Origin of the sequence: Tenacibaculum sp. TC6, assembly GCF_050606265.1 — a bacterium.
GTDB lineage: Bacteria > Bacteroidota > Bacteroidia > Flavobacteriales > Flavobacteriaceae > Polaribacter.
This window is the reverse complement of the sequence record NZ_JBOCUK010000006.1, coordinates 57,672-115,342: the sequence shown is the minus strand read 5'-3', so window position 1 is coordinate 115,342 and position 57,671 is coordinate 57,672. Positions and strand designations below refer to the sequence as shown.

The following is a 57,671-nucleotide window of genomic DNA, read 5'->3' as shown; positions in this document are numbered from 1 at the left end:
TTTTGTACTGTTAATATTGCTTTTCCATAACCCTTACCGGAAGTTTTTAATCTTCCTAAATTTACCATTTTACTTCCTTCAACAGCCACTTTACAGGCCGCTACTTTACCTTCATTATACACCTGATGCGCTATTCTGGCACTTTCTCTTGAGGTTTGCCAAGCTATTCTTGCTGTTTCTCTTGCTGTTTTACAGGCTGCTCTACCTGTGGCACAAAACGGATCTTCAATACGTTTTGTAATTTTTATAGGACCAATTCTTACTTTTATCGTTTTCATACAGCTATAGTCGCATGATTTTCCATAGGAAAAATCAGGAAAACTAAAGTGTTCTCTTACTGAATTACAATCTAATTTTACCTTATCTATTCCTAGCCTGTCATTTCCTTTACTTTCTTTTATCTCTATTTTATGTGCTATGTTAAAAGTAGCGGTAGACAAAGCTTCATTAAAAATAGTAGCAAACGTAGTTTTGGTTATTCCTAATGATAATTTTGTAGTGTCTTGATATGCTTGAAAGTTTGACACCCATAATTCTGAAAACTTTTTCTGATATGCCTCATAATAGACATTCAGTTTTGTTTTATCTCCCTTTGTATTTGTTTCTTTATTTTCAGTATTTAAAACCGGGCCTCTTTGATCTTTATCAATTTCTAGTATTACAGACACTCCTTTTTTATCAATAAAAAGAGCCGTGTTTTGAATAAACCTACTCATGTTAATAGTAGCTCCTTCTACCGTGGTTTCACTATTAGTAAATAAAGCATTGGGACTTACATTTACGACACCTCCCCATCCTACATAAATTGAAGGTGTTTTCTTAATAAAATGACCGTTCAAATTTTCTAAAAAATGTTTTGTTACCGGTTTAATAAGTAATGCAATAGCTCTATTAGATAGTTTGGGCTTTTCTTCTGTAAATTCTATATTTTGAACTTTTAACGTTTTTAGTGCCGGTCTAAAAAGCAAACTATCTTTATTTGAAGATATTGCCAGGTAACCTTCTAGCTTTCCTTCTATACTGGTTTGTATTTCCTTCAGTGCAATATTAAAATCTGCTTCAATAATTATTGCTTGTTTTGTTAAACGTAGTTTAGGTTTAAATTTAGTAACTATAAAATTAGAATCTTGTATTTCTTTAACCTCCTTTTCTATTTCTTTAGGTAAGAATTCTTGAAGCATTAAAGCTCCGACACGAACACCAATGTTGGGGGTTACAGAATCTATAGTTTGTAAATTTTCTTCTAAAGACCTAATTTGTTGATCTGTAACTGAAAGCGGTTCATATGTTTGGTTAATAAAATACTTAACTGACTTACAACTACTTAAAAAAAGTATTGCAAAAATCATTATAAAGTATCTCAAGTTTTTCTTTAACGTTTTCATTGTTTTTTCTATTTAGATATTTTTTTTAAGTATTCTATTGTTTCTTTTTTAGTTAAGGTATCTTTTACTTTATCATACATTTCTTTAAGTAAGTCTAACCTTATTTTATCAACTTCATTTACTTTAATCATTGCATCTGATTCTGCCTCTTTTATGGCTATTTCTTTAGCATTGTTAACTATAGTAGTAAATAACGCTACTAATTCATCCATAGAAATCTCTTTTATCGATTGTATTGCTGTATCTTCAGTTACCATGAATTTGTTCAAGAAATCATTATTCTTATTTTCAATAGCTTTTTTAATAATTTCTCTATTTTCATCACGCGCTTCTTTTGTAGCATAATACATTTCATTTAAGCGATATAAGGCATCTCTTAACATATTTACTGCTGCAGTTCTTTTACCCAATTCTGCAATAGATTTTGACGCACTTAACGCTAATTCAGCATCAACTTTATCATTAATTTTGGTTTTTGCCGTTATGTTAGTTATTGATTGTATTGCTGCATCCGGTGGATTTTCAGCTAATACTCTTATATTTCCTTTTTTATCCAGATACATTAATGAACCTCTTTTAGTAGCATCATAATGAGACCACATAAACGTTTCTTGTGTTTTTCCATTTTTATCTAAATAGGTTGGTACCTTAATAATACCTGCGCTCCCATTTGCTTTATTGGTTGGAAATGATGATTTAAAAACACCACAACTTGTAAATATTGTAGCGATAAAAAGTGCGAGTAGCTGTTTAATTTTTATACATTTTGTTCCCATTTTTTTTAGTTTTAAGTTATAGCCATAAAACTACTTAGGAGTTCAAATAAAAATATCATACTTTAGTATGGTAATTAATAATGAAATGATTAAAAGATTTTTTCTTCTTTTTACATCACTTTTTCTGCTACTGTCATGTTCTTTACCTAAAGATGAAAATCATTTATATGAAAAGATTTCCGTTATTTCTTCTGACACTTCTTTAACGATAAAAGAAGCCATAGAAAAATTTAATTCGTCTTCTGTTCCTAAAAAGAAACTAAATCATATTTATAAAAAATTAGGAGACAAACAATGGTGGTTTCATATTCCTGTTGAAGCTTCTGATGATGAACAATTATTTACCCTCTCTTTTCCTTATTTAGCATATGGTAAAGTGTACATTCACTCAGCTGGTACCATACAGCCTCTTCATCAAACATCCTATTATAAAGATTTTCCGTTTACCTTTCTTTTTTACAGGCATCCTACCTGGGAAATTCCGGCAGATTTATTTAATAATCGAGAAGTATATTTAGAAATTAAAAACGGAGGAAGCAGAACGCGATTAGAATTTCATTTAGAGACTAAAAATCAGTTTTTAAAAAGAATACAACTCGAGTATATACAATACGGTCTTTTTTTAGCTTTTTTATGTTCACTTATCATTATACTACTATACTTTGCTTTGCTAAAAAAAGAGTACAGTGTTATTTTTTATGCTGTATATATTTTTTGTATGGTTATTGAGTTTTTGGCCGGTAAAGGTTTAGGAATTCAGTTTTTATGGTCTGACTATCCTTTTATTATTCAAAACATACGAAGTTTTATACAAACCGTAGCTGTTTTTGCTGTTGGTCATTTTTATATGTCCTTTTACTCTTTTTCTTCCAAAGAAATTGTATCTAAAAACCTCTTTAAGTGGGGAACTTATTTAACCCTCCCAATTATGTTACTATATTTATATAAATATATCTATGGCGGATTGTCTAGCTTATATTTATATGTTTGGATTGTTCTTAAAATAATTATCCTTGTATGGTTTATTAACCATTTATACCTTGCCAGAAAAAAAAGAATTCCCGGATATCTTGTATTGGCTTTTGCCTTACCTATTCTGAGTATTATTATTTCTCAAAGTATTAACCCTAATAATTCAGATAGTTATTTATGGAAATACGGTACTGCTAATATTTTTTATATTGCATTACTTATTGAAATTTTACTGTTTACCCGATATATTTTCAGCTCAGTAATTTTATCTCAAAAGAAATATGTAGAACTCAAAAAAATCAGCGATGAATTAAGGTATAATTTCCAAAATAAAACTCTAGAAATTCAACAAGATGAACGTAATAAACTATTAAGTAATGTACATGATAGTTTTGGCGGCTACTTAGAAGCTTTAAAATTACGATTGTTAGCTACTTCATCAGATTCATCAGAAAAGATTCAGGAAATTTTAGATTCTTTTTACAAAGAATACAGGTACTTACTAAACACACTTTACTCTCCAAAAATCAATTCTGAAAATCTCACCGATAACCTGATTAACTATTGTGAAAAAATTAATCAAATAACAGAAAGCACTATTTCTTACCATATAGCTTTGGGTAATTCTTTAGTATATCCTGCCAAATGCATGCATTTATATCGAATTTTATCTGAACTAATAACCAATGCTATAAAACATGCAAAGGCAACAGAAATTAGTATTCATATTTTAGAAGAAGACAAAGAGTACATTATTGTAAAAGTTATTGATAACGGTATTGGATTTTCTACTTCTACTATTTCTTTAAACTCTTATGGCTTAAAAAATGTTAAGGAAAGAGTTGCTGAAATTAATGGTGAGTTTACTATTGAATCTAAAAAAAACTCAGGAACTTCTGTAATTATTAAATTTCCGAAAGATGTCTAAAATTAATATTGTTATAGCTGATGATAACCGCTTTTTCTGCGAAGCATTAAAAGATCATATTAATAATCATGAAGAATTTAACGTAAGAACTGTTTTTTTCGATCTTGACACTCTAATCAACTACACACAAAACAACACCCTTGACTTACTTATTTTAGATGTTAACTTCAATGGCGTAAGTTCTATTGATTATATAGATAAAATTCGCCCTAATCCAAATGATTTTAAAATTATTCTGTTAACAACACTAAACAACAACCTTATACAACAAGAAGCTAAAGAAAAAGGTGTTAATCAATTTGTTGGAAAAGATTCAGATTTACAAAACTTTAAATCGATTATAATAGACACTATAAATTCTGAATTACCTCAGGATGCTATAAAAAAAGGCTCTAAAATTTTGGTAAATAATATATTGTTTACCAAACGTAAAATAGAAATATTACGGGCACTTTATATACACACTGATAAATCTGAAAAAGAAATTTCAAAAAAATTGTTTATTTCAGAAAGTGCTTTAAAAACACATAAAAGAGAATTGTTTGAGTTAACAAATACAAACAATACCAATGAGCTTATTAAATATGGAATTCAAAATGGGCTTATTATCCCTTAAAAAGCGCTATTGCTATCTTCAAACTCAATTTTCCATCGCTGCCAGTCTTCATTAAAGTAATTTAAAATAATAGGTCGGTCTAATCGGTTAATTTTAGTCGTCTGAATTTGAATATCTTTAGGTAAGGTTAATGCATAATTCAGCTCTTTTTCATCCAAAAATTTTAAATCATCTACAGGAAGTTGCTGAGTATTAATAGCAGGAAAATGAGTATCCGAAGCCATCACAAATCCCCAGTTACCAAATGACGGTATGTAAACCTGATATGTTTTTTGCTGCTCAAAAACCGCATCCATTGTATTGTAAATACATGAAAATGTTTGGTTAGAAAAGTAAATTTCACCTGCCTGAGTTACGGTTATTCCATTAGGCGCTAAACATCGTTTTATTAATAAGTAAAACTCTTTTGAATACAATCTGGCAATACTTTCATTTGCCGGATCCGGTAAATCAGCAATAATTAAATCATATTTTTTATCGGTTTGATATAAATAATTAAATGCATCATTTGCTATCAGGTGTACTTTTTTATCATTAGCAGCTCCTTTATTTATACGAACAATATCTTGATTGGTTTTTGCCAGGTTAAATATTTCCGGATCAATATCAACAACATCAATACTTTCAACCTGAGTATGTTTTAACACCTCTCTACTGGCTAAATTTTCACCTCCGCCTAAAATCAGAACTTTTTTAATATTCGGATGGTAACACATAGGAACATGTACTAATAATTCATGATACCTATATTCATCTAAAGACGAAAATTGAATAGCTCTGTTTAAATACAAGCGCACATCTTTGTATTTATTTTTTGTAACCACCATTTTTTGATATATGGTTTGTTTTTGAAATGAAACCGGATGCTTATATATTTTGTTTTCCCAAATATGTAATAAACTTCCTGCATATAAAACCACCACTAATAGGACTGCACATGAAGCAACTCCCAACCAAACAAATTTCTTTTCTAACTTTAAAACAAAAACAGCTACAATAAGGCCTAATAAAATATTAATAATTCCGAAGAGTAATGAAGAATAAAACAAGCCTACAAACGGAAGTAAGATAAAAGGAAATAATAAGGTAGCTAACAGCCCTCCTATATAATCTAGCGAAAGTATTAATGATAATTTTTCTTTAACCTGAGTATTTTCAAAAGCAAAAGTTAACAGCGGAACCTCTGCCCCGGTAAGCAACCCGATTAGAAAAATTATAAACATGCTGTAAAACTGAAAAGAAGCAGGAGCTACTTTTACAAATAAAAAGTACAAAACAGGAACAGACAACCCACCTATTAATCCTAAAATATATTCAAGATATATAAAAGTTTTTAATGAATTATGTGTAAAAAACTTAGAGCCATACGCTCCTATTCCCATTGAAAATAAGTACACACCTATTAAAATAGAAAACTGTTTTACACCATCTCCTAAAAAATAAGAAGCTGTAGCACTTACCAATAATTCATACACTATAGAGCATAACCCCGCAATTATTACGGTTAAAATCAAGTAGTTTTTAATTTTCATACCAGTTTATTTTTAACAAAAAAATCATATATTGCGTGCAAGTTTAACGAATTTCAAAAAACTATGAAAAAAACTACTTCGATATTTGCTATCGCAATTTTACCTTTATTAGTTTCTTGTGGCGGAGATGGAAGTCCCAGAATTAAAGATGCAACTGAAGTTACTATCTATGAACCTACCAAAGGTACAGTTACCGAAGTGAAAGAGGTTGAGCCCGGCAACGAGTACAAAATTTTAGATGAACGATTAATAGATAAAAAAGATAGCTCTTATGCCATTGTACACAATTTAAATGGTACAACTGATACTTTAAGTTTAAGAACTATTGAAAAAGATCATTCTAACGGAACAAGAACCTATAGCCCGTTAAGAAGTCTTTTATTTTACTCATTAGCTTCTTCTTATTTTAACAATAGAGTTCCTAGTGGTGGTAGTGGTGCAAGTTATTATGCTAATAATGATGCTTTTCAAAAATCACAAGGATTACAGAATGAGATGAAATCATCCGCTACAACCAGAAGAGTAAAATCTCCGGGATTACGCTCAAGAGGGTATGGTTCAGGTAAATCATTCCGTTCTTATGGAGGATAGTAGGTTTACGGAAATTAAACGAATTAAGAAAAAAGACGCTCCGCATCCCCTACACTGGTTTATTAAAGAAGATATTTTTTCTGAAGAACTTTTCGGCTTTTTTAGTGCCGAAGTTAACAGCTATAAATCTATAGCTACTCAAGCGTATTCTTTATTTGAAAAAGCTACCTCATTGTTTCTTAAACAAGGCAATGGGAAATCTTTAGACATTCCTCAAGACATGTACGACCTAATAGCGTTTACATGGAATGCCAGAGAGAAACACCCTTTTTTAATTGGAAGGTTTGATATTAATGGCGGACTTGACAATTTAATTACAAAAGTTATTGAGTTTAATGCCGATACTTGCTCTACCTTTCCGGAAACAGCTCTTTGGCAAAATCTTCAAATGCAGCAATTAAAAGGTAAAACTCAATTTAATGATTTAGAAAATGGTTTGGTTGAAAAACTAAAAGAAATCAAATCAAAAATACCTTATAACAACCCTGTCTTTTTAGCTTCATCTCTAGGCTATGAAGAAGATCGTTTAAATTGTAACATTGTATTAGATGCTGCGCAAAAAGCCGGTTTTACACCAAGGTATGCAGATTTACCAAATGTTATTTTTAGTGAAGAGGGTATTTTTCTTGAGTTTGGTGATGAATATGAACCTGTAGATGTCTTTTTTAAAATGTTTCCTTGGGATTGGATTTGTTATGAAGAACCAGAGCTTTTAAAAGATTTAAAACATCTTATACTCAATGAAAAAGTAGTAGCTCTTAATCCGCCTTACACTATGTTGTGGCAAAACAAAAGGTTTTTAGCTTACATTACACAATACTTCCCTAATGAAGTTATTGCTAAAACTTTTGAAGAAAATCCAACAACAGAATCTTGGGTTGAAAAACCTATTTTTGGTAGAATTGGAGAAAATATTACCATAAAACACAAAACAAACTCATTTCAGAGTAAAGGAGATTACGGTAAGCAACCTACTGTTTATCAAGAATATTTACCTTTACCAAAAGATTTAGAAAACTATTATTACCAAATTGGTATCTTCTTTTCTGATAAACCTTTGGCTATTAATTTAAGATGCCAAGAACAGCCAATAATAACAGAAGATGCCGAGTTTATGTCTCATTATATACTATAAACTAATTATGAAAAAGTCTTTTATTATTTTAATAGCAATTTTAGGTATAACTGCTTGTACTTCTAAAGTAGATTTAGCAATAGACAATCCTTCTAAAAATCCAATTATTGTATCTATTGATACCTTAACTGTTGAAATTCCACCTAAAGAAGTAGTATGGGTTGAGATGGGTAAAGGTCCTAGAAAAATTACGTTACCAAATGACAGTATTGTAAATTTTGATTTTCAACAATCTGTATATATGCTAAACCCAACATTTTCTCAATATTTAAAATACGGAGAAGTGTACGGTGTGAACCCTTTAGCAGAGTTCAACATACGAAAAAAAGATACTGCTGAGTTTTACGGATTTCAATTTGTTGGAGATTATAAGGTGATTAAAAATTTAGTAAATGTTGTAAATTGGGATTACGGTCCGCGTGAATCATTACCTTCAATGGTTGAAGTTGAAGAAGGAGATTCTTTTACAACAGTGTATAAATTAATGGATGTTAATGAATTTGTAGAAGAACTTCAGAAAAGATCTGAAGCACCTGAAACAACTAAAGAAGAAAATTAAACAAAAAAATACGGCTTGAAAAGATTAGGTTATCATGGATTGTGGGAAATTAAAGATTGCCCAGCTGAACTCTTAAAGTTTGAAAACTCAATAAGTACCTTTATGGATGCTGTTGCTGAAGGAGTAAACTTAACCGTATTATCAAAAAGCTTTAAGCAATTTGAACCCTACGGTGTAACAGGTGTCTTTTTATTATCTGAAAGTCACTTAAGTATACATACATGGCCAGAGCATGGATATGCTGCTTTGGATCTATTTTCCTGTAAAAACTTTGATGCTTCAGTTATAAAAGATATTATACACGAGCATTTACACACTCAAAATATAACTTTTACCCCTATTGAAAGAGGGATTTTAAATAAACTCGAAATACAATAAAACCTGACATCACTGTCAGGTTTTTTTATTATATACACAAATATTTTACTTCCTAACTCTTTTACAGTTATTTTAATATTTGGCTAGTGTGTTCTTTTGTTTTCACTTTGGTAATTACTTCTTCAATAATTCCTTTTTCATCTATTACAAAAGTAGTTCTATGAATTCCGTCATATTCTTTACCCATAAATTTCTTAGGGCCCCATACACCAAAAGCATTAATAACTTCTTTTTCTTCATCGGCTAATAAATGAAAAGGTAATTCATGTTTATCAATCCAATTTTGTTGACGTTTAGCACTATCAGCACTTACACCTAACACCTCAAAACCTTTCGCTAAAAACGATTGGTAGTTATCTCGTAAATCACACGCTTCTGCCGTGCATCCCGGAGTGCTTGCTTTCGGATAGAAAAATAATACAAGTTTTTTACCGGCATAATCAGAAAGCTGTCTTACCGTTCCTTTTTCATCTTGTGCTTTAAAATTTGGGGCCTTATCTCCTGCTTTTAATATAGTCATATTCTCTTTTTTGAAATAATTTATAGATATCAAAGTTACAAATTAGCAAATAAAAGATAAAGAGAAGCAATGTAACTTTGTAAATTAGCAACCATAAACTTTGAATTTATTTACAATGACCAAAGCAGAGAAAGTACAGTTTGTTATCAATACTCTTGAAAAATTATATCCTGAAACACCGATTCCTCTAGATCATAAAGATCCTTATACCTTATTAATAGCCGTATTATTATCTGCACAAAGTACTGATGCCAGAGTCAACACCATTACTCCTCTCCTTTTTGAAAAAGCAGATAATCCTTATGACATGGTAAAACTCACTGTTGATGAAATTAGAGAAATTATTAAACCTGTAGGGCTTTCTCCAATGAAATCAAAAGGTATTCATGGATTATCAGAAATTTTAATTGAGAAACATAACGGACAAGTTCCCGTCAATTTTGAAGCTCTGGAAGCTTTACCTGCTGTTGGGCATAAAACGGCCAGTGTTGTAATGTCTCAAGCATTTAACATACCAGCCTTTCCTGTAGATACTCATATTCATCGTTTAATGTACCGTTGGAACTTATCTAACGGTAAAAGTGTTACCCAAACCGAAAAAGATGCTAAAAGATTATTTCCAGAAGATTTATGGAATAAACTTCATCTACAAATTATTTATTACGGTAGAGAATATTCGCCGGCTCGCGGTTGGAATATAGATAAAGACATCATTACCAAAACCATAGGCAGAAAGTCGGTTTTAAAGTAACCACACTTTTAAATTTTAGTTAACAAAAATTTAACTTTTTTACAGAGTTAGTTTCATTTTAAACAACCCACTCAAAAACAAGTAGTTAAATTTATTTATTTCATTTTTTTTTTAGAGTTTTATTGCACAATTAACAAAAACCCTATCTAAATGAAACGAATTTATTTAAAAACAGCCTGTATTTTTATTGCTTTAGCAACACTAAACTCTTGTAATAATGATACAGAAAATGTGAACCCGGCAGATAATAACGATGAAATTTCTGCGGAAGTAATTCAAAAAATGAAAGAAGTTAACTTCAATACAGATTACATTAAAAAAGTTTCTTTTAAAAATCTTAATGGAGTTATCGAAAACGTTTACGAAATTGAAGGTGATGTAACTATTTCTCATGAAGAGTTAATGAACACCGGTACTCAAGAAGAAACTTCTCAAAAAGGAACAAACAAAGCAAGCAGACAGTACAGAACTTACAATTTAGTAAGTGCCCCAAGAACCATTAGAGTTGTAGGTTACACCGGAGGTGCCAATGCTTTAAGCGCAACAGCCAGAACAGGTTTAAGCTATGCTGTAAACAATTACAATGCTTTAAACTTAACCATTAAAATGGAATTAGTTTTCGGAACCCAATTCAATGACAGCGATATTGTTGTATATCGTACTACTGATACTAATGATGTACCTGCCGATGGTATTAGAGGTAGAGCTGAATTCCCTAGAAGCAATGGATTACCTGGTCATTGGGTTAGAATCAATGCCGGAGCAAATAATTCTAGTGATGATCAAATTATAGAAGGTTTAATGACCCATGAAATCGGACATGCCTTTGGACTAAGACACACTGACTGGAATACCAGACAATCGTGTGGACAAAGTGGTGAAGCAGCTGACCCAGTTGGAGCTGTTTTTATACCGGGAACTGCCGGAGCCAGTAATGACCCTTCTTCTATCATGAATGCTTGTTTTCCGGGATGGGTACAAGGTGAGCTAAGTAATTATGATAAAATAGCTTTACAGTATATTTACTAACATAAACTACACTACATAATTGTAAAAGGAGATTATGCTAAGCATAAATCTCCTTTTTTATTTTTGTTCATCTACGGTAAAAGTCATTTCATCGATGCAATTTCTTTACTTTATCTAAAATAAACCATTTTTAAGCGTATCTATTGATACTTTTACCATGTAAAGAAAAAAGAAAACAAGTAAACGAAATTAATTTTCCCCTTAATTATCCCTTTTTTATAATTCCAGAGTTCTAGGTATAGAGCTCTTTTTTTCATTATAAAATATCAATAAAAAAGGAGCTAAACAGCTCCTTTTATTCTACTTATCTCTATAAAAAAAGCCTCAATAATCATTGAAGCTTTTTCCACTCTTAATTCAAATTCAATTCAATGAGATAGTTTGATTTAGCGTTGACTATTTTCAAAGATTTCGAATAGTCTAATAAAAATTGAATTGTTTCTTTTTTGGGGTTCATTTTTGAGTCCGAAGACTTCTTACTAGAGTAAAGTTGCGTCATGTATTTTTCTTTTATAATTTGTTTTCAAATACTTAACGCTAACTTTTTATCATTATTGTTTTAATTTACTAAAATTACGTTATTTTTTTCAACTATCTTTCTTAGGTTAATTAAAGCGTATCTCATTCTTCCTAAAGCTGTATTGATACTAACCCCAGTATTTTCTGATATTTCATTAAAACTTAAATCGTTATAAATTCTCATAATTAAAACTTCTCTTTGCTCTTCCGGAAGTTCATCTATTAACTTTTTAACATCATCAAGTATTTGATCTTTTATTATTTTTCCTTCAGCATTAAGTGAACCATCACTTATTATAGAAAAAATATCAAAATCATCAGAATTATTAAACATTGGCATTCTGTTATTTTTCCTAAAATGATCAATTATTAAATTATGAGCTATACGCATAACCCAAGGTAAAAACTTACCTTCTTCATTATAATGTCCTCTTTTTAAGGTTCTGATTACTTTAATAAAAGTATCTTGAAAAATATCTTCAGTAGAATCTCTGTCTTGAATTTTACTATATATAAAACTATATAGTTTTTGTTGGTGGCGTTTTATCAATACTTCAATAGCAGCTTCATTTCCATTTATATAATCTCTTACTAAAAGACTATCATTTACTACGTTTCTGTCCATATAATTACTTTTACAAAAGAAAGGTTGAGCTTTCTTTTAGGTTAAGGGGTAAACTTAATTTTTAAAAGTAATTATATTCTATAGGCGTTTAAATATTGATTTGTAAACAGTTACAAATATTATGTTTTTTAGGTACAAAAACAAATATTATTGTAAGTTTTTATATAAAAAATTATTCCTTTCACTAAAATATTCTGTTAAAGGGTTATATAATGTAAAATGAGTTTTGAGTATAAATATCTTAAAAAATAAGGTATAAGTATTTTTTACTTTTTATATTTATATTCATTTGAAACATACAATAATCATAATCTATAATCCTCCTAACTATGACTAACCCAAACTCTACTGAACTTATCATTATACCTCCCGGTGAGTTAATTTTAACTAGCCCCTGGGTAAAAATAACTCCCGCAGGAGAGGTTCATTTTGAAAATAGCTTCAATCGACCGCTTCCTTCTTTAGTAGAAGCTAAGTGGAATTCTGAAAAGAACTGTATTGATATTCGAACACTAATTTTTGTTGATTCCGGCGCTCCTCTTTCTTCTGTAAAAGTTAATCAACTTTTTTCTGTTAGTAATTTTGGTTATTCCAAACTACAGCTTTTTATTTATTGTAGTAAAGAAGAAATTGAAAAGCTAACAAAATATGGCACTAAAAATAAATACAAAGCGTATACTCTTGAGTTTTCAACCAATAACTCAACGAATTTTCCCGAAGGAATTAGGTTAAACGATATAAAAATTGTGCAAACCTTTTTATGGAATATAGATCCTGAAACATCCAGAGGTACAGAAACTACTGTCCAAACAACAGGTTAATTGCAGTTATAAAACTAAAAACTATTTTAAAATACCCATGCTAAAAACGTTTTTACTAATAACGTTGCTGTATTCGTGCACACTTTTTTCTCAAAACAAAACTGAACGTGTTGATTTTCTATTCAAAAAAGTGAACACGAAAGAGCCTGACTTTTTAAAAACTAAACATTTTTTTTTATCTAAAAACTGGGATTCTGTTTTAATATATTCATCTAAAGCTTTATTAATAAAGCCTGATACCAGTTTATTACCCTACTATCATTATATGAGAGGGTATAGTTTTATGAAAAAAAAGCTTTTTAGTGAAACACAAAAAGAATATCAGCATATTTCACCTAATGCTCCTTTCTATTATAAGGTGATTTTAAATTTAGGTGGTATAGCCTTAGAACAACGTCAATTTAAAAAAGCAATTTCTTATTTTAACGAAATAAACAGCTTACCGGATTCTTTGGCTTTATATTACGATAAAAGCACTGTTATTCACGACATGGGAATTGCTTATTTTCATCTTTCTGATTTTGAAAAAGCTAAAAACTTTTTAATGCAGAGCACGAAGCTTCAGCAAGAAAAAAAAGATACCATTCGATTAATTGGTTCTTATATGGATTTAGCAAATGTTTATTATGAGCAATATCAAGATAATTTAGCCATTCCTTATTTTGAAAAAGCGTATCAACTGGCACAAAAAGTTTCAGATTTTGAAGTTAAAAGAAAAGCCGCTTTAAACATGTCTGTAGTAGAAGAAAACAGAAAAAATACCGTTAAAGCTTTAGCCTACCGAAAAGAATATGAAAAGTGGAAAGACTCTCTTTTTAATCAACAAAAAATTTGGTCAGTTGCTCAAATTGAAAAAAAATTAGCCGTTACTCAAAAGCAGAAGCAAATAGATCTTTTGGCTGCTGAAAATAAGTTAAAGGCTAATCAACGAAACAATTTATTACTTTCTTCTTCTCTACTGCTTCTACTCTTACTTACCAGTACTTATTTTTATTTTCAAAAAAGTAAAAACCATCAAATTATTACCAAACAAAAAGAAGAACTTGACTTACTTAATCAAACAAAAGACAAGCTGTTTTCTGTTGTAAGTCATGATTTACGCTCATCAGTTGATTTGATGAAAAAAAACCATGTAAAAACGTTACAGGAAGCCGAAGCTTATAATAATATACGTTTAAATAAGGTTATACATACCAATATTGCTGTGGCCACCAGTACCTATAATTTATTAGAAAACTTATTAAACTGGGCTACTTTACAAACCGAGCAATTGTATTTTTATATGGAATCTGTAGATTTATATTCCATTATGCAACAAATAGAGTTTAATTACACTCCTTTATTTCAGAGTAAGAATATAACTTTTTGTAACACTGTGCCTCGTGCAACTTTTATTTTTGCCGATATCGATTCTCTGAAAATAATTATCAGAAATTTACTTGACAATGCCATAAAGTTTACAAATGAAAAAGGAAAAATTTCTGTTTACACCGAATTAAAAGAGGGATTTGTAACGCTTATGATTGAAGATAACGGAATAGGAATGAACGAAAAAATCATTGGCGAATTATTAAAAGAAACACCTTTACTTACTAAAAAAAGAAATCAACAAGAAATTGGTACGGGGTTAGGGTTTCAACTTTGTAAATCTTTAGTTGAAAAAAACAAGGCTACTTTGTCTATTAAAAGCTCGGAAGGTTACGGAACAACAATCTTACTCAAATTTCTAACATCTAGTTAAAAAATGGATACTATCAATATTTTAATTATAGAAGACCAACATCAATCTGCTTTTGAATTGAAATCGGTTTTAGAAAAAAATGGTTACAACGTGGTGGGTACTGCCCCTTCTTACAAAGAAGCTTTAACCTTATTTTACAATACTCCTGTAGATGTTGTTATTATTGATATTTACTTAGGAGAAAATCCTGAAGGAATTATGTTTGCCGAAACCATTTCTACTGTTCCTAACTCGTTAAAACCATTTATTTTCTTAACAGCTTCAAAAGACAGGCATATTTTTGAGCGTGCCAAATTAACTAAACCTTTTCGGTTTTTATTAAAACCATTTAATGAGTTAGAGCTTTTGTATGCCATTGAAATGGCTATTGAAAAGTTTTACGACCAACCTAATGTGTTTGCCGGAAATCAAGAAGACACCGTAATAAGCAATGATTTTTTATTTATAAAAAAGAATAATTTGCTAAAAAAAGTAAACCTATCAGACATACTATATATTGAAGTTGAAAATAGGTATTGTAGCATTTTTACAGAGCGTGAAAAATTTGTTATTCAAATTTCATTAAGTAAAATAAATGAATACCTAAACAATCAACTTTTTAAACAAGTACACAGAAAGTTTATTGTGAATTTACAAATGATTGAAGGGTTTTCTCTTACTAATTATTCTATTACTCTTAAAAAGAATCATACCATATCTTTTAGTGAAAAATATAAAGACGTTATTAAAAACTTTTCTGTTTTAAAATAAAAAAAGTTGTACACCTTTTTTTAAAAAAAATATTTAGGGTGTACACTACCTGTACACCGTTTAATTATTTTTCTTTTTTGGGTGTACAAATAGTTAACCTCTGTCTTTGTACTCCTTTTTCAAAAAAATTAATTTTTCGTGTACAGTTTTTAATGCTAGTAATTTTAAAAAATATAAAAAATCCGTTTCGTATCATCCAACTCAGAAAACAACTCTTATTTTATAATTCGTTTACTAAATCTTAGACATAAAAAAACACCTTAATTAAGGTGCTTTGTGGTAAGTATATTTATTAGTCCTTTTGTATGTATCTTTTATCCTTTAATAATTTATGAACTAAAAGCTTCTATTCAATCAAGGTCGTCATGTAGGCTTGTCAATTTTTAATAAATCAAACGCTTCTCGATTATAAAGATAACCAATGTCAGCACCTTGTACATACTTAATTAGAATTCTCATTTTTAATGTCTCCTTTTTTTTTGTTTTTAATGTTTGGCAACGGCCTTGGCTATGATTTTTTTGCGGGAAAAGGACACGAGTCATTCTCCGTTAATGTGGGAAGATAATTAATAAGATTGAATTTCCTCAATGGAAATTCAATCTTATTAATTATACCCCTTGTTGTAGTGTCGTTTTACTATTTTAAGTTATCAAGTTCGTATTTAAAAAATGTTTCAAATTCTTCCTTAATAGTCAGTCTGTGTTGCTTGATTAAATCAAAAATTAAGTCTTTAATTGTTAATACTCTAGTATCGATTTTTGGTTTTTCATTTAGCTGAAACAAAGAAGATAAGCTTAATTTATTTCTTTCACTAACGAGCATAGGTAGCTGATTTTTTATTACATTATAAATTTTAAGTCTATCCGTTTGGTTAAATTTCTTGTCCAAAAATGACTCACTGAATAATTCGCTTTCAAATAGATTATGCGTTTTCAGTGAATTTAAGATTCTGGATTTTAAAAATACGTATGCAATATCGTTACGTAAAATGACATTATTTTGAATAAGCTCTAATTTTGTTTTATCTAAAGGAAAACTAAAACTGTGTTTTTTTTCAAGTTCTTTAGTATTTTTTGGATAAGTTCTCATCTATAATAATCTTCTTAGCATCTTGTTTTAAATGCACTACAACGGTTTGTATATGGAAAGTTGCGATTTTGTATGTGAGGACTTTCCGAGAGGAAAGTCAGAAGCAATAAACTATAGCCATTGTTGTAAGGCGTTTTTTATTGTTCTAATTTCAAATCTTTAAAAATTTCCTCGAACATTTCTCCTGGAGATATGTCAATCGCCAAAGCAATCAAATACAATTCATCCGCACGCAATTTAGTCGACTTGTTTGAAGTCAGTTGAGATAGTCTTGCTTGACTAATTCCTGTCCTCCTAGAAACCATTGCTCTATTCACTGATTTTTTTGTCAAATAAAGTCCTAAAGAAGTCATAAATCTTTCGAGTTTGTTGAGATAAATTTAACTCTTGAAAAGAAAATTATAGAATTTCTAAACTTTTATTTTGAATTTCGATAGATTTTAAATAGATTTGTTTAGAAATTCTAAAGAATACTTTTCAATACTTACAGATTATGAGCAAAAGATATACCAAAGCTGATTTAGAAGAGATTGTTTACAAGCAATTAGAAAACCTAAACGCAATGCACGATTTATTGGGAATTATGAAATTCCAAAATGATTTAATTCACAATATCAATCAGACGTTAAGAGAAGAAATCGGTCAATTCAAAGAGAAGCAAGTTATGTATCCAACACAAAGAAGGTCAAAATCATAATTCAAATGCAGTTAGGTTCTCCGCAATGGCATACAACGGTATAGGCTATGAGTAGTTGCGTGGGTTAGCAACGAATTTAGTAAATACAAACCAAATAGAAAATCCTAGCGGATTTTCGTAAGTAGGCGAGAACAAGCAATTACTTATAGCCATTGTTGGCAACTGGCTTTTATTCATTAACAATCTTTTTTATTAATTCGTTTGGTTTGTCCTTGTCCAAATAAATCCCTTTACTTTCTAAATCCTCAATAACTGAACTTTTGAACTCAAGTTTATTGATTAAATGTTTATGTCTAATATCAAACACTTTGAATAAATCATCCCAAGTCATTGCATAAATTTCGTAATTCCGTACAGACTCGATTAAGAATCGTTTTCCTTTTCCTTTGTTGGATTCGTATTTGTCTTTAATCCAATCATCCACTTTTTTCCCAACTAAAATTAATTTCCAAGTCCTTAATTCACTGATGAATTTGGGTTCATTAATAATAAATCTAATGTATTCTTCAATTTGGTCAAATTGTTCTTTCCCAATTACTACACTTGGTCTTTTTAGTTCTACAATAATATTTTCTTCAATTGTGTATTGGTCACTATTTGGGTCAGGCATTTCAGCTTGTCTTGCTATAAATATGTCTGGTCTTTTTAGTTTATCTTTTGATTTTAATTTTTCTTTATTTTTCTTTCCTGTTTCTATGAAATCTAAATAATTATTGAGAGAAACTTCGAAATTTTTGTCAGCAGAAACTAAATGATATTGCTCTCCAAATAACCAATAATTATTTTCCACTACTTTTTGGATATGGTCTCTTTCGTTTGTGAATTTCTCTAACTCAAAAACCATTTGTTTAATAACGTTAACAACATTAAAACGGTTTTCTAACAAATTGACTAATTCAACAATACTTGAAATCTTTGTTTTTTTAAGTGTGTTTGCAAGTTCTTTTCTTTCTTCATCGCTTAAATCCGTGATGTTCTCTAAAATTTCAAGGATGTTTTCTCTTTGTTCCGTATCTAAAAGTAGATTTAAAAAGCCAACTAAAGTTTTACTTTGAGTTTGTCTTAAACCTTGGAATATTTTGGGCTGAATACAGTAAATTTCTTTTACAACATTCTCTAAATCTTTTTTTCTTATTTGGTCGTAAGAATTGTTTTTAAATTCAGGGAATATTTTTTTTGAATTATAATCATCAATTAATTTTTCTGCCTTTTTATCCCTAATAAATAGTTTTTCTTCTTGAGCAATAAAGTCATTAAGTAATCCAATAAGATGTTTAAATGTTATATCACTTTGATTAGGACCATTTAAGCCGAGTGTTGGTTGGTCAGATTTTGTGAATTGAAAGTTATCAAAGTATTCTGATAGAATATATACGGAATGATGAAAGTCAACTGCTTTATTATTAAACGAAGTGTGTTTTCTTTCCACTTCTTTTTGTTCGTGATTTAAGAAATAGTAATAATACTTATCTCCAATATTCTTATTCCACCTTATATAGCTAATATGAAATGTTTTACCATTTATAGTTTCCTCAAATTCTCTGAAATCGCCAATGATGTTCCAATAGTCAATTTCTTGACCATTAATTTTGATTTTGTAATCGCTTTCTTTGTTTAAAAACAAAAACCATCCAAATTCACTCGCTAAATAATTTTGAAACTCTTCACTTTCTAATAAGTCTCCCGTTAAAGAGTGAAATGATTCAAAGTGTACTATTGTTCCAGTCTTTTTACTGATTGAAACTATTTTATCAGAAGTTTGAAAATCCTGTAATTTTTCCTTTGAAATCGTTATGTTATACTTTAAAAAGTCTGATTTGTCACTTTCAAAAGTTGTTTCCCAAATTGCTTTATTACAAAAGTTTGTAAATGAAAAGCGACCTTTTCCAGCTTTACCTTTAACAAATCCGTTTTGGTCAAAAGTTTTTGTTTTTTGTGAATCCATAAACTGACCAAATGTATCTTCTATTCTGCCAAGATTAATTCCGGAACCATTGTCCGAAATAGAAAACGAATTAATATAACCAACAGCATTTGCATCAAAGTTCAATTCTATAGTTGAAGCATTTGCATCAAATCCATTCCAAATATATTCTGCAATAGCTTTTTTGAAATCAGATGGTAAACCACTTTGTTCAATACTCTTCGATGTAATTTTTGCTGTATGTTTTTTCATTAGCGGTTTGTTTGTTTAGCTTGTTGCCAACTAGTTATATCCCTACAAATATAACAGTTATCTCGTATATATTTCCGGATAACCGAACAAACAGTTGCGTTTATCCGTAAAATATTTCTTACCGCAATTATATCAAAGAACTTTTCCAATTTTAAGGTATCGGAGAACCTACTGATTTAAGAATAGTTTACATCAGAAAATAATAATAGCGCTATCAAAAGTTTTCAAACAGTAGAGTAAACAAACTATTGTAAAACGAAATTAAAATTTGAAAAATAAAATTATGTCGTCAAAAATTGTAGTTAACTTATATAACAATACCTCACAAACATTAACAACTCAAACCAACGGTAATGAGCATATTGAAAATAATGCTGACGCTTTAAACGGACTTACTTTAGCTCCTATACCCGAAGGAAATACCGATGATTATGTAGCTGCTACAATTACCGTAACCACCAGTGATTACGATGGTTCTATTACTTTAAATTTTCTAGATACAGATTCAGATAACTTACAAATTGACAGTCTTTGTTGTACAGATTTTAAAAACCCCGAAAATCAAGGCGTATTAATCCCGACTTGTAATAAGGACTATCAATTAAACTCTATAGGTTATAGAAGTGTAAATAACGCTCGATTAATCGAAGTATACTTACTTGAAACATCATCTACAAAGAGTTAAACTTATTTTTACCTGAATAACAAGATAACTATATAAGAGAGATTGTATCAAAATTTTTTTTTACAATCTCTTTTTAAATAGATAATTCTCTCTTATACTTCATTTATCCCTTTACACATTTAAAAATTAACCGCTTAAAGAATACTTCTTAAAACATACTTAACTAGTCACTATTTTTAATCTTTAACTTAAAATTATTTATTATGATAACCCCCTCTATTCAAGATGACATTAACAAGTTACTTAAAGACAGTATTGACAACTTTTTAAAAGAGCTGAATAATTCCTCTATTTCTAAAGAACAAATTTCCACCAACTGGGGAAGCCTGGACAATGTGTATCAACATTACCAAAACAGTCAAATTTTTAACAGAAGATTACAGTTTAACCCTTTTGTAATTGTGTATTGCAAAAGCTTATCTGATGTATATGATACTTTTAATGCTGCTAAAAATAATAAACTCCCTTTCAGAGTAAGAGCCGGAGGGCACGATCATGAAGGCGAATGTACCGGTACTAATGTAGTATTGATAGATGTTTCGAAAATGAACAAGGTTGAAGTAATTGATACAATTGCTCATATACAACCCGGTATCCGATTTAAAGATTTAACTTCTCAACTAGCCGATAAAGATGTAATGATACCCCATGGTACCTGCGCTACTGTTGGTATTGCCGGATTCACCATGGGTGGTGGCTGGGGACCTTGGACACGTAAATACGGGATGTGTTGTGAAAGGCTTGTTGGTGCTACAATAATCTTAGGAAACGGAACTATACAAAAGATAATACAAAAAGACTCTGTCCATCTGATATACGAACTAAACAAAAATGGCGACGTAATCAAATTAATTTCTGAAAGTTCAGGAATACATGATTTACTATGGGCTTTAAGAGGTGGTGGCGGAATGAGTTATGGTATTGTAACTGAGCTTCAAATTGCTACATTTGAGCTACCTAAAATATTGCATCGTTTTAACATTGTTTGGAACCCTTATAGCCATATAAACCCGGATGAAGTTGTAGGAAATGTTCCGGCTCTTGACGTTTTAAAAAAATGGGAAGAGATTATTCAACCTATTAACGCTCCACAGCTTATAGGAACCAACCTTAAAATGAGCGCAAGATCTTGGAATGAAGATACACCGGTTCCGTATAAAACCATTAACCTGAATTGCCAATTTAACGGTTATTGGGAAGGCAATGAAGACAGTTTAAGAACATTTGTTAAAGAAAGCTTTAAAGGTGTGCTTAGCGTTACAGATGAAATGTTAACCATTGAACCTGCAACGGGGGCTGACTTTAAAAATAAAAGTAGCTATGGTGAAAACTTAATGAGTTCATGGGATAGAGAATCCTTTAATGAAATTAAAACGGCCTTGTTAGGTGACCATTTATTAATGGGAACACCTTTACAACCGGACCAAGACCTTCCTGCACCTCATAAAATAACATCAAGACTGGTTGATAACATTGGTTTAGGAGAAGAAGGTCATCAAAAGCTAATTGAAAGTTTATGCTCTCCTCTATTGAATGAGCATAATAGAAAAAATACCATTACAACTTATATTACTTTGGGAGCTATTACAGGAGATTTTTATAAAAACCATCCTGAAACAGATAGTGCCTTTCCATATAACGACAAGCAATATACTATTCAATACCAATGTTGGTGGGAAGCTTTAGATGCGAATATGGATCCTGACATCAAAAAGTATATTGAAGATAAAATAAAGAATTTTCAAGACAATACGTTGTATGATTACACCAATAGAGCCTTAGATTGGATTGAAGTTTGCAGAGATTTTGATATTCCTAATACTTCAGGTGCTTTTATCAGTTTTAAAGACAGCTCTATTCCTACAAAAACATATTTTGCTCAAAATTATGAAGAGCTTATCAAGGTTAAAGAAAAATACTCTAAAGATCCTTTTAATCATTTTAGAACCAGAAAAACGATTATTTAACAAACTTCTCCCCTTCTTACGAAGGGGATTTTTATTTCCTTTCTATTTATTCTTAACAACTTATCTTCCTTTAAAACCAAAAAAGTTGTACACCTTTTTTTAAAAAAAATATTTTGGGTGTACACTACCTGTACACCATTTAATTATTTTTCTTTTTTGGGTGTACAAATAGTTAACCTCTGTCTTTGTACACCTTTTCCAACACAATTAATTTTTCGTGTACAGTTTTTATTGCTAGCAATTTTAAAAAACATCAAAAATCCGTTTTCACAACATAAATCTTCCTATTCACAACATCTCCCCCTTTTCAAGTCCATCTAACAAGTAATTTTATATCAGATAACCTTTATAGCGCTATTAAAATTATCTAAAATCAAATTAATCAATTTTAAACCTTAAAAAAAATGGAAAATTTACTTTATGAATCTGCTATTACCAGTAAAACAGATGTTATTTCAGGAACCTTAAAATGTTCAACAGCAACTGTATTTTCAAGAACATTCGATGATGCTTTAGTATTAGGATTAGCTAATCCAAGTAGTACAGAAAAGGTTGAATATACATTGTATGACCAATATACTGGACATAAATTAAGCTCAGGAAGTTTATCTCCCGGAAATAGTAAACAAATAACGATTCCTGCAACCAGTGAAATGAGTTCTTATAGATTGCAAAATCAATCTAATTGCGGCATTACCCATACAACACCTTTACTAATGTATTCAGTTGTAGTTGCTGATTAATCTTAACCTCCTCAAAGTATAATACTTTGAGGAGGCTTTTTTATCTCAAAAATTATCCCATAAAAACTAAAAAACAACAACCATGTGTACCAGAATATTTAATAACTTCAACTCTAAAAATGAACATTTAACTACCGCTCGAAATATGGATTGGGCTACACAAATGGCGACTACTATTTTTGCCTTTAGAGTAGATCCTGATGATCCGATGGTAAAATCGGGTACTCCTTTAGAAAGCGACCACTCGTTAATATGGACTGCCAGATATAGTAGTATTGTTACCATGGCCGGAACTGAAGCTCCTTTTGGTGCTTCTGACGGAATTAACTCTGAAGGATTAGTGGCTAACTTATTATATGATAGTAACGCTACTTATGAAAGAAAAGACGGAAGCTCTTGTAAAAATTTAGATATTTTACGATGGGTACAATTTGTACTTGATACTTGTTGTTCAGTTGATGAAGTAGTTAAAACTTTTAGTAAAGATGCTCCGGTTCAAATTCAAATACTTGGAGGAAAAGTTCCGGGAACTGAAAAGGCTGCCTCTTTACATCTTGCTGTTTCTGATAAATTTGGTGACTCTGCCATTATAGAAGTTAAAAACGGAAACTTTATTATTTATCATAATTCTGAATTTAGAGTTATGACAAATGAACCCTCATATAGTAAACAAATAGAATTAAATCAATATTGGCGTTGGCAATGGAATAGTAAGAATAATTTTCCTAGCAATACTTTACCGGGCGGACCTTTTCCTTCTGATAGATTTGCCAGAGCTTCCTATTATTTAAATCATTTATACGAAACTACTAGCAATGCTGATTCTTTAGCACAATCAAAATCTGTAGTTATGAACGCTTCGGTTCCTGTAAACTTTCAATCAGATAATCCTAATTTTCCTAACATTGCTCAAACTTTATGGACTAGTGTAGCTTGTCATAACAATTTAACATATTACTTCTGTAATTCAAGATGCTTAGGTGATATATGGATGGATTTAAGTAAGGCTGATGAATTTCCAAGTGCTGTTTCTAAACTTGTTGTAGTTTCAGAAAACACTAATAAAGAATATATTAACCATGAATTATATGGCTACCAAAACACTAACTTTAAAGAAACGGTAGATCCGTTTGCTGCTGTTGCTTTAACTGTATAATAGCTTGTTTAGTTTAGTATAAAAATTACCTAACCTCAAAGAAAAATACTTTGAGGTTATTTTTATTGTATCTGTTTATAATATCTAACTTCGCTTCTTTTCTTAGTAAGAAAACCTTATTTTTACTGCTTATTTTTTGAATAAATGAAAAGAGATATTTCTACCGTTAACCCAAAGGAAAATATTATTATAAAAGGAGCTAAACTCCACAATTTAAAAGATATTGATGTTGTAATTCCAAGAAATAAATTAGTGGTTATTACAGGGCTTTCCGGTTCCGGAAAATCGTCATTAGCCTTTGATACCTTATATGCCGAAGGGCAACGACGTTATGTAGAAAGTCTTTCTTCATATGCACGTCAATTTTTGGGTAAATTACATAAACCAAAAGTAGATTATATTAAAGGAATTGCTCCGGCCATTGCCATTGAACAAAAAGTAAACTCTACCAACCCAAGATCTACAGTAGGTACCTCAACAGAGATTTATGATTATATTAAACTACTGTTTGCTCGTATTGGAAAAACCTTCTCTCCTGTTTCTGGTTTAGAGGTGAAAAAACATACTGTTACTGATGTTATCAATTTTGTAAAAGATTTTGAAGAAGGTAGTAAACTGTTACTTTTAGCACCTATTGTTATTGATAAAAACAGAAAGCTAGAAACCGTTTTACAAGTATTAACTCAACAAGGGTACGCACGTCTTAAGTATAAAGATACAGTATATAGAATTGATGATTTTCCTGTAAAAGAATTTAAAGGAAATGAGTTTTTTTTAGTGGTTGATAGAATTGTGGTAAAACATGAAGAAGATTTTTACAATCGTTTGGCAGATGCTGTACAAACTGCCTTTTTTGAAGGTAAAGGTATTTGCTCAATTAACGATTTAACAACAGAAGTAACTACTGAGTTCAGTAACAAATTTGAACTAGACGGCATTACTTTTTTAGAACCTAACACTCATTTTTTTAGCTTTAACAACCCCTATGGCGCTTGTGCTACCTGTGAGGGTTACGGAAATGTGATTGGTATTGATGAAGACTTGGTAATTCCTAATACAGGACTGTCTATTTTTGAAGATGCTATTTTTCCTTTTAAAACAGATAGTTATAAAAAATATAAAAATAACCTGATTCTTCATGCTGCTGATTTTGACATTCCAATTCACAAACCTTGGTTTGAACTTACAGAAGAGCAAAAAGAGTTGGTTTGGAATGGTACCAAAAAGTTTAAAGGAATACACCATTTATTTAAAACTCTGGAAGAAAAAAGCTATAAAATTCAAAACAGAGTTATGTTATCTCGTTACAGAGGTAAAACCACCTGTTCTGAATGTAATGGTAAACGTTTAAGAAAAGAAGCTAACTATGTTCAGATATATGGAAAAACTATTTCTGAATTAGTGTCTCTTCCTTTAGATGAACTTGCAGATTTTTTCAGCACTATTCAGCTAACTAAGTATGAAGAAAAAATAGGAAAACGCTTACTTACTGAAATTAATAACAGACTACAATTTTTACAAGATGTAGGCTTAAGTTACCTTACTTTAAACCGTACCTCAAATACTTTATCAGGAGGAGAAAGTCAACGTATTAACCTGGCAACCTCTTTAGGGAGTAGCTTAGTGGGGTCAATGTATATTTTAGATGAGCCAAGTATCGGGCTTCATCCTAAAGATACAGAACGTTTAATAAAAGTATTAAAAAACCTACGTGATTTAGGAAATACGGTTATTGTGGTAGAACATGATGAAGACATCATGAAAGAGGCTGACTATATTATTGATATTGGTCCGGAAGCAGGAACCTACGGAGGAACGGTTGTAGCAGAAGGCACTTTTGAAGGCCTTATGAAATCTGACTCTTTAACAGCTCAATATTTATCAGAAAGGCTTACTATTGAAGTCCCAAAAAAACGTAGAAATACTAAAGATGCCATTCAAATTATTGGAGCAAGAGAAAACAACTTAAAAAACATTGATGTTACCTTTCCGTTACATAATTTAACGGTAATTACCGGAGTTTCGGGAAGTGGAAAAAGTACATTAGTCAAAAAAATTCTATATCCTGCCATGCAAAAACAGCTAATAGGATATGGTGAAAAACTAGGGCAACATACTGCAATAAAAGGAAGCTACGATTTTTTAAAGCATGTTGAGTTTATAGACCAAAATCCTATAGGACGATCTTCCAGATCTAACCCTGTAACCTATATTAAGGCCTATGATGATATTCGTAAATTACTTACGAACCAAAAATTAGCTAAAATTAGAAACTATCAGCCTAAACATTTCTCATTTAACGTAGAAGGTGGTCGTTGTGAAGTATGTAAAGGTGAAGGTGAAGTAACTATTGAAATGCAATTTATGGCCGATGTGCATTTACAATGTGAAACATGTAATGGAAAACGATTTAAAAAAGAAATTTTAGATATTAATTTTGAAGGAAAAAATATCGATGATATTCTTAATTTAACAATTGATGATGCCATTGATTTTTTTAAACAATACAATGAAACCAAAATAGCCCGAAAATTAAAACCTTTACAAGATGTTGGTTTAGGCTATGTACAATTAGGGCAATCTTCATCAACCTTATCAGGTGGTGAAGCACAACGTATTAAATTGGCTTCCTTTTTAGTGAAAGGAAATACTAAAGATAAAGCATTATTTATTTTTGATGAGCCCACTACCGGACTTCATTTTCATGATATTAAAAAACTTTTAAACTCATTTAATGCTTTAATAGAAAAAGGACATTCTATTATTGTTATAGAACACAACATTGAACTGATTAAGTGTGCAGATTATATTATTGATTTAGGTTTAGAAGGAGGTAAAAAAGGCGGGCATTTAATTTTTGCCGGTACTCCTGAAGAACTGGTAAAAAATACAACGTCATACACTGCCAAATATCTTATTGATAAATTATAATAAAAAAGCCGGAAATTTTCCGGCTTTTCTTTTCTTCCCTTTTTAACATATAAATAATCCCCCACAACCGTCACTAGTTACTGTATAAGTTACAATTCCCGTAAAAGGTCCTGCATCTATTTTAACAGTATATACTTCACACGGATTTAATACCCAATTAGTATTTCCATTATGAGTTACGTTACCGGAATCTACTAATACACCCGATGCATTATAAATTTCATACGGCTTGGTAACTCCTATTGCCATGCCTCCGGTTCCTAAATAATAAAATTGAACTTTAAATCCATACCCGCAAGGTGTTACTGAATAGACTCCTATTGTAGGATATTTCACATAACTTTTCGAATGTAACACAGGTACTTTATTAAGTTCTTCTTTTTTAACGGTTACAGGCGTTAGGTCTTCTTCTTGTGTGCATGACACCATCATTCCAAGTAAACATACCCACACAATTACAGTTTTTAATACTACTTTTTTCTTAATTTTTATAAGCTTTGGCATATTCAATTCTTTATGTTAGTTATGTAATAGTATCCTAAACTTTAAAAAATTACCCATTAAATTATTTTTTTTTACCATTAAAAAAAGAATAGCCCAATTAGTAACAAACTGGGCTATTCTACGTAACAAAAACTAACAAAATTCAATAAATATGCTTACTGAAGATTTTTATCACCCTTATTAGGCTTATACACATAAGTAAAAGTGTAATATTGTGATGTTGTTGGGGTAACTTGTAAATCTTTATAATAACTTACTATTTCCATTTTTGCATAATGCCCGTTATGAGTTTTTATAACTAATACCTTTCCTGCTGTTGGGAGAATACTATGATCTGTAGGATTATAGGTATACCAACCTAATCCACTCCCTGTTAATAAGGCTAACTTTTCTTTTGAGTCTTGCTTAAACTCATTTAATTCCGGAGCTTCTTTTACACTTGTAAAAGTTCCTTCTTTTAACGCTAAAGCTGCATTGTAAGTTCTGTTTATATCTTCTAAAACAGCTCCTTTTTCTCCTCCGTTTATAATAATTTCAGTAGCCCTAAAAGCTATATCCCAATTATCATCAGTTACTTGTTTCCCTTTTGAAAAACTGAATTTAGTAAAAGGTCCGGTGTAATTACCTCTTCCCTCACCGGGAGCATGTAAATTTTTAATACTTTTACTTTCAGTTGGTTGTTGTATTATTTCTTCTTTTGTTGTATCACTACACGAAATGATTACTACGGTTAGCAATAAGGTGGATAAAAGTGTTTTTAAGTTTCTCATGATATAATCTTGTTTTTAAAAATTAAATTGTAGTTTTCCATAATAAGTTCTTCCTAATTGTAAATAGGCTTCATTAGGAATTATATTTCCATTAGTATCTGTATAATTAAATAGCGCTTTATTTTTTGTACCTGTCTCATTCAGTACATTATCAACTCCTAACTGTACATTTATACCGTTGAAAATAGTTTTGGTGAATGCTGCATTCAGTTGAATATTCGATTTAACAAAATGATCAAATTCATCTATTACCGAATTATTATTAGTATCAAAAGGAACATATTTACTTCTGTAAACACCTCTTAAACTCAACGAAAACTGATGGATTTGATTTTCATAAAACAGTCTGGCATTTATCATATGCTTTGAACGATTAGCTAACCCTACGTACGATTGACTGTCTAACTCTTGAGATACACCATTGGTATCTTTATAATAAACTCCGTTTTTAATTTGTGCTATTTCTTCTTTATTCCCGGAATCTAACCATTGATATCCTGTTAGAAGATGAAAGTTTTTATTGATTTTATAATCAATATCTACTTCTATTCCTTGGGTAAAAACATTATTAATATTTCGATAAGAAAAAATACGAGTACCTTGTGGCAACCCTAAAACCTGAGACTCCAAACGAGTATCATATGTATCTATTAAATCTTTAATATCATTTCTAAATCCATTCACATTAATTTTTACTCCCTTCACTAGCTTCCATTGAAAACCAATATTATAACCAATAGACGTTTCCGGTTTTAATTGTTTTTGTACCGTAGATACATCAGTAATTGTTTCATATCTATTATGAATTGTGTGAGTACCCAACACTATATAACCATTCGTTACATTATTAAAATCGAAAAATAACTGTCTGAAATCCGGTATTTTAAACCCATACCCTACAGATCCTTTTAACATTAGCTTTGGACTTATTTTATAACTTGAAGAAATTTTAGGACTAAAAGCTGATGCATAACTATTACTATTTTCATAACGCGCTCCTAGTACCAGGTTTAACTTTGTAACTGGGGTAAAATCATACTGAACATAGGAATACCATGCTTTAAACTGTTTTGCACCGTTAATTGACGTTCTATCTAACGCATCAAAATTTATACCTATACCACCTATAAACGTATCACCGCTTTCCAGCTTTAACTGAGTTCTTATTTCTGGTCTAAATAGACTTCTGTTAAACTGAGATGTTGAATTATGAAGAGTACTTATCGTTGTATACCTTGTTCCGTAAAAAGTGTAATCAATACCCCATTTATCAGATAACTGCTGTTGAATCTGAGTATTTAAATTCCAATCAGTTTCCGAATTCGTATAGGTTTCTACGTATTGCTTTTGTTGATAATAACGAGAAGAAATAGTTACTTTTACCTGTTTAGAAAAATCATATCCCAGTTGCGAATGTATTGTATAGTTAGTATGCGGATACGTTGTTTTTAAAGGTGTTTTCGGAGTTAAATCAAAACCTCCGCTAGTATTCAAATTAACTCCTCCTGTAATTCCAAACCTATCCTTTTTATAGCTTACAGTACCATTAATATCTAATTCTTCTTTTGCGCCACCTCTTGTAAAAACATGATACTGCCCTTTCTTTTCATTTTTCAAAGGTTGCTCTGTAATAATATTAATTACTCCTCCCATAGCTTCAGAACCATACAATGCTGAGGAAGGACCTTTTACAACTTCTATTTGCCGAATATTATTTACCGTAATTCTGTTTAAATCAATATTTCCTGAAGTTCTGCCAACTACCGGAACGCCATCAATCAATATTAAAGTGTAATCAGCTGCAATACCCTGTAATTGAACTCCTTCAGAATTACCTACATCTTTAATTAAAGTAACTCCAGTTTGCTCTGCTAAAATGTCTCGTAATCTAACAGAACCGGATTGTTGTATTTGCTGTTTAGGTATTAAGGTAACCGGCATGGGAACAGATGATAATTGTCGCACTGTTTTTGTTGCTGTTACAATAACTTCTTCTAAAGTATGTGTAGGTAAATCATCTTTCAACTCTTTCTCTTCTTTTTGAGAGAAAACTGAAAAACCAATAAAAAGACAACAAAACCACAACTTATTTAGAAACATTCTTAATAATTTTAATACAAATATATATGTTATTTTTAATCAATCTAAATTAATTTTATATTTTTGACGAAACTTTTTAATCAAAATAAAAACGAAATGAGAAAACTATTTTTGTTATCACTTGTCTTACTGATACCTAGCATAAGTAATGCTCAGAGTAAAAAAAACAAAGACAGAGCTGCTATAAAAAACATGTGTGGTTGTTTTGAAGTTACCTTCAATTTTGCTGAAACGTTTAATTACAGTAACGATTCTCTTTACAAACCCTCAAAAACAAAAACAGACAAAGCTTTGGAATGGGCAGCGATTATTACCGATGAAAAAAATGAAATTTCAATTCAACATTTACTGCAAGTAGGTAATTCATCATCTCCTCATATAATTAAACATTGGAGACAAGATTGGATATATCAAAATCAAGATTTTTACAGCTACAACGCCAACAATACATGGATCTATAAGAAGAAGCCTAAAGCTGAAGTTCAAAAGCAATGGACCCAAAAAGTATATCAAGTAGATGATAGTCCTCGTTATGAAGGATCAGGAAGCTGGGTTCATATAGATGGAAAAAGTTATTGGGAAAGTACAGCTGATGCTCCACTTCCAAGACGAGAGTACACAAAACGAAATGATTACAATGTTACTATAAGAGGTAACAGGCATGAAATTACAGATTACGGATGGCTACATGATCAAAATAATAAAAAGGTAATTAGAAATTCCGGTAATGATGATCTTGTATTAGCTCACGAAAAAGGATACAATACATATGTAAAAGTGCCGGATAGTCGATGTAAAACCGCTCAAGATTGGTGGAAAAAAAACGAAGCAAAATGGAAAACAGTAAGACTAAAATGGGAAAATGTTTACAATAAACATAAAACATTAAGTCTAAAAAATAAGGTAGATGATCAACCTTTATATAAGTATCTATTTTCTGATGAAACTAATAGTGAAGAAAAAATCAATCAGGTTATTGAATCATTTATCAAGTAAATAAAAACTTCAACTTAAAACTCAAAGACTGGTTTCATCCTTTAAAATCTAGCAAATAAATCCCCCTGTAATTGCCTTTTTTATCCCTCATTTACAATCTACAAATGAGGGATTTTTATTTATCCTCACGAATTCTAATTTAGTAGCAACGAATTCTAATTACTCCTAAATTAAGCTTTTCTTCTCTACTACTTTTGAAATATAAAAACGAAGAAATTATGAAGTTAGAAAACCATTACACCGCCATTATAGAAATGTATTTACAAAAATACTCCCAATTAAAATTATATATAGATGCTAACGGGAAAATTGCCAAAACAGAAAAAGAACAAGATGGTATTTGGCAATTAGACCGAAACCTACGGAAAATTTTAAATCAACTGCCTATAAACTTTGAAACTACAAAAAACTTAGTAATAACCTTAAAACAATAAATTATGAAAAGAACAATCAAAACAGTAGGAATGACAATGGGATTGTTATTACTAATCGGAAACTTTACAAGTTGTAAAAATGGTAAAAAAGTTGATAACACTTTACAACAAGAAGGTAAAATAACAGCCGAAAATACAGAAAAGTCCGCTGAAAAAATGACTTTTAGAAAACCGGTTGTTTTTATAACAGGATACGATGCCAATGAGACTAATTTTTATTCCGGAGCTATCACTTATTTTGCTAATAAAGATTTTCAAATTGTAGAAGGAACTTATTCTTTAGAAGAAATTATTCAATGGTTAAACACCAATGCCTCTAAAAATCCATACGGAGAAATTCATATAGTGAATAATAACACTCCGCAGTTGGGTATGAATTTAGAAACGGTTGTTAATGGCGAAAAAATCAATGCTTTTTCATTACAGGAAAGTATAAATAAAGGGGAATTACCTGCTCTTAAAAATGTAATTACCCATGATACTAAAATTATTTTCCATGCTAATGAATTAGCAGAAAAAACAGAGCTTATCAATACACTTAAGGGCGCTTTTATTACTGATAAAACACCTCAGGTTATAGCGTCTCCATATTACAATGTATTTGGAGGTGAGTTTGCAGATCATTATTTAGCAAAACCATACTATATTTTTTATCCTACAGCACATTCACCCGGGAAAGTAGATCTATCAAAAGAAATTTCCAAAAAGTATCCTGAAGAAAAAGAAATAGACTGGTTTTCTGCACTAACAAATGAAAGAGAGCGCTATGTAGGTGAACCTTATACAATTCAGTATAATGTTCCTGTTAAATTTGAATTTGATTATCATAATTCAGACGATGAAATTCCTTCTTTTACCATTGAAGAGGAAGTTATGGATTGGATAGCAAATGATGAAGATCTTGTTAAAGAAATAGAAAAACTTGCTATTCCTATTGAAAAGTTCAGATGGAGTTGGCACGTAAAAAATAGTAAATTAACAATAAAAGGACTATCTACTGTTTTATGTGTTTTAAAACCAATAACTAAACCATACGGTGATTTAGAACATGTAAAACCAGATACCACTAATAAACGTTTATACGCTATGAAATAATCTAAACTAAATTGCTTTATTATCCTCTTTTAAATGTTCTTGCAGAGGAGTAGTTGTTTCCGCTATTATTAAAAAAACTTAATAATAGCGGTCTTTTTTCTCCTTATTTAATAAATAATCTGAATTGGTATAATTTTAAGTAAGTTTGCTATATGAAGTTTTTAAACCCTAAAATTTATTTACTTTTTTTCTTTAAGGCTGCATTAATGTTAGCTCAAGACATGAATTATAGTAATATAACACAGTCTGATACTCTAATACAAAATCATCATTTAAATTCGTATAAAAATTATACTGTTAGCAACGGATTACTTAGCAATACCATTACCGGAATAACGCAAGATCAACTAGGATATCTTTGGTTTTCTTCTAACAAAGGAATAACTCGTTTTGACGGAAACGATTTTAAAAATTTTTCAAGAAAAGATGGTTTAGAAACAAATTTTGTAACTACCGTTTTTAGTCATAAAGATAGTTTACTTATTGGAGCCCCAAACGCTCTGCTAATTAAAAGAAATCAAAACTTTCTATCGTATGAATGTAAAAAAGTAAATTGTATATCGGTAATTAAGCGTGTTATTTTTATAGGAACAGACAAAGGAATGTATAGAGTTGGTGATGGCTTTTTAGCTCCACTTCGCACCAACTATCAAATTGACTTAAATACTGTAAACGATATACAATTTGACGGAACTTCTTATTGGGTGGCTACGGAAAAAGCACTATGGAAAATAGATAATTTGTTAAATGCAAAGTCTATTGAACGTATTGATACATTACACTATACATCAATACTTATTGATAAAAACCAAGTAATTGCCAGCACACTAAACAACGGTATTAAAATTATACAGGGTAAAAAAATCACTACCATTCCGCTGACAACTTCAAATATAAAAGGAATCAGAAAAGTACGTGATCAATACTGGGTATTCTCAACAAATGAAGGTATAGAAATAGTAAATCAAAACTTTTCATTTAATCGTAAAATGAATAAATACAATTCTTTAAAAACAAATGCTATTTCTGATGTTTTTGAAGACAAACAGCAAAACATTTGGATTGCCACTGTAAATAATGGTGTTTATAAATTTGAAAATAACACAAAACAAACGTTAGCAACGCCTCGCATTTCCTTTGAAAATATTGAAGTATTATACAAAACTATTGATAGCATTAATTTTAACAGTTATAAAGGTATCTTAAAACTACCCTCAAATAAAAATCATTTGGCTTTCTCCTTTAAATCTGTTGATATTAACAACCCTAAAAAGATTTTATATCGTTATAAGTTAAACGGAGATTACAGTCCCTGGTCTAATAAAAGTTCTGTAAACTTAGCAAACTTACAAGCTGGTGAGTATACGTTCTCTGTACAGTCAAAAATTGCCAATGAAAACGAAAGTAAACCTATACAATTTCAATTTTATATTGATAAACCGCTATATAAAAAAGCTTGGTTTCAGTGGACTTCTTTAGGTTTTCTGATTGCTCTTATTAGCCTTTGGGTATTTTTCTATATTAAAAAACTCCGAGCTAAAAACGAATCCAGAATTAAACAATTACAGTTAGAAAATTATTTGCTTTCACTAGAACAAAAGGCGTTACAATTACAAATGAACCCTCATTTTATTTTTAACGTACTTAATGGTATAAAAGCACTCGGTAACTCCGGAAAACTAGATGATTTAAACACAACTATCAATAAATTTTCAAGTTTATTACGTTCTATATTAAATACCTCAAGAAAGGAAGAAGTTAGTTTGTCTGAAGAAATAACTACTCTTGAAAATTATATTTCTTTAGAGCAACAAATGAGTAGTTTTCCTTTTACCTATTCTATTATTTCAAAACTTACTTTAGATACAGAAGAAATTTTAATTCCTCCAATGCTCATTCAGCCATTTATAGAAAACAGTATTAAGCACGGTATAAAAAATAAAGAAAACGGAGAAATATCTATTATTTTCTACAACATACATAACTTTTTACATTGTGAAATAATTGATAATGGTATAGGTATTAACCAATCTAAAAAAGAAAAAAAGGTAAAAACTCATGCTTCATTAGCTATTGAAGTTACCAAAGATCGTATAATGAGCTTAGCTCCGGAAGCTTCTATTAATTTTACCGAGATTAAAGAAAACAATATGGTTAAGGGAACCAAAGTTTGGTTTAAAATACCATTAAAAACCGACTTTTAATTATGAATAAACTAACAGCTATTCTTGTTGATGATTTTTCTCCAGCTTTAGAAATGCTTCAAAATGATTTAACAAGTAAACATCCTGAAATTGAAATTATAGGAACTGCTCAAAGCGTGGTGGAAGCTTCAAAATTACTCAGACAGCACCAACCAGAAATATTGTTTTTAGATATAATGCTGGGAGATGGTACCGGTTTTGATATACTTGAAATCCATCCTAATTTATCATCTAAAATAATATTTGTTACTGCCAGCGATGAGTATGCCATTAAAGCATTTAAATTTGCTGCTATTGATTATATTTTAAAACCTTACTCTACTGATGATTTAAACAAAGCTATTACAAAAGCTAAGTTTCAACTTTCTCCCAATAGAGAACAATTAACAGTGTTACATGACTCTATAACACATCCTAATCAACGCCCCAAAAAAATATCATTACACTCTTCAGATAAAATAGTAGTTGTGAATTTAGATGATATTATACACTGTAAATCAGACAATAATTACACCGAGTTTTTCATGAATGACAATCAAAAAATTGTTGTTGGAAAAACCTTAAAATATTTTGCAGACATTTTAAAAGAATACGGTTTTGTTAGAGTTCACCAGAGCCATCTTATTAATTTACAATTTGTTAAAGAATTTATTAAATCCGACGGTGGATATATTGTATTGCAAAACAACCAAACCATACCCGTTTCTGTAAGAAAACGAAACGAAGTTATTGAAGCTCTTCAAAAACTGTAATTTAACATATTTTATCTTTTGTGTTAAAGTTTTATTAATTTTTTACTTATATTGGAGTTTTAAATGCGATTCTATGCCTGTGAGTGTTTTAAAACCCGAAAAAGGTAGGCTGTTGATAGCTGAGCCTTCTATTTTAAACGATAGTTCTTTTAGAAGAACTATTGTATTACTTACTGAGCACTCTGAAAATAGTTCGGTAGGTTTTATTATGAATAGACCCTTACACTATACCCTCAGTGATTTAATTCCCGGTATAGATTGTGACTTTACAGTATATCAGGGCGGCCCTGTTGAACAAGATAATTTATATTTTATTCATAAGGTTCCTGAACTACTTCCTAACAGCATTGAAGTAACTGATGGTATTTATTGGGGTGGTAATTTTGAATGTTTAAAAGAACACCTGAACAATCAAAAAGTACATCCGGATGATATTCGTTTCTTTTTAGGATATTCCGGATGGGGTACTCATCAATTAGAAGATGAATTAAAAACAAATTCTTGGTTTGTATCTAAAAACAAATACCCTAATATTTTTGCCATAGATTATGAAACCTTATGGAAAAATCAACTATTAAAACGAGGTGGCGAATATAGAATTTGGGCTAACGCTCCTAGTGATATTCAAATGAATTAGTGAGTAGTTACACTTACGATATTCAAATTATTCTGTAGTTTTTTAGCCACGTCTGTTTTAAATGTCTTTTTACGATAATTAGTTACCGATTGTATACCAATAATTGCATTGGTTATAAACACTTCATCTGCCTTCTGAAGTTCAAAAGGTGATATAGTAGTTTCTTCTATGGTATACTCAGGATGCTTGGTAACAATATCTATAATTTTTTTTCTAATAACACCTTTTATACATCCTTCAGTTAAAGCCGGAGTTTTTATAAGGTTATCTTTAACTATAAAAATATTTCCATTAGCAACCTCTACGATTCCTTTGTTTTCATTTAATAAAATACAATTATCAAGCTCATTTTCTTCTGCAAAAATAGAAGCTAATGTATTAAGCATTCTATTAGTAGTTTTTACCGTAGATAATAATCCTGAGTAATTGTAAAAATCTTTGAATAAATCTACTACATAAACTTCTTGATTAGTAGTTGTTACCGGGGCCACATCGATTAAATAAGTAACCTCATTGGTTTTCGGAGTATACAAACCTCCATCTTTTCTGTATACAGTAAGTCTAGCTCTACAAGTTCCATCAATTAACTTATTCTCACTAACTGTCTTTACAATTTCATCTTGTAAAAACTCTAAGGTAAATTGCATAGGAATTTTCATTCGAAGCATTCTCATAGAAGCCATTAATCTAAAATAATGGTCTTCAAAGAAAATTATTTTTCCGTTCTCAACTTTCAAAGTTTCAAAAACTCCATCGCCGTATTTGAAAGCTCTGTTTTGATGAGATATTAATGCTTTTTCCGAAGAAACTATAGTTCCGTTAAAATTTACCATTGTTCAATTTTTACGATTGCAAACTTACTAATTTAAGTAAGTTGAACGCATAAAAAAACTCGACAAAATTGTCGAGTTTTTTTCGCTTCTTTAGTAATTAAGCTCCTATGGTATGTTTTAATTCTTCTATTTGGTTTTCCCATAGCATTTTTGCCTCATCAACTTCATCCTCATCATCAGCAAAATCAGTAACAATAACAACTACATCTTTTGTAAGAGGATCTACTTGAATTTTAAACTCAAAAAAGCTATCATCTCCGTCACTATCTACCCATTTAAATTTAATTCTTTCGTCAGCTTTGCTAGACACAATTTTAGCTTCTTCTTCTGAATCGTTCCACATAAAAGTTACCAACTTCCCTCTAGAATTAACTCTATCAGCAAACCATTCTTCTAAACCTGCCGGTGTGGCTAAATATTGATATAACATGCTTGGAGAAGCATGTATAGGAAATTCTAATTCAAATTTAACTTTACTCATTTATTTTTACGTTTAAGCGCCAATATATATAAATTTTATTAAAAAAAAAATGGTTTTTTTTGTTGTCCAAACTAAAAAAACATCTATATTTGCACCCGCAATCAGGCGAGGTAGCTCAGGTGGTTAGAGCGCAGGATTCATAACCCTGAGGTCGGGGGTTCAAGTCCCCCCTTCGCTACAAGGAAAACCGAGATTTAAAAATCTCGGTTTTTTTTATCCCTATTATTATATATTTCTCTTTACTTTTTTATTTCAAAAAACCTTTCCCCATGATTTATTAACTTTTTTATTTAATTTATATAAAATTAGTTATCAACAAATTAAACATTAATCTTTCAACAAAAAAGTGTGACTTTCTAATTTAGGAAGTGTCTTAATTATAGACAATAAATAATTTTAGTGGTCCATATAAAATTCAAGAAATTTCTTATCATTTCATAGCTTATCTTGGTTCATAAACATATAAATGAAACATAAAGTAAATCTCATTCAATAAAAGAGTTCCCTAAAAAGAAACATTTATACTGCATTTATGAACCAATTTTAAGTTTGTTATATTTTAGTTAAAAAACATTTATGTGGTAGGGTTTATAAATATTTAGCTGTTTAAAATCCAAATTCCTCCCACAAATTTATTTTTATTAATCTATTAAAGAATGTTCAATTTTGGACATTCTTTTTTTATTTATTAGTATTAAATTTTAAGTTGATTTAAGTTTTACTTCTCATAAACTTTTCTTTAATCTATATTAACAGTTCTATTCTTTCAATCCTGTAATTTTGAACCGTAGTAGTAGGTTATGGATGTGAATCCATAGTTATCTTATATCACAGGCTATATTAATGTGTTTGCCTCTCTAAAGAGAGGCTTTTTTTATTATATAAAATTACCTTTCTGTATTTTTTATAATCTTATCTCTATAACTTTTTTAATTCTTTTATTTAGAAATAAAATATATCTATACTTTATTTTTCCGTTCCTCCCCAAAAAACAAGGTTATTCGTGTTAATTTACTAAATCTACAAAATCAATTAGCTCATGGTTATTGAGTAGCAGACTAGGTAAAAACCATGAGTTAACATATAGGGATTCTACTTATTGTACACACTAATCTTTTGTTTTAAATTGCAATAAGTTTGGAATCAAAATTTTCGGACAGCTTAATATTTCAAGGGGAAAATTCCTACTCGGACCAATGAGTAGGAATTTTTATAAGTTATATCAATATCAACCAAAACTAACCAAACCTCTTATTATCCCCTTTTAACTTTGTTTATCAGCTCCTTCGGGAGCTTTTTTTATTTTTTTATATTCCTGTGACTTTTTATTTTTTCTTGTGTCAAAAGATTAGTAGTATAGTTTAGTAGTAGATTTTTTTAAAAGAAAAATCATTTTTAAAAAGGTTCTTATTTTGTAAGAACCTTTTTTTTATTTTAAAATGACATTTTATTAACATAAACAATCATTTTTCAACCTAACCTTCCTCTAAAATTTCTATAAAAAAATTGATTTTCAGACCTTATATATTAATGGTTTCTATGGATAAGCACTAGTAAAACCCCTTTATTAATAATTAGTGGTTTTACTTATTGCCCATGTAAATCTTTTTTCAGACTTTTGCGCCACTATTTAGCTTATAGATTTGTAAGAAGGGTTTTTAAGTGTATAGTGTGGGAGCTTCCTCTGAAGCTCCCTATTTTCCCTACTTTTCGCATTCAATATTTCAGAAAGACTTTTTCAGTATTTTTTAAAAAGACAATTTCTTTGTTATTAAAATTTTATCTTTTTGTTATTTTTTCGTAACTTGTAGTCAGTTACTTAAATTTTTCCCCTTGTAAGTTAAGTAAACTTCTTTGCCCTCTGTTTTTATAGGGGGCTTTTTAATTACTACATTACTAAAACTCTATTAACATAATTTTATTGTACTTATTTTTTCTTTTTACTCATCTATTTCCATAATAGCATAATAGAAATTAAAATTAGAAAGAGATTTTAAAGAAACCACCCCAGATGTTTTTAGTTGGGCAGAAATAAAATCTGGGTTTAACTTTCTAAGTTTATTAACAGCATCATTTATTGCTTTATTAATATCAATAGAATTATACGAAAAACCTATTACTTGATTTTCGTCTATTGACACTAATGATTTTACATCAACCTCGGTTTCTTCCAATACATCTATAATCGGTATTCTTTTTGTACCGGCAACCGTTTGAAATTGCACATAGTCTATATTACTTGGATAAGGAATCGTTTTTTGTATTGAGTATGGAAAGTAACCTATTTCTTTACAAGGTTCTCCCATGACCAAATATACAGGAGGATAGATTGTAGCCGCTGAAGCTTGAATTTTGATTTTACAATATCCTTCCTCATATCCTTTTGCCATTATTGATATTTTATCGTCTTCGCCTATTCTGTAGGCTTCAATTTCCAGTGGAAATAAAATTTGATCATTCATAATGTATAATTTCTTGTTCTTTTTAAAAGCAAAAATTAAATAAGTTATTGACTACTTTTCTAACTTTACTTACTTCAAATTTCTGCATTAACTCCCTGAGTGTCTTAAAAAAAGCTACAACTACACCATCTTTTTAGTTAAACGTAAAAAATACTGGTATAAATGTTGTTTTTTACAAAAAACACAGTACTTAGTTTATAAAAAATCAATTTTTATTAATTTTCTTTAATAATTTCTAAAAACTGGTACAATTATTGTTTTAACAAAGCTTTAACAATTAATACGTTTACTATGAAAAATCGTCTACTACTAATTAAAAAAAGCTTGTGGGGATAATTGTTATTGAAAAAGAAAGAAAAACTGAGGCTAATGCTTCAGTTTTTTTCTTAAATTCTACTAAGTCTTAAATTTTCAACCTATTATTTTCAACCCACACACTTATTTAACTGAGTTAAAACATACTACAAAGACGCTCTTTAGCAGAAATTTTTTGTTAATTTCTTTGAAAAGAAAACTAAATAAAGTACTTTCGAATCTTTAAACACTACATTTACCTAAATACATAAGAATGAAAAAAATAGTACTTTTAACCCTCATAGGAGGTATTATACTTTCATGTAAGAAAGAACCTGTTAAAGACTACCTTGTTTTATCAGGCTCTGTTGAAAATTTCAACAAACGAGATATTAAGCTTGAAGGATTTGAGTTTGATGAGAACATATCTTTTGACAGAAAAGCAAAAAACTTTGTAGACACTCTAAAGATTGACAAAGACGGTTATTACAGTTTAACTTTTAATAAAAGAAAATTTAATATCTATCTAACAAAAAATGAAGATCTTAAAATTCTTTTAGACTACAATAATCCAGATGCTATTAAGTTTGAAGGAACTAATGCTGCAATCGGTACTTACTTTATTAAGAAAGGCAAAATGTTTGAAGAGCAAATAGGTAACTTAAGAGACTTACTTAGCTTAGAAGAAGATGCTTTTTTGACTAAAGTTGAAAAGTATAAAAAAGATTTAACTGATTTAGCTATCAATAGTAAATTACCTGAATCTTTTTTAAAGAAAGAAATCAAAAACATTGACTACGAGTATTTAAGAGACTTATACTACTACCCAAAGTATTACCCTGCTTTAAGCGGTAATAAAGATTTTGTAGTTTCTGAAAGCTTTCCTTCTGTTTTAGATAAAATAAACTTTAACAGTGGTGAAGATTATGTAAATTCTGAATTTTACAGAACTATTCTTACTGAAGAACTTCAGAAAATTACAAATGACAAATTAGTTGAGGATGGAGATTTCTATTTAACATATATGGAAACTATCCAAACAGAAGTAAATGACAGTATTGTTAAAAATGATCTTTTATTTAGTAAAGCTCAAGACGGTATTACGTTTGCCGAAGATTTAGAGGATTATTACAAAAAATTCATGTCGTATTCTACCAACAAAGCACATGAAGATAGAATTACTGACATTTACAACTCTTTAAAATTAACAGCCAAAGGAAAACCTTGTCCTAAATTTGACAATTATGAGAACTATAGTGGAGGTAAAACTTCATTAGATGATTTACTTGGAAAAGGTAAATACTTATATATTGATGTTTGGGCTACTTGGTGTAGTTTCTGTAAGCGTGAAACACCTTTATTAAAAAGATTAGAATTACAGTATCACGATAAAAATATTGAATTTGTAAGCATTAGCGTTGATAACCTTAACGCAAAAGATAAATGGAAAGAAACCATTGAGCAAAAAGAAATGGGAGGTGTTCAATTATTTGCTGACAAATCTTTCGGATCTGACTTTATTAAAAAGTTTGCAATTAAAGGATTACCACGTTTTATTATGGTAGATCCGGAAGGAAATATAATTAGCCCTAACGCTCCAAGACCTTCTGACGGAGAAAAGCTAATTAATATGTTTGAAGAATTAGGTATATAGTTTAAAAGTATACCCTTGAAAATATTACCATAAAAAAATCCGCTAAATGCGGATTTTTTTATGATTGTATACTAAGATTTTAAAATCTATTATCTCCATCTAATATATTACCCAAACCACCTAAAACACTACCTTCACCTCTATCTCCTTTACCGGTTTGAGGTGCCATTGCCAATACTCTTCCTGCTAAACGACTAAATGGTAATGATTGAATATATACTGTACCCGGACCTCTTAAAGTTGCAAAAAATAATCCTTCTCCTCCAAAAATGGTATTTTTAATGCCTCCTACAAACTCAACATCATAGTCTATATCTTTTGTAAACCCAACAATACATCCGGTATCCACTTTTAATATTTCTCCTGGTTGTAATACTTTTTTAGCCATTGTACCTCCGGCATGAATGAATCCCATACCATCTCCTTCCATTTTCTGCATAATAAATCCTTCACCACCGAAAAGCCCTCTACCTAACTTTCTTGAAAACTCTATTCCGATTGAAACTCCTTTGGCAGCACATAAAAAAGCGTCTTTCTGACAAATAAACTTTCCTCCGAATTCTGTTAAATCAATAGGTATTATTTTTCCAGGATAAGGTGAAGCAAATGACACCTGTTTTTTACCTCTTCCAACATTAGTAAATACTGTCATAAACAAACTTTCTCCGGTAAGAATTCTCTTTCCGGCAGAAAAGATTTTACCTAATAGTCCTTTTTCCTGATTAGAACCATCCCCAAAAATAGTATTCATTTGTATGTCTGACTCCATCATCATAAAACTTCCACTTTCGGCTACTACGCCTTCCTCCGGGTCTAACTCAATTTCTACATATTGCATTTCTTCACCGTAAATTCGGTAATCAATTTCGTGTGCATTCATAATAATTCGTTTTTCTTATTAGACTTCTACAATTTAATTTTGTTACGATTTTACTTTTAAACTCCACTCATATTCAAATCGTGAAACGGAAACTCCTTCTTCATTAATTCCTTCTGAAACTACAATAACCGTTTGCCCTTCTCCTGTTTCAACAGCTTTTTTAATTGTTTCTCTTATTAATGCACCGTCATTACATTCAAATTTAATTCTGCCCGTAGCTTTTTTAGTAAATATTGCATTCATATTGGTAACTAACATCGATATTTTTTTTCCGGATTCATCAATTTCTTTCATTACCAAAATTCCTGTAGAAAGCTCAGACGCCATTCCTTGCACTGCCCAAAACATCGATTTAAAAGGGTTTTGATTAATCCATTTGTGCTTTACTAAAACAACAGAATTATCATTTGAAATCGATTTTACTCTTATTCCTGTAATAAAAGCAGCTGGTAATTTAAAAAATAAAAAGGCGTTAATTTTTCGAGGTGTAAACTTCATTTATATAGTGTTTACGGGCAATGTACAACTTTTAATTCAATTAATTACACTATAAGTATATGTTAAATTATGTTAATTTTTAGTACTATGTATTGCATAGTATCATATAATATATATATATTTGCATAGTCAAGTATTATATAAATCATATTATTATGCAACACAACAATGAAAATACTAATGCTTTTTTAATCCATATATCTTCTTTTGCAGGGTACATATTTCCTTTTGGTAGTATTATAACTCCATTAATAATATGGCAAACTTTAAAAGATAAAAGCCCATATTTAGATGAGCATGGTAAAGAAGCGGTAAACTTTAATATAAGTTTTGGTTTATACATTTTTATTTTAGGAGCTTCTTTTTTCTCTTTTTTCTTTGGAAGTATTTTAGATATTTTTCATGGTATTAATGTAGATTTTGATTTAGGAAATCATCATTCACGTAATGGTTTGTTTGGTTTTTTAGGAATTGCCTCATTAGTTAGTATAGTAAGCTTGATAAAAATTGCACTTATAATTATTGCGGCAATGAAAGCTAATAATGGAGAAGTATATAAATATCCATTTACTATAAAATTTATTAAATAACCACTTAAAAGACACTCAATGAAGATAGAAAACACGAAAGCTCAAATGCGTAAAGGGGTGTTAGAATACTGTATATTATCTATTTTAAAAAATGGAGATGCTTATACTTCAGAAATTCTATCGGCCTTAAAAAATGCAGAAATGATAGTGGTTGAAGGTACCATTTATCCCTTACTAACTCGACTAAAAAATGCAGGGTTATTAAACTACAGATGGGAAGAATCAACCTCTGGACCTCCGAGAAAATATTATGTTATTACAGAAAACGGACAATTATTTTTAAAAGAACTGGATAAAACCTGGATTAATTTAGTAAACGCAGTAAACCAAGTAACAAACACAAAATCAACTAGAAATGAATAAGACTATTAATATAAATTTAGGCGGCTTCTTTTTTCATATAGATGAAATTGCCTACCAAAAATTAAAGCGATATTTAGACGCTATAGCTCGCTCATTGAGTGATGACCCTCAAGGAAAAGATGAAATTATAGCGGATATTGAAGCACGTATTAGCGAACTGTTATCAGAAAGGGTTACTGATGTTCGTCAGGTGGTTAATGAAAATGATATAGACGAAATCATTGCCATTATGGGACAACCGGAAGATTACGCTGAAGCAGAAGAAATGTATGATGAACCTTCTTCGTACACCAGTCGTAAGAGAACTTCTTCAAAAAAACTTTTCAGAGATGGAGATGATAAATTTTTAGGAGGTGTATGTTCCGGACTTGGACATTATATAGGCATAGATTCAATATGGGTACGATTAGCTTTTATCTTATTATTAGCTAGTGGATTTTCTCCTTTAGTATATATTATCTTATGGATTTTATTACCGGAAGCTAAAACTACTTCTGAAAAACTACAAATGGAAGGTGAAGCTGTTAACATTGATAACATAGAAAAAAAAATTCGTAACGAGTTTGAAAATCTATCATCAAAATTAAAAGATGGTGCCCATGAACTTTCCGATAAAATAACAAGTGCAGACTATGAAAAACTACGTGCACAAACTAAATCGGGATTTCAGGATTTTATTGATACGTTAGGTAAAATCTTACTTGCTGTATTTAAAGTTTTTGGAAAGTTTATGGGAGTGCTTTTAATCTTTATAGCCGGAGTTACGCTTATTTCACTACTATTAGGTGCATTTTCTGTTAGTAGTTTAGAAATTCTGAATTTTGATAGTGATTTTGTTCACTACCCTCCGTTTTTCTATGACTCTACTATTCCAAAATGGTTATTAGCTATCTTGTTCTTTATCCTTATCGGTATTCCGTTTGTAGTTTTATTTATTTTAGGGTTACGAATTTTATCTCCAAGCATAAAAAAGCTTAGTACCACTGCCGTACTTACGTTATTAGGAATATGGTTAGTTGCCTTATTGGGAATTGGTTTTTCTGCTATTGAATATAAAACATTAAGTGCTTATGATGGAACTTATGTAAACAAACATAGCATTACATATAATGAAAATGAGCCTTTGAAAATCAGAGTTATTAATGATGACAACATATATTACCTACATAGTTTACGTAGTAGAAGCAATGCTATTGATGTTACCATTGATGCTAAAGAAATGAAGTATTCAAATGATATAAACATAGATGTAAAAAAGAGCGAAACCGGAAATGCTTATGTAGAAATCAAAAAAACATCTGAAGGAAGAAGACGTAATGATGCCAATAAAAATGCAGAGAATATTAATTACAACTTTAAATCTGCTAACAACGTAATTGTTTTTGACGCCTTCTTTTTAAGTGATTATAAAAACATGTGGAAAGATGAAGAGGTTAAAGTAACTGTTTATATTCCTGAAGGAACAACCGTATATTTTGAAAGATCATCACGTGATTTCTTACACCATATTGATAATACAGAAAATATATATGATAGAGATATGGTAAACCATCATTTTAAAATGACTACCAAAGGTTTAGATTGTACGGATTGCGATACACCGAATAAAGAAAGTGAAAACTCAGATACCAAACAAGATACCTTTGATAATGATGATGATAATGACGACAATAAAGACATCAGTTTTTTATTTGATAGTACTATAAACGATTTTAAAGCCGAACTGATTATTACTACTGAAACCACCAAAAACGAGCTAACAAAGCTAGCTCGTTGGTTTAAAAAACGTAAAAACATAGATATCGATTTTTCTGAATCAACTTTTTACGACAATGGTAAAATTAAAACATACGCCATACAAGTTAACTGTAATGATGGTTTTAAAGGAAAAACAACTACCAAAAGTTTATTTATTAAAAACGATGGTAAATACGGATTCATTAGAAATTATGAAAACGGAGAAACTACAGAATTTAAAATCTGGTAACTATTAAAAACGAACACTATTAAAAGCTAAAACTATGGACTCTTTTTTTGACTTCTTTTTTAAAGGTAACTTTTTCATCAAACTGCTAACCTTGTTGTATACATTATTTTTATCATGGTTTATGAACGGGCAAACTCAGGAAATTCCAACTTATAAACCTGTGGATATGAATCTTTATAATGAAATTGTAGCTATGGATGCTACTTATTTTAATGCCTATAATAATTGTGATATAGATACTCAAGCTAAAATTTTAAGTGATACTGTAGAATTCTTTCACGATCAAACCGGACTATCTACTTCTAAAAAAGATATTCTTGAATCTACCAAAAAGAATATTTGTAATAAAGTTACCCGAACTTTAATTAAAGGCAGTATAGAAGTATATCCTATTCAGAATTATGGTGCAGTTGAAATTGGGTATCATAAATTTTTCAACAAACAAGAACCTGATGCAAAATCTGTTCCCAGCAAATTTATTACTATCTGGAAAAAAGAGAACAATCAATGGAAAATGGAAAAAATAATTAGCTTACATTAAAATATAGTTGACACTAAACACATTAGTATTTTGTTAGCTAACTCCTAACAATACTAATACTTGGTTTTATTAGTTTACAAGCCAAAACTCGTTGAGTTTTGGCTTATTTTTTTGTTTATATTTTCTTTAAATCTCCTTACTAAGATATTACATTAAGGTTACAATGGTTAAGCCTTTTTTATGTTTCTTCCCCAACTTAAAACATGCTTTATATGAATACAAAACAAATACTAATCAGCATTTTAGTTCTTGTAGGTTTCATAACATTTTTAGGCTTATTTCTTGACATCATGGCTCCTGATGGTGCACTCTATGCTTCCATTGCCAAAACCATGTACACCAATAATGATTTTACAAACCTTTTCTTTTTAGATAAAGATTGGTTAGACAAACCTCACCTTCCTTTTTGGTTAACCGCTTTGTCTTTTAAAATTTTTGGAGTTAACAGTTTTGCATATAAATTACCCGCCGTTTTCGTATTTCTTTTTGGGGTTTGGATTACTTATAAGTTTACCAGAGAAAACTACAATAAAGAAACCGCAATTCTGGCGGTTATTATTTTACTTACTTCATTACATAGCGTACTTTCTAATTTTGATGTTAGAGCCGAACCTTTTTTAACCGGTTTTATCATAGCTTCAGTATACTATTTTCACAAATACATAAAATTCAATACTAAAATTAATTTAGTATTAGGTTGTTTATTTGCAGCCTTCTCTTTAATGACTAAAGGAACTTTCACTCTAATCCCCATAGCAGCTGCTCTTGGAGGTGAGCTTATCATTAAAAAAAACTGGAAACAACTATGCTCTCCTATTTGGTTAGTAGCACTTATTTTAATGTTTCTATTTACGCTACCGGAACTTTACACCCTATACTTACAATTTGATGCACATCCTGAAAAAACAGTTTTTGGTGAAAACGGAATTTCAGGAATTAAGTTTTTCTTATGGGATAGTCAATTCGGACGTTTCTTTAACATCGGTCCTATTGTTAATTATGAAGGAAACATTTTTTTCTTTATACATACTATATTATGGGCTTTTTTACCTTGGTCTGTATTATTTTACCTGGCTCTTTTCTTTAAAATCAAACGAAACTTTAAAACCATTAATAAAAACGAAGAATTTTATTCAATCTTCTCTACACTTACAATAATCTTTGTTTTTTCAATTAGTAAATTTCAATTGTCACATTACACCAATATTGTTTTTCCGTTTATGGCAATTCTTACCGCCGACTTTATATATAAACTCAAAACACATTCTATAAAACTTCAAAAAACATATACTTTAATACAGTTATCAATTGCAATAGGAATCCTGTTACTAATTCCTATTGTGTATTATATAATGATTGATACACTAGATATTGTTTTATTTCTTATAACAGTACTTTGTGCCCTTATTATCTACTTCACCTATAGCAATCAAACCATTCATAAAGTTTACAAAGTATTTATCACCAGCTCTGTCATCTTTTTAGCATTTTACACCTTTTTAATTACTAGTTTTTATCCAACCCTTCTTAAATATCAAGGAGGTGTTTATGCTGCTCAATATGCTAACAATACGCTAAAAAAGGTTAGCCTTATTAAAGGAGACATTCCACATTTTTGCTTTGAATTTTACAATAACCTTCCCATCATCAGGGTTTCTCCGGAAGAAATTGCAAAACATAAAAATGAAATAATTTACCTTAGTCAACATCAATTAGACACCTTAAAAGCCCAAGAAATAAGCTATTCAATTATAAAAGAATTTCAGAATTTTAGAATTACCAAGCTAACCTTTAACTTTGTCAACAAAGCAACACGAAATACGGTAGTTGATAAAACCTATTTGGTTGCCATAAATTAAAGGTTACATGAATTACAAAACTTTATATATACTTAGTATTACCTTCTTTATAAATGCAATGGTTTGGGGGCAACTGCCAAAAGGTTTTTCTTATGTAAAAGATATTGCGCCCACTATAGAACGTGAACTTCGATATTGCCAACATAATAATTTTGTAGGAATACCTATTGAAGGCTATATAGATGATGTTTTAATAACCTCTACAGAAACTGCTAAAGCATTAAAAAAAGTACAGGATGATTTATTAAAACAAGGGCTCAGCTTAAAGGTATATGATGCTTACAGACCCCAAACTGCTGTTAATCATTTTGTAAAATGGGCCAGAGTGATTAATGATACTCTAATGAAACAACAGTACTACCCTACTCTTAACAAACGTCATTTATTTAAACTGGGGTACATTGCTTCAAAATCGGGACATTCCAGAGGTAGCTCGGTAGACTTAACTATTATAAACACAACAACAAAAGAAGAACTTGATATGGGGAGTCCTTATGATTTCTTTGGTATTTCCTCACATATCACCTATCAAAAACTTACTCAACAGCAACAAAATAACAGAAAGAGATTACAAGATATAATGCGTAAACACGGTTTTAGACCGTATAAAAATGAGTGGTGGCATTTTACCTTACGAAATGAACCTTTCCCTAAAACTTATTTTGACTTCCCTATAAAATAGTAATTTTTAACGCTTTATTTAGACTATAGTTTAAAATCGGCATTATCTTTGCTCAGAATTATTTTGTATGACACACATTGGTAACTATTTATTCGCTATTATTCTATTGGGCTATACGTCAATTACCATTGCCCAAATAGATGGTTCAAACGGAGGTAAAGAAAAAGGAAATTCATCTTTAGGTGGATTTAAAGTTTCTGCAAAAGAAATTAAAAAACCTGAAAGTTTAGACTTTGCTAATGATAGTGGTTTTAAAAGTGCACATCAAAAACAACAGGAAGAGTTAAAAAAGAAACAACAAGACGAAGCTTATTTAAATAAAGGTATACTAACCAAGGCCAAAATTGCTGAAGAGCAATACCTGAAATCATTCAAAAAAATTAACGGACAATACCAATACCCGGTAATAGATCAAGACTTAGGAAGCTTTAGAACGCAATCAAAAAGTGTTACTATTATTTGTAGAGACTTCCAATACCCGGATGGCGATATGGTTACCATATTAATTAACGGAATTCCGGTAGTAAGTAACCTTACCCTTAAACAAAATTTTCAATCGTTTAATATTCCTTTAGATGAAGGAGTTAATACCATTCAAATACTGGCATTAAACCAAGGAACTTCAGGACCTAACACCGCAGCCTTTAAGATTTATAATGATGCTGGTATGCTAATTTCATCTAACGAATGGAATTTAGCCACAGGTGCCAAAGCAACCATAATTATAGCTAAAGAAAAGTAAAGTTATCTAACGCTAAAAAATAACACTTTCCTAAAAATATCTTTTAACTATAATCTTTTTTTAAATTATTAAAAACTACTACTTTTGTAGCTACGTTTTTAAGTTAGGCAAAAACGGACGAAATAAAAATAAACAACTAATATATAATGAAAGAAATCACCAAAGATACCTATATCAACTGGTATAGAGACATGTTATTTTGGAGAAAGTTTGAAGATAAGTTGGCTGCAGTTTATATTCAACAAAAAGTAAGAGGTTTTTTACACTTATATAATGGTCAGGAAGCTGTTTTAGCAGGATCATTACATGCAATGGATTTAACCAAAGATAAAATGATTACTGCTTACCGTAACCACGTTCAGCCTATTGGTATGGGAGAAGATCCGAAAAGAGTAATGGCAGAATTATACGGTAAAGCTACCGGTACTTCTCAAGGATTAGGAGGTTCTATGCATATTTTCTCTAAAGAATATCGTTTTTACGGAGGTCATGGTATTGTAGGAGGTCAAATTCCTTTAGGAGCTGGTATTGCTTTTGGAGATAAATATAAAGGAAGTGATGCTGTTACCTTATGTTATTTTGGTGATGGTGCTGCTCGTCAAGGTTCATTACATGAAACCTTTAACATGGCCATGAACTGGAAATTACCGGTAGTGTTTATTGTAGAAAACAACGGATATGCCATGGGTACCTCTGTTGAAAGAACAGCAAACCATACAGATATTTGGAAATTAGGTTTAGGATACGAAATGCCTTGCGGACCGGTTGACGGAATGAATCCTATTAAAGTAGCGGAAGCAGTTGATGAAGCTATTCAAAGAGCCCGTAGAGGTGACGGACCTACTTTCTTAGAAATGAAAACATACCGTTACAGAGGTCACTCAATGTCTGATGCTCAACACTATCGTACTAAAGAAGAAGTTGAAGAGTACAAAAAAATAGACCCTATCACACAAGTTCTTGATATCATCAAAAAAAACAAATATGCTACTGATGAAGAAATCAAGGCTATTGATAAAGAAGTAAAACAACTAGTTGATGAATGTGAAAAGTTTGCTGATGAATCACCTTATCCGGACTTAAGCATTTTACATGATGTTGTTTACGAACAAGAAGATTATCCATTTATAAAATAATAAATCCAACAAAAACTCATTAAAATATGGCTACAGTAATAAGCATGCCTCGTTTAAGTGACACTATGGAAGAAGGTGTTGTGGCACAATGGTTAAAAAATGTTGGAGATAAAGTAGAAGAAGGAGAAATTTTAGCTGAAATTGAAACCGATAAAGCTACTATGGAGTTTGAGTCTTTTCACGAAGGTACTCTACTTTACATAGGTGTTAAAGAAGGAGAAACAGCTCCTGTTGACAGTTTATTAGCTATTATTGGTGAAGAAGGTGAAGATTTTTCTGCTTTATTAAATGGAAATACTAGTTCTGCTTCAACAACAAAAGAAGAAACTCAAACTACAGAAAGCCCGAAAGCTGAAAGTTCATCTACAAGTGCAAGCGTTGCTATTCCAGAAGGAGTACAAATGGTAACCATGCCTCGTTTAAGTGATACGATGACAGAAGGAACCGTAGCTTCTTGGTTAAAAAATGTAGGAGATAAAGTAGAAGAAGGAGATATTTTAGCTGAAATTGAAACTGATAAAGCTACCATGGAATTTGAATCATTCTATGAAGGTACTTTATTACATATCGGTGTTCAGGAAGGAGATAGCGCTCCGGTAGATAGTTTATTAGCTATTATCGGTGCTGCAGGTACAGATGTAAGCGCTTTAATAGCTGCTCACAAATCAGGTACCTTAACTTCAACTGAAGCTCCTGCAGAAACTAAAAAAGAAGAAACTCCAACTGCTACAACCAATGCAGCGGTTGAGACTCCGGCAGAAGTTCCTGCTAATAATACAAACACAGCGAGCGGTCGGATTTTGGCGTCTCCTTTGGCTAAAAAAATAGCAAAAGATAAAGGAATCAACATAGCAAACGTTAAGGGTTCCGGAGAAAACGGACGTATTATAAAAAAGGATGTAGAAAACTATACTCCTGCTGCTAAAGTTGAAACCTCAACAGTAGCACAACCTACCACAACTCCTGCTCCTGCTGCAGTAACTAATTTTGCAATAGCAGGTGAAGAATCGGTAGAAGAAGTGAAAAACTCTCAAATGCGTAAAGCTATTGCTAAGGCGTTAAGTAACTCTAAATTCTCTGCACCTCACTTCTACTTAAACATTGAAGTAGATATGGACAATGCTATGGCTTCTCGTAAAACTATTAATGAGATTCCTGATACCAAAGTATCTTTTAATGATATGGTTGTAAAAGCATGTGCTATGGCTTTAAAAAAGCACCCACAAGTAAATACTAGTTGGACTGATAACAATACGTTATTCCACAGTCATATCCATGTAGGTGTTGCCGTTGCGGTTGATGAAGGTTTAGTGGTACCTGTAATTAAACATACAGATGCTTTAAGTTTAACTCAAATTGGTGCAGCTGTACGTGATTTAGCAGGAAAAGCCAGAAATAAAAAGATTTCTCCTGCTGAAATGCAAGGAAGTACTTTTACAGTTTCTAACTTAGGTATGTTTGGCATTGAAAGCTTTACTTCAATTATTAACCAACCTAACTCAGCTATTTTATCTGTAGGAGCTATTATTGAAAAGCCTGTAGTTAAAAACGGACAAATTGTAGTAGGAAATACGATGAAATTAACCTTAGCTTGTGATCATAGAACTGTTGACGGAGCTGTAGGAGCACAATTCTTACAAACGTTAAAAACATATATTGAAAATCCGGTTACTATGCTAGCATAGTACTCGTTTTGAATAAAAAAGAAAAGCCGGAACACTTGTTTCCGGCTTTTCTTTTTTATATGTGTATCATCCTAAAATAAGTTCTCGATACATCTCCCTTTAGGTCGATACTCAGACTAACAACCAATAACCTGCCATGTCGAGTGATTTTTACCGAGGCTCAACAAGGAAAAAAATTGTATCGAGACACACTAGTACATCAATCCCCCAAACTGTTCAAAACTTTTTTAGCCTGTACCACATGACGTTCGTTATGATAAATAACAAAACGAAAAGTATCTCCCAATCTGAATTTTAACAAGGGTAAAGTTATTGAGGTTTTTATTTTGGTCAAATCTTTATCCGTTGCCACATCTAATAACTGTAATAGTTCTTGTTGCAATCTTAAAAAGTCAGTAATTACGATATCTTTCTTTACTACTGAGTATATCGGGTTTTTACTTTTAAACGTATTCATGGTTCTCATTCCATCTTTTGGCAACATATCCATAGCAAACTTATGTCCCCAATATCCGGATGTAAACTGAGAGGTTTTCTTTGTATTCGATTTTTCAAGTCTTCTTTTTATTTCGTTATTGTAAAACTTAGCATACAAATTCAAATGCTCTAAACACTCTAATACCGACCAAGAATCTGCTCTTAACTTCCTTTGCAATACCGCCTCCTCTATATTTTGTATAGAAATTACAAAGTTAATATGCGACTGCACATAACCTTTTAATTCTGATAGGAGTTCTTGTGTATTAAAAATCATGTGATATATTTTCTACAAATATGCATTGTATTCTCTATTTAATTCTTGATTCAAATCAACACTTTATGTAATATTTTTTTCAAAATGTCGTGTCAAGTAGTTTTTCCGACCAAAAGGAAGAAAAATTGTATCAAGATATTATCCAATAGTTATGGATAAACCTCCCTTAAAGTCAATTCTACAACTGACAATAAACAAGTTATGTTATTTTGTTTAAAGTATTAATCAAATTCAGAGTATTAAGAAAACTTCCCCGTTTGATTACGGAAAGTCGTAAGGTTATGTGAATTTAATTTCATAAATTTAAAAGACTAATATACAAATACGATAAATGATCGATAGTTATTCATGCTTTGCATTAATAAGTTTATAAATTTATCTGTTTCGGCTACACTAACTTTTATCAACTAAGAACACTCAACGCACGTTAATAGCTTTTTCTTTTAACCTCTGTTGATACTTTCTATCACACACTCTATATCTACAAAAAAGGAGTACAGATAAGCCTTCTCTTATGAATTAACCAAAATTACTAACCATATAACCTAAAAAACTAATTATGAGTACAGAAACACTTAAACCTCAAGAAAAAAAACAGGCGACCACCGGATTAACCAAATGGTTACCTAAAAATCCTCAACAAATCGAACAATGGATTCAACAGCTAAGAAAAACAGCTATTGAGAATCCTCGTCCGTTAATTCAACCTATTGAAGAGTTCAAGCAAATGGTTTATACAGATCCTGTATTGTATGCCAATGTACAAGGAATGTTTGCTGAAGCTCACAGATTAAAGAAAAGAACTCCTTTATTATGGGAACCGGAACCTATTAATTTTGAAGAGTTTTTGGTACTGTTAAATGCCATTATGTACACAGCTCCTCAAGCTTATCAACAAGGAAAATACAGCAATCAAGATCCTTCAGGTATGATTGGTTTTCCTATTAATGCATTATTGGCTTGGCCTATGGCTACCAGTTTTGGCTATGATGTATTTTCTAATGCTTTGGTAAATCAACAATTTAAAAAAATATTAACTCATTGGTCTAAATTTTTAGTTACTAAAGATTCCAGATATGTATTGGTAGAAAATGATCCGAGACACCATGCTATTGCTTGGTTAAGTCCGGACGCTCAAGATGAAATGGTAAAAGTTGCCAAAGATGCTTTAGGAGAAGGTAAAAACCCTATTGATGAACACGCTACTTTTGCTGATATTTTTCAATGTACCCCTAAAGATCCTTATTATGGTTTTACAAGTTGGGATGACTTTTTTACCAGAAAGTTTTACAGCCATATACGTCCGGTAAGTGAACCCGACAACGATAACATTATTGTAAATGCCTGTGAATCGGCTCCTTTAGGCATTGCTAAAAACGTACAGTTATCCAGTCAGTTTTGGATGAAAGGACAACAATACTCCTTAGAAAACATGATGAATTGGGATGAGTTTACCCCACAATTTGTAGGTGGTACCGTATATCAAGCTTTCTTAAGCGCCTTGAGTTTTCATCGTTGGCACAGTCCGGTAAACGGAACCATTGTAAAAGCATATGTAGTAAACGGAACCTATTATTTAGAAAACTTAAATGAAGGATTTTACAATCAACAAGGAGAGCCGGATGCTTCTGCTCCTAACAACTCCCAAAAGTTTCTGACTGCAGTTGCTACTCGTGCTCTTATTTTTATCCAAGCAGATAATCCTGCTATTGGTTTAATGTGTGTTATGCCGGTAGGAATGGCAGAAGTATCAAGCTGTGAAATTACAGTAAAACCCGGAGACAAAGTGCATAAGGGTGATGAGTTAGGAATGTTCCATTTTGGAGGGTCAACCCATTGCTTAATCTTCCGTCCTGAAGTAACCTTAGAGTTTGACATGTATGGAGAGCAACCGGGATTGGATGCTGAAAACAACATTCGTGTGAATACTAAAATTGCAAAAGTACTTTCATAACACCTATTCTATTTAAACGATAAAAAAACTCAGAGGCTTAGTACTTCTGAGTTTTTGTTGTTTTTAAAATAGTGTAATAATTTAATTATGTTAGTTTCTAACAACAATCCCAATAAAAATAAGCTTTTGAAAAGTCTTTCTTAATAAGATTTTCTTTACTAATAAAAATGTGTGCCACTCCACTATCTCCAAACATTATATAATCATCAACATCTATTTGTAAAATTTGAATATCCTTATTTTGCTCGTTATTATCCTCTCTCGGATCGTATTGAGTAAACTCAGCATATCCGGCTATTTTATGTCCAGAAGCATCAAAATAGTTCACAAATAATTCTTCCTGTTCTTCTGTTAATTTTTCAGTAAAATCCCAATAATCATTTCCATTAAAAAGGTAATCAAACTGAGAATCTTCAGAGCCTCCTTTATCTATTGCTTTTTCAAACAATAACTGATGAATTTTAAAAACAGGGCTTTCCTCATAATACTCCTCTTTTAAAAAGGAAAAATCATCCATAGGTAACTCATTTAATTCTTCTTTTGTATGATATACAATTATATAATCTTCATCGTACCAATCAGTTGATGACAAAAAAAGCTGAAGGATTCCATCTCTTGGAAATGGTTCTATATATGGAATTTGCTCAAAGTTTAATTGAGCGACCATAATCATTGGCTTTTTATTCTTATCCTTAGGGTATTCATTCTTTTTTGGAAAGAATGGTTTTCCTAAAAATTTACTTTCTTTTAAACCCAAGGTATCTTCTAAAAGTTTCTCCTTCTTTGGTATAGCTTTTATTTGAACGAATTCTCTTTCATATTTCTTTAAATCCTCTTCAAAATCCTTTAAAAAGTCCGGAATCATTTATACTTATTTTTAATTATCATTAATAGTAGTTACGTTTTATAAATCATATGCATCACATCGTCTAAACATTATAAATTGTTTCTGCCCAAGAAACTCCCCTGCATCTTTCCATTTCTTAGCATATTCTTCTAACAAGTAATATCCTTCTTCCCAAAGTTCATTATTCAATAAGCATTCACCAGATATTTCTCCATTTGGTTGTCTGGATATGTATAACTTTAACCAATTAAATTTATAATCCTTCAACTCTTTTTTCACCCTTTCTTCAATGACTGAATATAAATTTATTTGATTGTTTGTTTCATTCCATTTACCCTGTACTAAGCTTTTACTCATTTTTGGATGCCACAGTATTTCTCTATTATTTATTATAGATTTAAAATCATATTCATCAATATGAGTATCATTAAAACTATCTGCAATTGTTGTAAATATGTTTTCTATATAATTATCAATGGCCGATTCAACCTTTTCTTCAATTGTTGTTCCCAATCCCATTAAACTCGATTCTATACCTTTTGGAAAGTAATCTTTGTTAATTGTTATGGTAAGAAGTGGTAATATAAAAGGATGAAAGTCTCCTTTCATAACAACTGTGGCAATTTCAATTTCTGAATTAATCAGTATTGCTGCATATTGGGTTGAAAACTCAACTAAATTTCCTTTTTCTTCAATTCTTTGTTTTAATCTCTGTAAGAGATATGTATTAACATCTAACTCTTTCTTTTTTGGCTTTAAAAAATCAAATATTCCCATTTTATTTCTTTCATTAGCAATGTTACAAGTATTCTTTAGTATGTTTTTCTGATCATAAATTTAAGTAAAAGAGTAGCTCAAACTTTT

General features: G+C 30.7%; 53 protein-coding genes and 1 tRNA gene (1 of these 54 only partly in view). 35 read left to right on the top strand and 19 right to left on the bottom strand.

Going from position 1 to position 57,671, the window contains the following annotated elements; all coding sequences use genetic code 11:
- Window positions 1-1,385, bottom strand: the 5' portion of a protein-coding gene (locus ACQY1Q_RS05280) for a hypothetical protein (RefSeq protein WP_431004240.1). 553 nt of this gene lie to the left of the window's left edge; 1,385 of the gene's 1,938 nt are visible here — the first part of the coding sequence; the start codon lies at window positions 1,383-1,385; its stop codon lies beyond the left edge, outside the window.
- Window positions 1,386-1,393: 8 nt separating this feature from the next.
- On the bottom strand, window positions 1,394-2,161 hold the full coding sequence (locus ACQY1Q_RS05275) for a hypothetical protein (protein WP_431004239.1): 768 nt from the start codon (window positions 2,159-2,161) through the stop codon (window positions 1,394-1,396).
- 67 nt (window positions 2,162-2,228) lie between these two features.
- On the opposite strand from ACQY1Q_RS05275, the gene ACQY1Q_RS05270 reads away from it, so the two are divergent.
- Window positions 2,229-4,061, top strand: a complete 1,833-nt coding sequence (locus ACQY1Q_RS05270; RefSeq protein WP_431004238.1) for an ATP-binding protein — start codon at window positions 2,229-2,231, stop codon at window positions 4,059-4,061.
- Window positions 4,054-4,677 (top strand): response regulator transcription factor, encoded by a 624-nt coding sequence (locus tag ACQY1Q_RS05265; RefSeq protein ID WP_431004237.1) that lies wholly within the window; start codon window positions 4,054-4,056, stop codon window positions 4,675-4,677. Before ACQY1Q_RS05270 ends, ACQY1Q_RS05265 begins: the two co-directional genes overlap by 8 nt.
- Here the strand turns inward: ACQY1Q_RS05265 and ACQY1Q_RS05260 are convergent.
- Entirely contained in the window at window positions 4,674-6,209 is a 1,536-nt protein-coding gene (locus tag ACQY1Q_RS05260; protein WP_431004236.1) for a polyamine aminopropyltransferase, read from the bottom strand. The genes ACQY1Q_RS05265 and ACQY1Q_RS05260 overlap by 4 nt on opposite strands.
- A 63-nt stretch (window positions 6,210-6,272) precedes the next feature.
- Between ACQY1Q_RS05260 and ACQY1Q_RS05255 the strand changes: the two genes are divergently transcribed.
- The 4 genes from ACQY1Q_RS05255 to speD are packed head-to-tail and all read left to right on the top strand — an operon-like array spanning window position 6,273 to window position 8,872.
- Window positions 6,273-6,800 carry a hypothetical protein gene (locus ACQY1Q_RS05255; RefSeq protein ID WP_431004235.1) on the top strand — a complete coding sequence of 176 codons (528 nt, stop codon included), beginning with the start codon at window positions 6,273-6,275 and terminating at the stop codon, window positions 6,798-6,800.
- Window positions 6,790-7,935, top strand: coding sequence for a glutathionylspermidine synthase family protein (locus ACQY1Q_RS05250; protein ID WP_431004234.1), 1,146 nt, complete (start codon window positions 6,790-6,792; stop codon window positions 7,933-7,935). Before ACQY1Q_RS05255 ends, ACQY1Q_RS05250 begins: the two co-directional genes overlap by 11 nt.
- Window positions 7,936-7,942: 7 nt before the next feature.
- On the top strand, window positions 7,943-8,494 hold the full coding sequence (locus ACQY1Q_RS05245; protein WP_431004233.1) for a hypothetical protein: 552 nt from the start codon (window positions 7,943-7,945) through the stop codon (window positions 8,492-8,494).
- Window positions 8,495-8,509: 15 nt separating this feature from the next.
- Window positions 8,510-8,872 (top strand): adenosylmethionine decarboxylase, encoded by a 363-nt coding sequence (gene speD, locus ACQY1Q_RS05240; RefSeq protein ID WP_431004232.1) that lies wholly within the window; start codon window positions 8,510-8,512, stop codon window positions 8,870-8,872.
- A 67-nt stretch (window positions 8,873-8,939) separates the two neighbouring features.
- Here speD and bcp read toward each other — a convergent pair whose 3' ends face one another.
- A complete protein-coding gene (gene bcp, locus ACQY1Q_RS05235) occupies window positions 8,940-9,392 on the bottom strand; it encodes a thioredoxin-dependent thiol peroxidase (protein WP_431004231.1) in 453 nt (150 codons plus the stop codon).
- 115 nt (window positions 9,393-9,507) lie between these two features.
- On the opposite strand from bcp, the gene ACQY1Q_RS05230 reads away from it, so the two are divergent.
- Together ACQY1Q_RS05230 and ACQY1Q_RS05225 are read left to right on the top strand one after the other, a co-directional pair.
- Window positions 9,508-10,143 (top strand): endonuclease III domain-containing protein, encoded by a 636-nt coding sequence (locus ACQY1Q_RS05230; protein WP_431004287.1) that lies wholly within the window; start codon window positions 9,508-9,510, stop codon window positions 10,141-10,143.
- A gap of 150 nt (window positions 10,144-10,293) precedes the next feature.
- Window positions 10,294-11,172, top strand: coding sequence for a M57 family metalloprotease (locus ACQY1Q_RS05225; RefSeq protein WP_431004230.1), 879 nt, complete (start codon window positions 10,294-10,296; stop codon window positions 11,170-11,172).
- Window positions 11,173-11,731: 559 nt separating this feature from the next.
- Here the strand turns inward: ACQY1Q_RS05225 and ACQY1Q_RS05220 are convergent.
- Window positions 11,732-12,316: an RNA polymerase sigma factor gene (locus ACQY1Q_RS05220; RefSeq protein ID WP_431004229.1), complete on the bottom strand. Its 585-nt coding sequence runs from the start codon at window positions 12,314-12,316 to the stop codon at window positions 11,732-11,734.
- A 329-nt stretch (window positions 12,317-12,645) separates the two neighbouring features.
- Here ACQY1Q_RS05220 and ACQY1Q_RS05215 point away from each other — a divergent pair, with 329 nt between their 5' ends.
- The 3 genes from ACQY1Q_RS05215 to ACQY1Q_RS05205 all read left to right on the top strand — a co-directional run bounded on the left by ACQY1Q_RS05215 (window position 12,646) and on the right by ACQY1Q_RS05205 (window position 15,628).
- Complete coding sequence (locus ACQY1Q_RS05215; protein ID WP_431004228.1) at window positions 12,646-13,137, top strand: hypothetical protein; 492 nt, start codon at window positions 12,646-12,648, stop codon at window positions 13,135-13,137.
- A gap of 130 nt (window positions 13,138-13,267) precedes the next feature.
- Entirely contained in the window at window positions 13,268-14,878 is a 1,611-nt protein-coding gene (locus ACQY1Q_RS05210; protein WP_431004227.1) for a tetratricopeptide repeat-containing sensor histidine kinase, read from the top strand.
- Window positions 14,879-14,881: 3 nt separating this feature from the next.
- The gene (locus tag ACQY1Q_RS05205; RefSeq protein WP_431004226.1) at window positions 14,882-15,628 is read left to right on the top strand and encodes a LytR/AlgR family response regulator transcription factor; all 747 of its coding nucleotides are present in this window, start codon (window positions 14,882-14,884) and stop codon (window positions 15,626-15,628) included.
- A gap of 637 nt (window positions 15,629-16,265) precedes the next feature.
- Here the strand turns inward: ACQY1Q_RS05205 and ACQY1Q_RS05200 are convergent.
- Window positions 16,266-16,718 (bottom strand): hypothetical protein, encoded by a 453-nt coding sequence (locus ACQY1Q_RS05200; RefSeq protein WP_431004225.1) that lies wholly within the window; start codon window positions 16,716-16,718, stop codon window positions 16,266-16,268.
- 137 nt (window positions 16,719-16,855) lie between these two features.
- Window positions 16,856-17,071, bottom strand: coding sequence for a helix-turn-helix domain-containing protein (locus ACQY1Q_RS05195; protein ID WP_431004224.1), 216 nt, complete (start codon window positions 17,069-17,071; stop codon window positions 16,856-16,858).
- A gap of 140 nt (window positions 17,072-17,211) precedes the next feature.
- Here ACQY1Q_RS05195 and ACQY1Q_RS05190 point away from each other — a divergent pair, with 140 nt between their 5' ends.
- Window positions 17,212-17,415, top strand: coding sequence for a hypothetical protein (locus ACQY1Q_RS05190; protein WP_431004223.1), 204 nt, complete (start codon window positions 17,212-17,214; stop codon window positions 17,413-17,415).
- A gap of 169 nt (window positions 17,416-17,584) precedes the next feature.
- On the opposite strand, the gene ACQY1Q_RS05185 is transcribed toward ACQY1Q_RS05190, so the two are convergent.
- Window positions 17,585-19,591: an ATP-binding protein gene (locus ACQY1Q_RS05185; protein ID WP_431004222.1), complete on the bottom strand. Its 2,007-nt coding sequence runs from the start codon at window positions 19,589-19,591 to the stop codon at window positions 17,585-17,587.
- Window positions 19,592-19,874: 283 nt separating this feature from the next.
- On the opposite strand from ACQY1Q_RS05185, the gene ACQY1Q_RS05180 reads away from it, so the two are divergent.
- The 5 genes from ACQY1Q_RS05180 to uvrA all read left to right on the top strand — a co-directional run bounded on the left by ACQY1Q_RS05180 (window position 19,875) and on the right by uvrA (window position 27,073).
- Window positions 19,875-20,276, top strand: a complete 402-nt coding sequence (locus ACQY1Q_RS05180; protein ID WP_431004221.1) for a hypothetical protein — start codon at window positions 19,875-19,877, stop codon at window positions 20,274-20,276.
- Between the two features lie 203 nt (window positions 20,277-20,479).
- Window positions 20,480-22,243: an FAD-binding protein gene (locus tag ACQY1Q_RS05175; RefSeq protein WP_431004220.1), complete on the top strand. Its 1,764-nt coding sequence runs from the start codon at window positions 20,480-20,482 to the stop codon at window positions 22,241-22,243.
- A gap of 404 nt (window positions 22,244-22,647) precedes the next feature.
- On the top strand, window positions 22,648-22,986 hold the full coding sequence (locus ACQY1Q_RS05170) for a hypothetical protein (RefSeq protein ID WP_431004219.1): 339 nt from the start codon (window positions 22,648-22,650) through the stop codon (window positions 22,984-22,986).
- A gap of 82 nt (window positions 22,987-23,068) precedes the next feature.
- Window positions 23,069-24,142 (top strand): linear amide C-N hydrolase, encoded by a 1,074-nt coding sequence (locus ACQY1Q_RS05165; protein WP_431004218.1) that lies wholly within the window; start codon window positions 23,069-23,071, stop codon window positions 24,140-24,142.
- A gap of 144 nt (window positions 24,143-24,286) precedes the next feature.
- The gene (gene uvrA, locus ACQY1Q_RS05160; RefSeq protein WP_431004217.1) at window positions 24,287-27,073 is read left to right on the top strand and encodes an excinuclease ABC subunit UvrA; all 2,787 of its coding nucleotides are present in this window, start codon (window positions 24,287-24,289) and stop codon (window positions 27,071-27,073) included.
- A gap of 42 nt (window positions 27,074-27,115) precedes the next feature.
- Here uvrA and ACQY1Q_RS05155 read toward each other — a convergent pair whose 3' ends face one another.
- From ACQY1Q_RS05155 to ACQY1Q_RS05145, 3 genes are all read right to left on the bottom strand, one after another.
- Window positions 27,116-27,577, bottom strand: a complete 462-nt coding sequence (locus ACQY1Q_RS05155; RefSeq protein WP_431004216.1) for a hypothetical protein — start codon at window positions 27,575-27,577, stop codon at window positions 27,116-27,118.
- A 155-nt stretch (window positions 27,578-27,732) separates the two neighbouring features.
- Window positions 27,733-28,347, bottom strand: a complete 615-nt coding sequence (locus ACQY1Q_RS05150; protein WP_431004215.1) for an HmuY family protein — start codon at window positions 28,345-28,347, stop codon at window positions 27,733-27,735.
- 15 nt (window positions 28,348-28,362) lie between these two features.
- Entirely contained in the window at window positions 28,363-30,447 is a 2,085-nt protein-coding gene (locus ACQY1Q_RS05145) for a TonB-dependent receptor plug domain-containing protein (RefSeq protein ID WP_431004214.1), read from the bottom strand.
- 96 nt (window positions 30,448-30,543) lie between these two features.
- Here ACQY1Q_RS05145 and ACQY1Q_RS05140 point away from each other — a divergent pair, with 96 nt between their 5' ends.
- The 6 genes from ACQY1Q_RS05140 to ACQY1Q_RS05115 all read left to right on the top strand — a co-directional run bounded on the left by ACQY1Q_RS05140 (window position 30,544) and on the right by ACQY1Q_RS05115 (window position 36,565).
- Entirely contained in the window at window positions 30,544-31,443 is a 900-nt protein-coding gene (locus ACQY1Q_RS05140; protein ID WP_431004213.1) for a DUF6607 family protein, read from the top strand.
- Between the two features lie 218 nt (window positions 31,444-31,661).
- Window positions 31,662-31,877 (top strand): hypothetical protein, encoded by a 216-nt coding sequence (locus ACQY1Q_RS05135; protein WP_431004212.1) that lies wholly within the window; start codon window positions 31,662-31,664, stop codon window positions 31,875-31,877.
- A 3-nt stretch (window positions 31,878-31,880) separates the two neighbouring features.
- The gene (locus tag ACQY1Q_RS05130) at window positions 31,881-32,972 is read left to right on the top strand and encodes a hypothetical protein (protein WP_431004211.1); all 1,092 of its coding nucleotides are present in this window, start codon (window positions 31,881-31,883) and stop codon (window positions 32,970-32,972) included.
- A gap of 152 nt (window positions 32,973-33,124) precedes the next feature.
- Window positions 33,125-35,176: a sensor histidine kinase gene (locus tag ACQY1Q_RS05125; protein WP_431004210.1), complete on the top strand. Its 2,052-nt coding sequence runs from the start codon at window positions 33,125-33,127 to the stop codon at window positions 35,174-35,176.
- A gap of 2 nt (window positions 35,177-35,178) precedes the next feature.
- The gene (locus ACQY1Q_RS05120) at window positions 35,179-35,928 is read left to right on the top strand and encodes a LytR/AlgR family response regulator transcription factor (protein ID WP_431004209.1); all 750 of its coding nucleotides are present in this window, start codon (window positions 35,179-35,181) and stop codon (window positions 35,926-35,928) included.
- 79 nt (window positions 35,929-36,007) lie between these two features.
- Entirely contained in the window at window positions 36,008-36,565 is a 558-nt protein-coding gene (locus ACQY1Q_RS05115) for a YqgE/AlgH family protein (protein ID WP_431004286.1), read from the top strand.
- Here ACQY1Q_RS05115 and ACQY1Q_RS05110 read toward each other — a convergent pair.
- Window positions 36,562-37,398, bottom strand: a complete 837-nt coding sequence (locus tag ACQY1Q_RS05110) for an aminotransferase class IV (protein WP_431004208.1) — start codon at window positions 37,396-37,398, stop codon at window positions 36,562-36,564. The two genes, ACQY1Q_RS05115 and ACQY1Q_RS05110, sit on opposite strands and share 4 nt — an antisense overlap.
- A gap of 97 nt (window positions 37,399-37,495) precedes the next feature.
- Entirely contained in the window at window positions 37,496-37,879 is a 384-nt protein-coding gene (locus ACQY1Q_RS05105) for an START-like domain-containing protein (protein ID WP_431004207.1), read from the bottom strand.
- A gap of 104 nt (window positions 37,880-37,983) precedes the next feature.
- Here ACQY1Q_RS05105 and ACQY1Q_RS05100 point away from each other — a divergent pair.
- Window positions 37,984-38,057 (top strand) — tRNA-Met (locus ACQY1Q_RS05100).
- Between the two features lie 1,762 nt (window positions 38,058-39,819).
- Here the strand turns inward: ACQY1Q_RS05100 and ACQY1Q_RS05095 are convergent.
- Complete coding sequence (locus tag ACQY1Q_RS05095) at window positions 39,820-40,341, bottom strand: hypothetical protein (protein WP_431004206.1); 522 nt, start codon at window positions 40,339-40,341, stop codon at window positions 39,820-39,822.
- Between the two features lie 568 nt (window positions 40,342-40,909).
- Here ACQY1Q_RS05095 and ACQY1Q_RS05090 point away from each other — a divergent pair.
- Window positions 40,910-42,289, top strand: a complete 1,380-nt coding sequence (locus ACQY1Q_RS05090; RefSeq protein WP_431004205.1) for a TlpA family protein disulfide reductase — start codon at window positions 40,910-40,912, stop codon at window positions 42,287-42,289.
- A gap of 79 nt (window positions 42,290-42,368) precedes the next feature.
- Here ACQY1Q_RS05090 and ACQY1Q_RS05085 read toward each other — a convergent pair whose 3' ends face one another.
- Window positions 42,369-43,169, bottom strand: a complete 801-nt coding sequence (locus tag ACQY1Q_RS05085; protein ID WP_431004204.1) for a TIGR00266 family protein — start codon at window positions 43,167-43,169, stop codon at window positions 42,369-42,371.
- Window positions 43,170-43,211: 42 nt separating this feature from the next.
- The gene (locus tag ACQY1Q_RS05080; protein ID WP_431004203.1) at window positions 43,212-43,667 is read right to left on the bottom strand and encodes a DUF4442 domain-containing protein; all 456 of its coding nucleotides are present in this window, start codon (window positions 43,665-43,667) and stop codon (window positions 43,212-43,214) included.
- Between the two features lie 155 nt (window positions 43,668-43,822).
- Here ACQY1Q_RS05080 and ACQY1Q_RS05075 point away from each other — a divergent pair, with 155 nt between their 5' ends.
- From ACQY1Q_RS05075 to ACQY1Q_RS05035, 9 genes are all read left to right on the top strand, one after another.
- On the top strand, window positions 43,823-44,257 hold the full coding sequence (locus ACQY1Q_RS05075) for a DUF4870 domain-containing protein (protein WP_431004202.1): 435 nt from the start codon (window positions 43,823-43,825) through the stop codon (window positions 44,255-44,257).
- Window positions 44,258-44,275: 18 nt separating this feature from the next.
- Entirely contained in the window at window positions 44,276-44,620 is a 345-nt protein-coding gene (locus ACQY1Q_RS05070; RefSeq protein ID WP_431004201.1) for a PadR family transcriptional regulator, read from the top strand.
- Window positions 44,613-46,607, top strand: a complete 1,995-nt coding sequence (locus ACQY1Q_RS05065; RefSeq protein WP_431004200.1) for a PspC domain-containing protein — start codon at window positions 44,613-44,615, stop codon at window positions 46,605-46,607. Before ACQY1Q_RS05070 ends, ACQY1Q_RS05065 begins: the two co-directional genes overlap by 8 nt.
- Window positions 46,608-46,641: 34 nt before the next feature.
- Window positions 46,642-47,148 carry a nuclear transport factor 2 family protein gene (locus ACQY1Q_RS05060; RefSeq protein ID WP_431004199.1) on the top strand — a complete coding sequence of 169 codons (507 nt, stop codon included), beginning with the start codon at window positions 46,642-46,644 and terminating at the stop codon, window positions 47,146-47,148.
- 212 nt (window positions 47,149-47,360) lie between these two features.
- Window positions 47,361-49,007, top strand: coding sequence for an ArnT family glycosyltransferase (locus ACQY1Q_RS05055; protein WP_431004198.1), 1,647 nt, complete (start codon window positions 47,361-47,363; stop codon window positions 49,005-49,007).
- A gap of 7 nt (window positions 49,008-49,014) precedes the next feature.
- Complete coding sequence (locus tag ACQY1Q_RS05050) at window positions 49,015-49,689, top strand: M15 family metallopeptidase (protein WP_431004197.1); 675 nt, start codon at window positions 49,015-49,017, stop codon at window positions 49,687-49,689.
- A gap of 67 nt (window positions 49,690-49,756) precedes the next feature.
- Window positions 49,757-50,431 carry a hypothetical protein gene (locus ACQY1Q_RS05045; RefSeq protein ID WP_431004196.1) on the top strand — a complete coding sequence of 225 codons (675 nt, stop codon included), beginning with the start codon at window positions 49,757-49,759 and terminating at the stop codon, window positions 50,429-50,431.
- Between the two features lie 146 nt (window positions 50,432-50,577).
- A complete protein-coding gene (gene pdhA / locus ACQY1Q_RS05040; protein ID WP_431004195.1) occupies window positions 50,578-51,567 on the top strand; it encodes a pyruvate dehydrogenase (acetyl-transferring) E1 component subunit alpha in 990 nt (329 codons plus the stop codon).
- 26 nt (window positions 51,568-51,593) lie between these two features.
- Window positions 51,594-53,252, top strand: coding sequence for a 2-oxo acid dehydrogenase subunit E2 (locus ACQY1Q_RS05035; RefSeq protein ID WP_431004194.1), 1,659 nt, complete (start codon window positions 51,594-51,596; stop codon window positions 53,250-53,252).
- Window positions 53,253-53,451: 199 nt separating this feature from the next.
- Here ACQY1Q_RS05035 and ACQY1Q_RS05030 read toward each other — a convergent pair whose 3' ends face one another.
- Window positions 53,452-54,006, bottom strand: a complete 555-nt coding sequence (locus tag ACQY1Q_RS05030) for a DinB family protein (protein ID WP_431004193.1) — start codon at window positions 54,004-54,006, stop codon at window positions 53,452-53,454.
- Between the two features lie 559 nt (window positions 54,007-54,565).
- Between ACQY1Q_RS05030 and ACQY1Q_RS05025 the strand changes: the two genes are divergently transcribed.
- Window positions 54,566-55,960 (top strand): phophatidylserine decarboxylase associated domain-containing protein, encoded by a 1,395-nt coding sequence (locus tag ACQY1Q_RS05025; RefSeq protein WP_431004192.1) that lies wholly within the window; start codon window positions 54,566-54,568, stop codon window positions 55,958-55,960.
- A 97-nt stretch (window positions 55,961-56,057) separates the two neighbouring features.
- On the opposite strand, the gene ACQY1Q_RS05020 is transcribed toward ACQY1Q_RS05025, so the two are convergent.
- Both ACQY1Q_RS05020 and ACQY1Q_RS05015 read right to left on the bottom strand, forming a co-directional pair.
- Entirely contained in the window at window positions 56,058-56,825 is a 768-nt protein-coding gene (locus ACQY1Q_RS05020) for a YwqG family protein (protein ID WP_431004191.1), read from the bottom strand.
- A gap of 39 nt (window positions 56,826-56,864) precedes the next feature.
- Window positions 56,865-57,584, bottom strand: a complete 720-nt coding sequence (locus ACQY1Q_RS05015; RefSeq protein WP_431004190.1) for a DUF6348 family protein — start codon at window positions 57,582-57,584, stop codon at window positions 56,865-56,867.
- Window positions 57,585-57,671: the final 87 nt, after the last annotated feature.

What these genes read in the sequence shown, in the direction of transcription:
- ACQY1Q_RS05080 (WP_431004203.1), bottom strand. Translation starts at nt 43,667, where the DNA reads ATGAAGTTTACACCTCGAAAAATTAACGCCTTTTTATTTTTTAAATTA.
- pdhA (WP_431004195.1), top strand. Translation starts at nt 50,578, where the DNA reads ATGAAAGAAATCACCAAAGATACCTATATCAACTGGTATAGAGACATG.
- ACQY1Q_RS05155 (WP_431004216.1), bottom strand. Translation starts at nt 27,577, where the DNA reads ATGCCAAAGCTTATAAAAATTAAGAAAAAAGTAGTATTAAAAACTGTA.
- ACQY1Q_RS05255 (WP_431004235.1), top strand. Translation starts at nt 6,273, where the DNA reads ATGAAAAAAACTACTTCGATATTTGCTATCGCAATTTTACCTTTATTA.
- ACQY1Q_RS05260 (WP_431004236.1), bottom strand. Translation starts at nt 6,209, where the DNA reads ATGAAAATTAAAAACTACTTGATTTTAACCGTAATAATTGCGGGGTTA.
- ACQY1Q_RS05150 (WP_431004215.1), bottom strand. Translation starts at nt 28,347, where the DNA reads ATGAGAAACTTAAAAACACTTTTATCCACCTTATTGCTAACCGTAGTA.
- ACQY1Q_RS05125 (WP_431004210.1), top strand. Translation starts at nt 33,125, where the DNA reads ATGAAGTTTTTAAACCCTAAAATTTATTTACTTTTTTTCTTTAAGGCT.
- ACQY1Q_RS05170 (WP_431004219.1), top strand. Translation starts at nt 22,648, where the DNA reads ATGGAAAATTTACTTTATGAATCTGCTATTACCAGTAAAACAGATGTT.
- ACQY1Q_RS05085 (WP_431004204.1), bottom strand. Translation starts at nt 43,169, where the DNA reads ATGAATGCACACGAAATTGATTACCGAATTTACGGTGAAGAAATGCAA.
- ACQY1Q_RS05230 (WP_431004287.1), top strand. Translation starts at nt 9,508, where the DNA reads ATGACCAAAGCAGAGAAAGTACAGTTTGTTATCAATACTCTTGAAAAA.
- uvrA (WP_431004217.1), top strand. Translation starts at nt 24,287, where the DNA reads ATGAAAAGAGATATTTCTACCGTTAACCCAAAGGAAAATATTATTATA.
- ACQY1Q_RS05245 (WP_431004233.1), top strand. Translation starts at nt 7,943, where the DNA reads ATGAAAAAGTCTTTTATTATTTTAATAGCAATTTTAGGTATAACTGCT.
- ACQY1Q_RS05045 (WP_431004196.1), top strand. Translation starts at nt 49,757, where the DNA reads ATGACACACATTGGTAACTATTTATTCGCTATTATTCTATTGGGCTAT.
- ACQY1Q_RS05075 (WP_431004202.1), top strand. Translation starts at nt 43,823, where the DNA reads ATGCAACACAACAATGAAAATACTAATGCTTTTTTAATCCATATATCT.
- ACQY1Q_RS05095 (WP_431004206.1), bottom strand. Translation starts at nt 40,341, where the DNA reads ATGAATGATCAAATTTTATTTCCACTGGAAATTGAAGCCTACAGAATA.
- ACQY1Q_RS05220 (WP_431004229.1), bottom strand. Translation starts at nt 12,316, where the DNA reads ATGGACAGAAACGTAGTAAATGATAGTCTTTTAGTAAGAGATTATATA.
- ACQY1Q_RS05135 (WP_431004212.1), top strand. Translation starts at nt 31,662, where the DNA reads ATGAAGTTAGAAAACCATTACACCGCCATTATAGAAATGTATTTACAA.
- ACQY1Q_RS05035 (WP_431004194.1), top strand. Translation starts at nt 51,594, where the DNA reads ATGGCTACAGTAATAAGCATGCCTCGTTTAAGTGACACTATGGAAGAA.
- ACQY1Q_RS05225 (WP_431004230.1), top strand. Translation starts at nt 10,294, where the DNA reads ATGAAACGAATTTATTTAAAAACAGCCTGTATTTTTATTGCTTTAGCA.
- ACQY1Q_RS05275 (WP_431004239.1), bottom strand. Translation starts at nt 2,161, where the DNA reads ATGGGAACAAAATGTATAAAAATTAAACAGCTACTCGCACTTTTTATC.
- ACQY1Q_RS05185 (WP_431004222.1), bottom strand. Translation starts at nt 19,591, where the DNA reads ATGAAAAAACATACAGCAAAAATTACATCGAAGAGTATTGAACAAAGT.
- ACQY1Q_RS05270 (WP_431004238.1), top strand. Translation starts at nt 2,229, where the DNA reads ATGGTAATTAATAATGAAATGATTAAAAGATTTTTTCTTCTTTTTACA.
- ACQY1Q_RS05175 (WP_431004220.1), top strand. Translation starts at nt 20,480, where the DNA reads ATGATAACCCCCTCTATTCAAGATGACATTAACAAGTTACTTAAAGAC.
- ACQY1Q_RS05140 (WP_431004213.1), top strand. Translation starts at nt 30,544, where the DNA reads ATGAGAAAACTATTTTTGTTATCACTTGTCTTACTGATACCTAGCATA.
- ACQY1Q_RS05055 (WP_431004198.1), top strand. Translation starts at nt 47,361, where the DNA reads ATGAATACAAAACAAATACTAATCAGCATTTTAGTTCTTGTAGGTTTC.
- ACQY1Q_RS05105 (WP_431004207.1), bottom strand. Translation starts at nt 37,879, where the DNA reads ATGAGTAAAGTTAAATTTGAATTAGAATTTCCTATACATGCTTCTCCA.
- ACQY1Q_RS05265 (WP_431004237.1), top strand. Translation starts at nt 4,054, where the DNA reads ATGTCTAAAATTAATATTGTTATAGCTGATGATAACCGCTTTTTCTGC.
- ACQY1Q_RS05015 (WP_431004190.1), bottom strand. Translation starts at nt 57,584, where the DNA reads ATGGGAATATTTGATTTTTTAAAGCCAAAAAAGAAAGAGTTAGATGTT.
- ACQY1Q_RS05190 (WP_431004223.1), top strand. Translation starts at nt 17,212, where the DNA reads ATGAGCAAAAGATATACCAAAGCTGATTTAGAAGAGATTGTTTACAAG.
- ACQY1Q_RS05090 (WP_431004205.1), top strand. Translation starts at nt 40,910, where the DNA reads ATGAAAAAAATAGTACTTTTAACCCTCATAGGAGGTATTATACTTTCA.
- ACQY1Q_RS05180 (WP_431004221.1), top strand. Translation starts at nt 19,875, where the DNA reads ATGTCGTCAAAAATTGTAGTTAACTTATATAACAATACCTCACAAACA.
- ACQY1Q_RS05250 (WP_431004234.1), top strand. Translation starts at nt 6,790, where the DNA reads ATGGAGGATAGTAGGTTTACGGAAATTAAACGAATTAAGAAAAAAGAC.
- ACQY1Q_RS05065 (WP_431004200.1), top strand. Translation starts at nt 44,613, where the DNA reads ATGAATAAGACTATTAATATAAATTTAGGCGGCTTCTTTTTTCATATA.
- ACQY1Q_RS05050 (WP_431004197.1), top strand. Translation starts at nt 49,015, where the DNA reads ATGAATTACAAAACTTTATATATACTTAGTATTACCTTCTTTATAAAT.
- ACQY1Q_RS05025 (WP_431004192.1), top strand. Translation starts at nt 54,566, where the DNA reads ATGAGTACAGAAACACTTAAACCTCAAGAAAAAAAACAGGCGACCACC.
- ACQY1Q_RS05070 (WP_431004201.1), top strand. Translation starts at nt 44,276, where the DNA reads ATGAAGATAGAAAACACGAAAGCTCAAATGCGTAAAGGGGTGTTAGAA.
- bcp (WP_431004231.1), bottom strand. Translation starts at nt 9,392, where the DNA reads ATGACTATATTAAAAGCAGGAGATAAGGCCCCAAATTTTAAAGCACAA.
- ACQY1Q_RS05110 (WP_431004208.1), bottom strand. Translation starts at nt 37,398, where the DNA reads ATGGTAAATTTTAACGGAACTATAGTTTCTTCGGAAAAAGCATTAATA.
- ACQY1Q_RS05200 (WP_431004225.1), bottom strand. Translation starts at nt 16,718, where the DNA reads ATGAGAACTTATCCAAAAAATACTAAAGAACTTGAAAAAAAACACAGT.
- ACQY1Q_RS05195 (WP_431004224.1), bottom strand. Translation starts at nt 17,071, where the DNA reads ATGACTTCTTTAGGACTTTATTTGACAAAAAAATCAGTGAATAGAGCA.
- ACQY1Q_RS05120 (WP_431004209.1), top strand. Translation starts at nt 35,179, where the DNA reads ATGAATAAACTAACAGCTATTCTTGTTGATGATTTTTCTCCAGCTTTA.
- ACQY1Q_RS05165 (WP_431004218.1), top strand. Translation starts at nt 23,069, where the DNA reads ATGTGTACCAGAATATTTAATAACTTCAACTCTAAAAATGAACATTTA.
- ACQY1Q_RS05030 (WP_431004193.1), bottom strand. Translation starts at nt 54,006, where the DNA reads ATGATTTTTAATACACAAGAACTCCTATCAGAATTAAAAGGTTATGTG.
- ACQY1Q_RS05060 (WP_431004199.1), top strand. Translation starts at nt 46,642, where the DNA reads ATGGACTCTTTTTTTGACTTCTTTTTTAAAGGTAACTTTTTCATCAAA.
- ACQY1Q_RS05130 (WP_431004211.1), top strand. Translation starts at nt 31,881, where the DNA reads ATGAAAAGAACAATCAAAACAGTAGGAATGACAATGGGATTGTTATTA.
- ACQY1Q_RS05205 (WP_431004226.1), top strand. Translation starts at nt 14,882, where the DNA reads ATGGATACTATCAATATTTTAATTATAGAAGACCAACATCAATCTGCT.
- ACQY1Q_RS05215 (WP_431004228.1), top strand. Translation starts at nt 12,646, where the DNA reads ATGACTAACCCAAACTCTACTGAACTTATCATTATACCTCCCGGTGAG.
- ACQY1Q_RS05020 (WP_431004191.1), bottom strand. Translation starts at nt 56,825, where the DNA reads ATGATTCCGGACTTTTTAAAGGATTTTGAAGAGGATTTAAAGAAATAT.
- ACQY1Q_RS05145 (WP_431004214.1), bottom strand. Translation starts at nt 30,447, where the DNA reads ATGTTTCTAAATAAGTTGTGGTTTTGTTGTCTTTTTATTGGTTTTTCA.